Annotated in this window: 39 protein-coding genes and 1 riboswitch (1 of these 40 running past the window's edge); of the genes, 21 read left to right on the plus strand and 18 right to left on the minus strand. The window is 42.2% G+C overall.

The genetic code is table 11. The features are described 5' to 3' along the window. Positions 1-114: 114 nt before the first annotated feature. Complete coding sequence (locus NT175_04770) at positions 115-570, minus strand: 3-dehydroquinate dehydratase (GenBank protein ID MCX6234027.1); 456 nt, start codon at positions 568-570, stop codon at positions 115-117. 143 nt (positions 571-713) lie between these two features. Between NT175_04770 and NT175_04775 the strand changes: the two genes are divergently transcribed. The 4 genes from NT175_04775 to NT175_04790 all read left to right on the plus strand — a co-directional run bounded on the left by NT175_04775 (position 714) and on the right by NT175_04790 (position 6060). Continuing rightward, positions 714-1409, plus strand: coding sequence for a DUF434 domain-containing protein (locus NT175_04775; GenBank protein MCX6234028.1), 696 nt, complete (start codon positions 714-716; stop codon positions 1407-1409). 24 nt (positions 1410-1433) lie between these two features. Continuing rightward, positions 1434-1529: riboswitch (TPP riboswitch) on the plus strand. A 48-nt stretch (positions 1530-1577) separates the two neighbouring features. After that, positions 1578-3980: a TonB-dependent receptor gene (locus NT175_04780; GenBank protein MCX6234029.1), complete on the plus strand. Its 2403-nt coding sequence runs from the start codon at positions 1578-1580 to the stop codon at positions 3978-3980. Positions 3981-4104: 124 nt separating this feature from the next. Continuing rightward, the gene (locus NT175_04785) at positions 4105-4857 is read left to right on the plus strand and encodes a gamma-glutamyl-gamma-aminobutyrate hydrolase family protein (protein ID MCX6234030.1); all 753 of its coding nucleotides are present in this window, start codon (positions 4105-4107) and stop codon (positions 4855-4857) included. Positions 4858-4866: 9 nt separating this feature from the next. Then, positions 4867-6060: an FprA family A-type flavoprotein gene (locus tag NT175_04790; protein MCX6234031.1), complete on the plus strand. Its 1194-nt coding sequence runs from the start codon at positions 4867-4869 to the stop codon at positions 6058-6060. Positions 6061-6118: 58 nt separating this feature from the next. Here NT175_04790 and NT175_04795 read toward each other — a convergent pair whose 3' ends face one another. From NT175_04795 to NT175_04855, 13 genes are all read right to left on the minus strand, one after another. Further along, positions 6119-6622 carry a cupin domain-containing protein gene (locus NT175_04795; GenBank protein ID MCX6234032.1) on the minus strand — a complete coding sequence of 168 codons (504 nt, stop codon included), beginning with the start codon at positions 6620-6622 and terminating at the stop codon, positions 6119-6121. 9 nt (positions 6623-6631) lie between these two features. Beyond that, positions 6632-7315, minus strand: a complete 684-nt coding sequence (locus NT175_04800; GenBank protein MCX6234033.1) for an outer membrane beta-barrel protein — start codon at positions 7313-7315, stop codon at positions 6632-6634. 52 nt (positions 7316-7367) lie between these two features. Then, positions 7368-9521: a Tex family protein gene (locus tag NT175_04805; GenBank protein MCX6234034.1), complete on the minus strand. Its 2154-nt coding sequence runs from the start codon at positions 9519-9521 to the stop codon at positions 7368-7370. Between the two features lie 118 nt (positions 9522-9639). Continuing rightward, entirely contained in the window at positions 9640-13356 is a 3717-nt protein-coding gene (locus NT175_04810) for a T9SS type A sorting domain-containing protein (GenBank protein MCX6234035.1), read from the minus strand. A gap of 136 nt (positions 13357-13492) precedes the next feature. After that, positions 13493-15478: a gliding motility-associated C-terminal domain-containing protein gene (locus NT175_04815; protein ID MCX6234036.1), complete on the minus strand. Its 1986-nt coding sequence runs from the start codon at positions 15476-15478 to the stop codon at positions 13493-13495. 49 nt (positions 15479-15527) lie between these two features. Beyond that, positions 15528-19259 carry a T9SS type A sorting domain-containing protein gene (locus NT175_04820; protein MCX6234037.1) on the minus strand — a complete coding sequence of 1244 codons (3732 nt, stop codon included), beginning with the start codon at positions 19257-19259 and terminating at the stop codon, positions 15528-15530. A 92-nt stretch (positions 19260-19351) separates the two neighbouring features. Next, the gene (locus NT175_04825; GenBank protein MCX6234038.1) at positions 19352-22255 is read right to left on the minus strand and encodes a gliding motility-associated C-terminal domain-containing protein; all 2904 of its coding nucleotides are present in this window, start codon (positions 22253-22255) and stop codon (positions 19352-19354) included. Between the two features lie 191 nt (positions 22256-22446). Further along, positions 22447-23925, minus strand: coding sequence for a T9SS type A sorting domain-containing protein (locus NT175_04830; protein MCX6234039.1), 1479 nt, complete (start codon positions 23923-23925; stop codon positions 22447-22449). 70 nt (positions 23926-23995) lie between these two features. Next, entirely contained in the window at positions 23996-26908 is a 2913-nt protein-coding gene (locus NT175_04835) for a T9SS type A sorting domain-containing protein (protein MCX6234040.1), read from the minus strand. Positions 26909-27176: 268 nt separating this feature from the next. Then, on the minus strand, positions 27177-29417 hold the full coding sequence (locus NT175_04840) for a tetratricopeptide repeat protein (GenBank protein ID MCX6234041.1): 2241 nt from the start codon (positions 29415-29417) through the stop codon (positions 27177-27179). A 13-nt stretch (positions 29418-29430) separates the two neighbouring features. Further along, a complete protein-coding gene (locus NT175_04845) occupies positions 29431-30666 on the minus strand; it encodes a polysaccharide biosynthesis C-terminal domain-containing protein (protein MCX6234042.1) in 1236 nt (411 codons plus the stop codon). An 86-nt stretch (positions 30667-30752) separates the two neighbouring features. Then, positions 30753-32462, minus strand: a complete 1710-nt coding sequence (locus tag NT175_04850; protein MCX6234043.1) for a hypothetical protein — start codon at positions 32460-32462, stop codon at positions 30753-30755. 26 nt (positions 32463-32488) lie between these two features. Continuing rightward, complete coding sequence (locus tag NT175_04855) at positions 32489-33673, minus strand: glycosyltransferase (GenBank protein ID MCX6234044.1); 1185 nt, start codon at positions 33671-33673, stop codon at positions 32489-32491. Between the two features lie 396 nt (positions 33674-34069). Here NT175_04855 and NT175_04860 point away from each other — a divergent pair, with 396 nt between their 5' ends. Then, positions 34070-35161 (plus strand): hypothetical protein, encoded by a 1092-nt coding sequence (locus NT175_04860; GenBank protein ID MCX6234045.1) that lies wholly within the window; start codon positions 34070-34072, stop codon positions 35159-35161. A gap of 46 nt (positions 35162-35207) precedes the next feature. On the opposite strand, the gene NT175_04865 is transcribed toward NT175_04860, so the two are convergent. The 3 genes from NT175_04865 to NT175_04875 all read right to left on the minus strand — a co-directional run bounded on the left by NT175_04865 (position 35208) and on the right by NT175_04875 (position 39570). Then, positions 35208-37232 (minus strand): T9SS type A sorting domain-containing protein, encoded by a 2025-nt coding sequence (locus NT175_04865; protein MCX6234046.1) that lies wholly within the window; start codon positions 37230-37232, stop codon positions 35208-35210. A gap of 178 nt (positions 37233-37410) precedes the next feature. Next, on the minus strand, positions 37411-38565 hold the full coding sequence (locus NT175_04870) for a DegT/DnrJ/EryC1/StrS family aminotransferase (GenBank protein ID MCX6234047.1): 1155 nt from the start codon (positions 38563-38565) through the stop codon (positions 37411-37413). Continuing rightward, a complete protein-coding gene (locus NT175_04875) occupies positions 38566-39570 on the minus strand; it encodes a glycosyltransferase family 2 protein (GenBank protein ID MCX6234048.1) in 1005 nt (334 codons plus the stop codon). A gap of 173 nt (positions 39571-39743) precedes the next feature. Between NT175_04875 and NT175_04880 the strand changes: the two genes are divergently transcribed. The 13 genes from NT175_04880 to NT175_04940 all read left to right on the plus strand — a co-directional run bounded on the left by NT175_04880 (position 39744) and on the right by NT175_04940 (position 53011). Further along, on the plus strand, positions 39744-40724 hold the full coding sequence (locus NT175_04880) for a ketoacyl-ACP synthase III (GenBank protein ID MCX6234049.1): 981 nt from the start codon (positions 39744-39746) through the stop codon (positions 40722-40724). A 29-nt stretch (positions 40725-40753) separates the two neighbouring features. After that, positions 40754-40993, plus strand: a complete 240-nt coding sequence (locus NT175_04885; GenBank protein ID MCX6234050.1) for an acyl carrier protein — start codon at positions 40754-40756, stop codon at positions 40991-40993. 13 nt (positions 40994-41006) lie between these two features. Beyond that, a complete protein-coding gene (locus tag NT175_04890) occupies positions 41007-41141 on the plus strand; it encodes a hypothetical protein (protein MCX6234051.1) in 135 nt (44 codons plus the stop codon). Between the two features lie 36 nt (positions 41142-41177). Then, entirely contained in the window at positions 41178-42689 is a 1512-nt protein-coding gene (locus NT175_04895) for an MBOAT family protein (protein MCX6234052.1), read from the plus strand. Next, a complete protein-coding gene (locus NT175_04900; protein ID MCX6234053.1) occupies positions 42689-43639 on the plus strand; it encodes a hypothetical protein in 951 nt (316 codons plus the stop codon). Before NT175_04895 ends, NT175_04900 begins: the two co-directional genes overlap by 1 nt. Positions 43640-43702: 63 nt before the next feature. Next, on the plus strand, positions 43703-44386 hold the full coding sequence (locus tag NT175_04905) for a class I SAM-dependent methyltransferase (GenBank protein MCX6234054.1): 684 nt from the start codon (positions 43703-43705) through the stop codon (positions 44384-44386). A gap of 174 nt (positions 44387-44560) precedes the next feature. Further along, positions 44561-45502 carry an NAD(P)-dependent oxidoreductase gene (locus NT175_04910; GenBank protein MCX6234055.1) on the plus strand — a complete coding sequence of 314 codons (942 nt, stop codon included), beginning with the start codon at positions 44561-44563 and terminating at the stop codon, positions 45500-45502. 333 nt (positions 45503-45835) lie between these two features. After that, a complete protein-coding gene (locus tag NT175_04915) occupies positions 45836-46798 on the plus strand; it encodes an asparagine synthase-related protein (GenBank protein MCX6234056.1) in 963 nt (320 codons plus the stop codon). A gap of 12 nt (positions 46799-46810) precedes the next feature. Further along, positions 46811-49129, plus strand: coding sequence for a GH92 family glycosyl hydrolase (locus tag NT175_04920; protein MCX6234057.1), 2319 nt, complete (start codon positions 46811-46813; stop codon positions 49127-49129). 54 nt (positions 49130-49183) lie between these two features. Next, entirely contained in the window at positions 49184-49888 is a 705-nt protein-coding gene (locus NT175_04925; protein ID MCX6234058.1) for a flavin reductase, read from the plus strand. 15 nt (positions 49889-49903) lie between these two features. Continuing rightward, positions 49904-50482, plus strand: a complete 579-nt coding sequence (locus NT175_04930; protein ID MCX6234059.1) for a rubrerythrin family protein — start codon at positions 49904-49906, stop codon at positions 50480-50482. 123 nt (positions 50483-50605) lie between these two features. Next, on the plus strand, positions 50606-52429 hold the full coding sequence (locus tag NT175_04935) for a carbon starvation protein A (protein ID MCX6234060.1): 1824 nt from the start codon (positions 50606-50608) through the stop codon (positions 52427-52429). Positions 52430-52465: 36 nt separating this feature from the next. Next, the gene (locus tag NT175_04940; protein ID MCX6234061.1) at positions 52466-53011 is read left to right on the plus strand and encodes a class I SAM-dependent methyltransferase; all 546 of its coding nucleotides are present in this window, start codon (positions 52466-52468) and stop codon (positions 53009-53011) included. A gap of 435 nt (positions 53012-53446) precedes the next feature. Here NT175_04940 and NT175_04945 read toward each other — a convergent pair whose 3' ends face one another. Then, complete coding sequence (locus NT175_04945; protein ID MCX6234062.1) at positions 53447-53740, minus strand: RNA-binding protein; 294 nt, start codon at positions 53738-53740, stop codon at positions 53447-53449. Positions 53741-53947: 207 nt separating this feature from the next. Between NT175_04945 and NT175_04950 the strand changes: the two genes are divergently transcribed. The 3 genes from NT175_04950 to NT175_04960 form a co-directional block, all read left to right on the plus strand. After that, positions 53948-54451: a hypothetical protein gene (locus NT175_04950; protein MCX6234063.1), complete on the plus strand. Its 504-nt coding sequence runs from the start codon at positions 53948-53950 to the stop codon at positions 54449-54451. A 109-nt stretch (positions 54452-54560) separates the two neighbouring features. Beyond that, positions 54561-56771 carry a TonB-dependent receptor gene (locus NT175_04955; GenBank protein MCX6234064.1) on the plus strand — a complete coding sequence of 737 codons (2211 nt, stop codon included), beginning with the start codon at positions 54561-54563 and terminating at the stop codon, positions 56769-56771. A gap of 464 nt (positions 56772-57235) precedes the next feature. Next, on the plus strand, positions 57236-57671 hold the 5' portion of the coding sequence (locus NT175_04960; protein MCX6234065.1) for a hypothetical protein. The gene runs 101 nt beyond the window's last position; the window shows 436 of its 537 coding nt (coding positions 1-436); the start codon lies at positions 57236-57238; its stop codon lies off the right edge, out of view.

Raw genomic sequence — 57671 nt, forward strand, 5'->3', positions numbered from 1 at the left:
CGGTTAGTACAGCTAAAATTTGCCTTGACATGAGGGGAGGTCTACTTTTGAAAAAACAAAAAATGAACAAATTATATCTGATTTTCTGACTGTTACATAAGGGTCAATTGAAAATCAGAATTTAGTCGGACAATAGTGATAGTTTTTGAAAGACATAGAAATGAAACTTTCAATAGCCAATCTGTACGAATCCATACCAAATCCGGCTATAATCCCCACAGCATAAGGTCCGATGAGTGATTTATGCCTGAAATCCTCCCTGGCAAAAATGTTCGACAGATGAACTTCTACAACGGGAGCCGTCACTGCCCTTACTGCATCAGCAATAGCGACTGAAGTATGCGTATACCCTCCGGCATTCAGAATAATTCCATCACATGAAAAACCTGCCTCATGAAGTTTATTGATGATCTCTCCTTCTATGTTGCTCTGGTAATAATCAATAATCAGGTCAGAATATTCCTTTCTAAGGTTTTGAAGATAATCTTCAAGGGATTCACTGCCATATATCTGTTTCTCTCTCACGCCTGTGAGGTTAAGATTGGGACCGTCAATGATGCAGATTTTCATTTTTAACTACTTGATCGACAAAAATACAAAATCTATCACAGTTTGCAATATCCTGAATATTAAGCTAATTATAAATAACCGACAAGATCTAGACAGAAGTGCATGAAAATTCTTCCTAACTTCAACCGATTATTCAAGTAAACATGAATACCAGTAACTCTGTACTGCTGACCGATGTCTTTAAAACGGCTGCGGCTGACTATGTTTCATGGCTGGAGAAAAAATATCCCCAGAAAACCATCCTCAAACTCGTCGGTGACCGCTATGCACTCAGCAGTATCCAACGGAGCGTACTTTATAGGGGGATCACAACAAAAGGAAATAGTGCCAAAAGAAAATCCCGTCTGATTCATGAGCACGATATAGTAAAAAAAGTGCTTCATATCGATGCCTTTAATGTCCTTATCACAATTGTCAGCTACATTAATGGTCAAACAGTTTTCATCAGTACTGATGGTTTACTGCGTGATTGCACCGAAGCTCACGGCAAATCCGTCAAACCTGAAATCCTTGATAAAGTGCTGGATTTGATCATGCAATATATTGCATCCATACCTGTCGCAGAAGCAATTTTCTATGTTGATGAACCTGTAAATCAAAGTGCAGATATCTTTAATAGAATTGAGACGATGGTACAAAATCATTCTATCTCAGGTAAGGCTCTGTTACTCAAATCCCCGGATATTTTGATTAAAAACCTGAATCATGGTATCTGTGCATCCTCCGATTCAGTGATTATCGACAAATCCGCCATTCCAATATTTGATCTCCCCTATCATTGCATTTCTCATCATTATAATCCAAAATTTATTGACCTCAGTGTTCTTTTCATATCATAATTTGATTAAATTTGTACAGCTATTTTCCTAGAATGGGGGTGCCCTGCAACACGGGCTGAGAACATACTCATTGAACCTGATCCGGGTAATGCCGGCGAAGGGAAGTAGATTAACACGGCGGTGTCAGAGGCTGCCGGATCCTGATTAATCGAATATAATTGTCAGACCATGAAAAAGATTGCCTATCTATTGAGGGTATTGGCTTTTGCTCCATTAGCCTGCTATGCCCAATTTGGAATTTCCGGGATTGTAACGGATAATGCAACAGGTGAAAGCCTATCAGGTGCGCATTTAATCCTGAAGGAAACATTTAAAAACACTGTCTCTGATCCGACAGGGCATTACCGGTTCACCGATTTGAAAAAGGGAAGTTATGTGTTAATTGTTTCCTATGTAGGCTACCTTACATTGGAACAAAAATTAGATTTACAGAACACGCTCACAGTGAATATAGCGCTAGAGTCAAGCCCAATCATGGAGGATGTCGTTATCATCCAATCAACCCGCGCCAATGTGAAGTCGCCTGACACCTATACCAACATCTCAAAAAAAGCTATTAATGAAATTAACCTGGGTAGGGATTTACCCTACATATTGAGTTCCACACCTTCGCTGACCATTAATTCAGACGCTGGTAACGGAGTCGGATATACCAGCATGCAAATACGCGGTACCGACATGACCAGGATAAATGTCACAATTAACGGTATACCATTAAATGATCCTGAATCACAGAATGTGTTCTGGGTTGATTTACCTGAACTGTCATCTTCAATAGATAATATTCAGGTGCAACGCGGGGTTGGTACATCAACAAACGGAGCAGCAGCATTTGGCGCCAGTGTCAACATACAGACGACCACGGTGGAAACTGAACCCTATGCGCGCATTGATGGCACCTTTGGATCATTCAACACGCTTAAAAACAACATAATGGTCGGAACAGGGCTCCTCAAAAATAAATTTACTTTTAATGCCCGGCTTTCAAAAATATCCTCCGATGGTTATATCGACAGGGCTTCATCTGACCTTAAGTCCTATTTTGTCTCTGGCGGTTTCTATGGGAACAAGACCATTTTTAAGATCAACGTGTTTTCAGGCGACGAGAAAACTTACCAGGCATGGGAAGGCATACCTTCTGATATCCTTGACACAAACAGGACGTACAATCCGGCGGGTAAATATATTAATGACAATGGCCAGGTTAGATATTACGACAATCAAACCGACAATTATAAACAGGATCACTTTCAGCTGCTTCTGTCGCAGGAGATTGGGAAATGTTTTCTGGTTAATCTTGCAGCGCATTATACCAAAGGCAAAGGGTATTATGAAAGTTATATGACAGATCAGAAGTTGTTAAAATATGGTGAAGATGTGTTCGTGTCCGATAGTGGTGTCACCAGGTCAGATCTAATACGGCAGAAATGGCTTGACAATGACTTTAGCGGCATGACATTCTCGTTACTTTATGATAACCACAAACGCATAAAATTAACTTTTGGCGGAGCATGGAGTACATATAATGGCGATCATTATGGATTTGTCATCTGGGCAAAAGATGCCCTTATCACAGATAAAGACAGGCCTTACTATAAAAACATAGGCAGGAAGAGTGATGGTAATATCTATCTGAAAGCCGAATATACACTGGCGAAAAAAATCAATCTCTTTGCTGACATGCAGCTTAGAATGATAGATTATTCCATAAAGGGAACACATGATAATTTGGCAAACATTGACCAGCAGCCACACTTTGACTTTTTCAATCCCAAGACCGGTGTATTGTATGAGTTCAGCGACCGGCACAAGGCCTATTTCTCCTTCGGCATAGCCCATCGTGAACCCAACCGCAGAAATTATCTTGATGCCGACCCCGGTCATATCCCTGCTTCTGAAAAGCTGTTCGACTATGAGCTGGGTTATGACCTGTCCCTGTCAAAAGCAAAGTTTGGGATTAACTTATATTATATGAACTACAAAAATCAGCTTGTGTTAACCGGTGAAATAAACAATGTTGGGGATCCTATCATGGTCAATGTTCCGGAAAGCTACCGTATAGGCGCTGAAATCACCGCTGGTGCCAGGATTATGAAGAACCTCGAGTGGGATGCCAATATCACTCTGAGCCGGAATAAGATCCATGACTTCACAGAATACATTGACAATTGGGATAGCGGCATGCAGGACAGCACTTATAACGGCACAACAGATCTCTCATTTTCTCCAGAGATTATTTTTCACAACCTGTTTCGCTATGAACCTGTTAAAAATCTGACACTGACGCTGGAATCCACTTACATAGGAAAACAATATATTGATAATACCTCAAACGACAATCATATCCTGGAACCTTATTTCCTCAATAATTTCAGAATAAACTACAGTATTGTTACTCCGGTAATCAGAAATATAAATATAACACTGATGGCCAATAACATCTTCAATACAGATTATGAAACGAATGCCTGGATATATAAATATAATTATGAAGGGCGTGAACTTTATGTGGATGGGTATTTCCCTCAGGCAGGTATAAACTTCATGGCCGGATTGACGCTTCTGTTTTGACCGGCAATTGCTTTTTCTATAACTTTGTCCCGAAAACAATAAATAATAACACTTTATGCGCATAACATTAAAAACTCTATTATTGTCTTTTGTTCTAATCTGCTTCAGTATTATACATTTTTTTATGCAGGGTTGTAACAGCAACACCGTTGATGGCAAAATCACTATCGCCATCTCAAAGGGTGGTCCGGAGGAGAATTATAAAGCATATGGGGAATGGCTGCAAAAGAATAATCCATCTATTATGTGGATGGATTTATCGCAGATGACATTAGATAAAGCTGTCAGCACCCTTGAAAAATGTTCAGGCCTTTTACTTTCTGGCGGAGGTGATGTGAATCCAGCTAAATATAGCCAACCAGATAAAAGGGCAATCTGTGAAGATATTGATGATAACAGGGATACGTTGGAGCTTGCCCTTATCAAAAAAGCCATGGAGTTAAAAATGCCCATCCTGGCGATATGCCGTGGTCATCAGATTCTTAATGTTTACCAGGGAGGCACACTCGTGCCGGATATATCTTCCTTTCCCGCAATGTCAGTTCAGCACCGCTGTGAGGACAAAATAAAATGCTTTCATAGCATTTCGATCTCCGATGGGTCCATACTCAAAGCCATCACAGGTCAGTCATCTGCAATTGTCAACAGCAGCCATCACCAAGCCGTTGCCATACTGGCTTCGCCTTTCAAAGTAACGGCACTATCGACGGACGGTATGATGGAAGCTTTTGAGTGGAAAGATACTCTTGACAGATCGCCGCTACTCTCTGTTCAATGGCATCCTGAACGTTTGCCGGATTCGCTGGACATCATGTCACGACCTATCGCCCAGTTCTTTCTTAGCAAAGCAATCAGTTACTCTCAACAGCAAAAATGACAGCAGCCTATGTATAAACCCATACACCTAATCGGAAATATATACTGGGTGGGCGTCAATGACAGGCGTATACACCTTTTTGAAAATATCTGGCCTGTTGAAAAGGGAGTTTCATATAACGCCTATATCATCAGAGATAAAAAAACGGCTTTGATTGATACTGTTGAAGAAGGAAAAGCCAATGAGCTTTTGGACAAGGCCGCAATGATTCTGGGTGAGAAAGAGAGCCCGGACTATCTGGTCATCAACCACCTGGAGCCTGACCATTCAGGAGCTATCAGGGCTGTTGTCAGCAGATATCCTGACATCAGGATCGTCGGCAATAAGACGACTTTCAAGATATTGAACCAGTATTATGGGATAAATGATCATCTCATCGCTATCGAAAACAATCCTGTTCTCGATCTCGGCGAATACCGGCTCACATTCATGCTCACACCTATGCTTCATTGGCCTGAAACGATGATGACCTATGATGAAAAAGACAGGATATTGTTCTCAGGCGATGCATTCGGAAGTTTTGGAACACTGGATGGCGGCATTACCGATGAAGAGCTGAACATGGCCTTTTATGAAGATGAGATACGACGCTATTATTCGAATATCGTAGGCAAATACTGGAATCCGGTACAGCGCGCTTTGTCATCCCTGGAGGGAAAGGAGATCAGAATCATCGCTCCTACTCACGGGCCTGTTTGGCGCAAGGATGTCAGCAGGATTGTTGCCATGTATGAAAAATGGAGCCGCTTTGAATCGGATAAAGGAGTCGTTATCGTCTTCGGATCGATGTATGGCCATACCGAAAAAATGGCCGATACTATTGCCCGTGCACTTTGTGAAGAGGGCATCAGGGATATCCGGGTCTACGACTCATCCAAAACCCATGCATCCTATATCCTGAGTGACATTTTCCGTTACAAAGGTGTTATTCTTGGCAGCAGCGCTTATAATAGCGTCATCTTCCCGCCTATGGAGGGTCTGCTAAGCAAGATATTGAATACCGGCATAAAAAACCGGCTGCTGGGTATCTTTGGTTCAGCCACATGGGGTGGCGGCGGAGTGAAAGCCATTGAAGAGTTTGCCAAAAAAATCCAATGGGAGGTCATAGCCCCATCTGTGCAGGCTAAAGGTTCTCCCGATTTTTCCGATCTTGAAAAATGCGAGGTCATCGGAAGAAGCATGGCTATGAAGCTCTGTTGTTAATCTGGAGAAGCTAAGTCACTTTTAAGGCCTCAATATTCCTGATACCGTAGAAAATCCTTTAAGCCTTCGTCAGCTCTTCGATCACAGATCTATGTTGTGGATAAGATAGGATGAGTTCCTTACGCACTCCCAATTCAAAATCCTTGAAGTCAAATCCCGGGGAAACAGTGCATCCGGTTAGGGTATATGTCCCTTCGCCTATGACCTTTGCTCCCAGCCATGTCTCAGCAGGAACCACCACCTGCAGACTCTCGTCATTATCAGGGTCATGGCCAAGTACGACAGATGAATACTTACCCTCTTTATCGATCAAATGGAGATGTAACGGAGCGCCCTCATAAAAATGCCATATCTCCTCCGATTTAATGCGGTGGAACAGTGAAATGTCGCCACTTTCGAGTAAAAAGTAGATGGCTGTTGAAAAACGGCGGCTGCCGCGAAACCTTTTAGGTAAAACTGAGGCAGGTAACACCTCTGCCGACCGGTATGTTTCTTTGTAATACCCTCCTTCAGGATGGGGCATCATCTTTAACTTTTGTTTCCAGTACGCTGCGTCTTTCATAGCTGCCGGTTATTTCCCCCGGTTCTTATTTCTTATCCGATCCGATTGCTTTTCGTTGATGATATATATGAGCCTCACCGTCCAGAAGTTGTTGTACTGGTAGCGTGTCCAGGGATCGTTGCCTGGTGGATGAAACTCCCTTGTGCGAATGGGCACTAAAGAATAGGTATACCTCACATTGCCCTTGAGCCTTTTCCAGATGCGGAATCTGACATCTGCCATGGCATCGAAGTCATTCAGGCTATAAGGGCCATTCAAAAGCGTCGTTGTCGTCACCCGGTTGCCATGTTCATATTCCTCCACACCTATCAGCCGGCCCCAAGACAGACCAAGGCCAAAACTAATAATGCCTTTATCATTATAATGAAACAATATGGGCCCTTCAAGGTACTGGAGTTTCAGCTTGTATTCCCCACTCAGCGAATCATTAAACTGTGGTTTTTGGTAAGAGCCCTTTTGGCTGAAGATAGTTTCTATCGTTAACTCAAACCGTTCGCTGAATGGCCATATAACAGCTGCGCCGGCATTTAAACCAGCCTTATGAAATCCATACACCTCATCGCCATCCACCTGCGACAGGTTGAAGCCACCGATGAAAGCTGCCTTGAAGACCTGGGCAGTAGAATAGTCGGCAGTCGGCAGTAGGCAGTAGGCGGTAAGAATATAAAATAAGATTATTTGCCTGAATCGCATTTGAAGCTGTTATTGATTAATTATACTCAAATCTAACGTTCTGTACTTTGTATTATTTTGCATACCGTTTCTGCTCCAAACCTTTCATCGTCAGTTGTATCCGGCCTCTTTCCTTATCCACTTCCAGTACTTTAACGTTTACTTTCTGATGCAGTTTTACAACCTGGCCGGGATCTTTGACATAATGATCGGAAAGCTGGCTGATGTGTACAAGTCCCGCCTGATGGATGCCGATATCCACGAAAATGCCAAATGCTGTTATATTAGTGACAATGCCTGGTAAAACCTGCCCTGATATCAGATCTTCAATGGTATGGATGTTTTTATCAAATTCAAACATCTCAAATTTCTTCCTTGGATCCCGTCCCGGCTTGGCCAGTTCATCCATTATATCATGAAGGGTAGGTAAGCCGGTTGTTTCAGTTATAAACTGCTCTATATCAATGCGTGTTCTGAGTTCGGAATTTTTCATCAGCTCTTCGACAGTGGCATTGACACTTCCGGCCATACGTTGGACGATATCATAGCTTTCAGGATGGACAGCGCTGCGGTCGAGGGGATTGATGGCATCGTGTATCCGGAGGAATCCTGCAGCCTGCTCGAAGGCCTTGTCGCCGAAACGTGTTACCTTCTTCAACTCTTCACGTGAATGAAAATCACCGTGTTGTTTCCGGTGTTCAACGATGTTTTTGGCGAGTGAGGGGCCAACACCGGAGACATAAGTCAGAATTTCCTTACTGGCTGTATTCACCTCCACTCCTACCTGGTTCACACAACTCACCACGGTATCTTCGAGGCTTTGCTGGAGGGCAGGTTGATTGACATCATGCTGGTATTGCCCCACACCTATCGATTGAGGATCGATTTTGACTAACTCTGCGAGTGGATCCATGAGCCTGCGACCAATTGATACCGCACCACGGACCGTTACATCGTAATCGGGAAATTCCTCCCTGGCGATATCGGAAGCCGAATAAACCGACGCTCCGCTTTCGTCCACCATCACGGCAATGAGATCTTTCGAAAACCGTATCTGCTTGATAAAATCCTCAGTTTCACGCCCTGCCGTTCCATTGCCAACAGCTATGGCTTCGATATCATAGGCATTGACGAGTGTCTCTATTTTGCCCATAGCCCTTCTGGTTTCAAGCACAGGAGGATGAGGATAGATGGTCTCATTATGCACGAGGTTACCCTGATTATCCAGGCATACCACTTTGCATCCGGTTTTAAAGCCCGGATCGATGGCGAGAATATTTTTCCGGCCAAGTGGCGGAGCCATTAAAAGCTGCCGTAGGTTGTCGGCAAACACGCTAATGGCTTTTTCATCAGCCCTGTCCTTGGCCCAATTACGCATTTCAGTCTCAAGCGAGGGCTGCAGCAGCCTTTTATAACTATCTCTCAGCGCCTGATTGACCCACAGTGATGAAGGATTGTTATTTTTTACAAATATCCCTTCCAGGATCGAAATAGCCATATCTTCGGGAGGATAAATGGAAACGGAAAGGAATTTTTCATTTTCACCCCTTAACATAGCCAAAATACGGTGTGAGGGTGACTTAGCCAGGGCTTCTTCATGTTCAAAATAGGTCTGATATTTCTGCCCTTCGGTTTCCTTACCTTTAATGACTTTACATTTAATCACAGACTGACGGAAAAATAACTGCCGGAGTTCCTCACGTGTTCTTTTATGTTCATTGACCCATTCGGCGATGATATCCAGAGCGCCGTTGATGGCATCATCAACAGCAGGAACATCCTTTTCGGCATCCACAAAAGCCAAGGCTCTGACATCAATGTCGGCATAAATCTGGGCCATGATCATTTTCGCTAGTGGCTCCAGTCCGCGGGCTTTGGCGATAGTGCCGCGTGTCTTTCGCTTTGGTTTATAGGGAAGATAAATATCTTCAAGTTCGGACATGGTAGAGGCATCCTGAATTTGCTTTTCCAGCTCTTCGGTCAGATTTCCCTGCTCCCTGATCGTATGGATGACGGTTTCGCGCCGTTTTTCCAATTCCTTTAGCTGATGAAGCCTGTCCCTTATTTTTATGATCATCACCTCATCAAGGCTTCCTGTCATCTCCTTCCGGTAACGGGCAATGAATGGAACTGTGGCTCCTTCGTCGAGCAGCCTCACGGTGTTCACCACCTGTGAAGCTTTTAGATTCATCTCAAGCGCAATGATATGTGCAAAGTTTTCTTTCATGGGATGCCGCTATGTCACGGAAATCATATATGAATGGCTCCCCGTGATCAACAATGAAACACAAAGAGCCACAAATCTGTCTGATCCCGGCAGGTTAATTCAAATACATTATAAAACTCTATTGTTTAATCAGTTTACCGATATAAAGACATTCTTTGCTGACAAATTTTATCAGGTATACACCTTTGGAAAAACCCGATAAATCGACTTGAATAATATATTTTTCTCCGTTCACATACTTTTTGTCACATGTTATCTGTCTCCAGACGACATCTCCCTGAATATCGCTTACTTCCATTTCAAATATGTCTGACAATCCGGTGACTTCAACGACAAATACCCCGGTGGTTGGATTAGGATAAATGCTGATGAATACATATTCTTCAGGCCCCGTAATACCGGTACATTCCGAAAATGCAAAAAGGATAGTGATAGTGTCGGTATTAGTACAACCTGTGGTTGTATTTGTGACTGTGACCCACCGTGTCTGTATATCAAAACCGATACCGGTGGTACTCACTTGCAGCGTAGGTCCCCACGACTGGTCTGACCATACATACTGACACCCTGGATTACCTGCATCGAGTATGACGGTATCATAAACACAGACTGCAATCGTATCTTCACCAATAATTGTTGAACCTTGTGGTACAAGATTAATAGCAGGTAAAGGATTTACAGTGACCGTGACAGTATTGCTGCTCTGGTTATAGCCGTCAGAAACTTCAATGGTGTAAACGGCAGTTATTTCAGGGCTAACATATACATTGATGTTGTGAGAGAAAACCGTGCCGTTATTATCTTTCCATGTATATTGATATAGTTCAGCACCGCCGAATGCAAGGGCATGCAGCATTGTTTCACCACCCTGACAAATAGCCTCTGGCTCAACATAGGCATTCACTCCCAGCGGACCCCCGACGACATTGATAGTGATCTGGTCCTCATCCCAGCATCCATATTGATCTGTTGCTCTCAATGTAAATATCTTTGATTCTGTCATATTGATGGTCTGGGGATTTTGTATCAAAGGATTAACAAGCATATCAGCTGGTTCCCAGTTCCAGAGATAGAATCCCGATCCACCGGTGGCAAATCCGCTCAATACGGTCCACGTGCCATAGGGAATCGTTTTATCCTCACCGGCACCGGCAGAAGGCAAAGCATGCACAGTGACGTCGACGCTGCCATTGACCGTGACATTGCCATCATTAACGGCGAGGTTATACGTTGTGGATTGTGTGGGATAGACCACAGGATTTAAAATGCTGGCATTAAATCCTGATGGATTGGATGTCCATTGATAAGTATAGTTTTCCGTACCTCCGGCAACAACGCCGATTAACTGAACTGCGGCTCCGGTATTGCACATCTCATCGGGGCTGGCATTCACACTGACGATCTGGAGTGGGCCACCGTAGACTGTAACAGTAACTGAAGCATCGTTGACACACCCTGTGCCCTGATCGGTCACTGTTGCAGTGAAGAGCACAGTATATTCCAGGTGTTGTGTTTCCGGATCAGGGGAAGAAGGATCTAAAACAAAATTGGCAGGAGTCCACTGGTATGTATAGGGACCAATTCCACCACCTGCCAGTGCATGCAATACTGTCCAGGATCCATAAGGTATGCTGGTCTGATCGGCAGAGGCTTGAACAGCAGGAAGTATTTTCACAGTGACAGTCACACTGCCCTGAGAGGTGTTATAACCGTCATTGACTGTCACGGTATATTGTGTGGTCACTAAAGGAATGATCATCGGATCAGGATCTGCAGAGGTGAATCCGGGTGGAACAGAAGCCCAGGAATAGGTATAATTGCCGGAGCCACCCGAAGCCAGGGCATGCAGCTGAGTCCCTTCCCCTTCACAAATCGCCTCTTCCCCAGCAGTCACAATAATACCGAGCGGGCCTCCGGTCACCGTCACCTTCACATCATCAATATCCATACATACGTTGCCATCAGTAACTTTAAATGTAAATATGGTGGTGCTTGTCAAATTTACAGTAGTGGGATTGGCAAGTGTAGGATCAATTAACAGAGATGGAGGTTCCCAGAGATAAGTATAGGTGCCTGTACCTCCTGTTGCAGTACCGTTTAGGGTGGTATAGATACCATAAGGTATTGAGAAATCAGCACCAGCGTTAGCAATGGGAACAGGGAAAATGTCTACTTCTACAGTGCCTGACATAGTATCGGAACATATTTCAGTATAGCCATAAATACCATACCAGCCGGGTATTTTCACACCGGTGAAGCTGATCGGACTGCCTGTTCCCTGGATGATTGTTCCGGCGGCAGTCCCGTTTATTAAAAGCTCATATGTAACGCCGACTTCTGATGCGCTCAGGTCAACTGACACGCCAGCCTGATCTTCACAATAATATCCGCCGCCTGTCACTGAGTAAACTTCGGGAACGATAGCAACAGAAACTTCGACAGAGCCGATCATATTTGAATTACCACAATTACCGCTGGCAGTAGCAGTATAAATGCCAGGCAGATCCTGAGGTCCAAAATTAATACCTCCTATTCCCGTTCCAACGACAACCTGGCCTGTGGGCAAGCCATTCAGGATCAATTCATAATTAACATAAGCTTCGGATGTGTTCGTATCGAGATATACTTCCGGCCCGGTAGTACCTTCACAGTACATTCCTCCCCCACCGACCGGATACTGGACAGGTGTTCCTCTGACGGTCACCAGCCTGTTGATGCTGTTAGAACATCCACCCGCATCGGTATAGGTATAGGTTATCGGGAAAGGTCCTCCCACACCGGCTTCTGCGGGATTAAAAACAGCCGAATTATTACCCAGGTCAGTGATGCCTGGGCCGGAAAAGGTACTGTTCCCTGTTTCAGGGTAATAGTCACCAAATAATGTATCAGGCTCTTCATTGACACACCAGAAAGGATATAATCCGCTAAAGTCAACAGGAGGCAGTCCCGGAATCAAGGTAAATTCATACTCTATGGATTGTGCATTATTATCACACAAGTCAGAAATCAATCCGATGATTTTAAGCTTATAATCACCGCCATCAATAATGGGAGGATTAAATACCAGGGTATATTTCTTCTCCTGTGTGCCACCAAGTTCACATGCTTCACCAACCACGTCGGTTATGGTATATTGAATGCTGCCTGATGCATTTGTAAACTGAAAATCTGAAGGTTGGACAGTACTGCACTTCACATTTTCCGAAAACTCAAAAAACAATATAGTTACACCTGCACAGCCTATCGTTTCCTGAAAAGCAGAAACATAAGGATTGATATTGTCAAAAATGGATGCTGTGGAAGGAGTGAAATCAAGGGTATAGCCATTCTGTGTCTGACTCCAGTTACTGACACATAAGACATAAGTCTCACCCGTGTTAACTGGAATATCAATATTCCAGGGATTAGTTACGCCGCCGTTCTGGCAATTGGTGGTACCACCCAAGGCGGTGCTGGCACCTGTAGGCCCATTATAGCCATAGTTGCCATAAGCATTGCAGCTAACCTGCATCTGGACAGCGTTGTTGTATATCTCGCTGCATTCAAAGCCGTTTAAGGAAAAAACGGCCCAATCATAGTCGTCGTTCGGATCATTGGGCGTAATCTTGAAACGTACAAGGCCGGAGTTCTGAACGGTAATGATATACCATACATCATTTTTCTCTCCATCCATACAGCTATATGGACACTGCTGGTCAGGATTTATTTCGTTAGGGTAATTACCTGAACCGATATAGGATTGTTCATTGTAATAAATTTCAGTACAAACCGGTATGGCACCGAGGCAGTCCTGCACTGTCGGAACCTGTCCCGGCACAGAATAAAAAACTAACATAGAGAATAGTAAAAGGCAGAGTCTTCTTAAATTCCACATAAATTACATTGGTAGTCCGTCATTTTTTTATCTTTCATAGTATTCGCCGGATTATCTCAAACCTTGCACTATACTCCTGGTTCATGAACTGTAAAGCTCATCGTAACAGGGTTAAAGGTCCCTTCAGCACCACATTATCAAATACGCCAAAGTCAAGTTCAACCTTATAGGTGATCTTATAAATATAAACACCAGAGGGTAATAATGTGTTATTAAGAGTGCCATCCCATCCCTCATCAATTTCATGACTTTCAAATAGAAGCTGTCCCCATCGATTATAAACCATCATATGAAAATCATTTATACCGCCCTCTTTTAGACAGATAGCCATAAATTCTTCATTTAACCCATCTCCGTTAGGTGTGAAGGCATTGGGGACAAAAATCACCGAGGGGATGATGACAATAGTGTCAATATTATAACAGCATAGGGTATCCACAACCATCAGGTAATATGTACCTGTATCGGCAGCGATAAACTGCTGATTAGTTCCGGCTGGGTTTTGCATACTTTGGTAATACCAGAAATATTTATCATAACCGGCACCTCCCTGAAGGGTGAACTTTGCACCAGGATATAAAAAGACTGTATCCGGGTTCAAATAATCGATATCAGGCAAAGGATTAATGACAACCTTTTCGCTGCTTTGAAACGACTTACCTTTATAGAATTCGCTTAGCAAAACATTATATGGTCCGGGATTGCTGAAAACATGTCCGGGTGAGGAAAGAGAAGATGTATTACTACTTCCGGAACCCAGATCATCAAAATTCCAGAGCTGAGACTCTATATTGGAGTCATTGGTAACTGTAAGTATGGTGGTATCACCAAAACACTTGTTTTTATATGTAAAAGCCGGTATATCCAGGTAGCTCTGCATAAAATTGGGAAGGCATATATAACCGCTTCTTCCCCCTAATCCTTGACCATTCTCAATAATATTGCACCAATTGCCAATTCTATCAGGATTTTGGATCACACTCAGATAAGACAAATTCGTTCTGGCAACATAAATTTTACCATCTTTTCCTAACTGTAAAGCTCCAAAAGCACTATCATAATGAGAAGCAATAATTTGATAAGGATTTTGAAAAATATCAGTGTTGTTTAAATCCAGTTGATACACCCGGCTTGAATCAATAAGAGTCTGCGAAAAGTCGAGCGTACTGACATATAGTTTAGAATTATCAGGTGAGAATTCAATACCAAAAGCATTTTTAAAAGTTTCAGGTGATGATTTACAGTTACTAAGTACGCCTGTTTCATTATTAAAATCAAAAATCTCGACTGAGTTAAGACCAGTAATTGCAACCGCAATCTTACTACCATCTGGTGATGACTTCATATAGCCGGTGGAAATATTTGGTATAGGAAAACCAAGTGATCCTTCATAACTTTTTCCGATTGGATTTGTAATAAAATTCGTATCCACCCCATCCCGTGTCACCAAAAAAACATAAAAACAATTAGCCCATTCTCCATTAAGAGAGACATCATAGCCATGTGTAATAACCCAAACATCCCGTTCATTCTTATGCCTGACAGCCGTTAGTTTTTCAGCAACATCTTCATGCAAAAGAATATTATAATTTTTGACATCACCATAGGGTGGATTAAAATTTAAATCAATTTCAGAATATCTGAATCCGTAAGAAACAGTATGAAAATATGGGTCATAAGGGAAATCGACTGTAAATAGATAATAAATATTCTTAATTTCAGGATTTTGTATAAATATTGAAGATTGTGTACAACTGGGATCTCCAAAAAGGTCATTACCATGAGGCAGAAGTTCAAAATTACTTCCCCATACCTGTTGACCATTAGATACAAATTTAAAGTTGCCCAGTTCATCAGAAATAACTGAACTGCTTCTACCACCTATTTTTTCAATAGGATTATAATACAACACTGTGTTTGCATTATCATAACTCACAGAATTGGTAAAAACCAATCCTGCAAAACTTGAAAAATACCAATAATTGGCTTCTTCAGGTGGGATATATTCACATTCATCAGAAAAGCTCTGAGCATATGAAAAGATGACAAGCAAAAGGCCGGAAAAAATTAAAACTATCCGCATTATCAGGTTCTTTTAATTGAAATGAACAACTTGTTAAAGATATGATATTTTACTCGAGTATTATCTTTTTCAAATATACGACATTGTCGCTGATAAGTTTAAACATGTATATCCCTTTATGGAAAAATGAAAGATCAAGTTGCCCAGTATAGCCGTCAGCACCATTGGACCTGATGTTTTTCCTCAGGATGATCTGCCCGTGCATATCGAATATCTCCATTTCAGCGGTGGATGTCAGTCCCTTTATAATTACATGTATTTGGTCATGTGTTGGATTTGGAAAAATCTTTATATCAATACTATGATCAGTTGTCGGAATTCCGGTACATTCGGAGAAACTAAATAACACCGTCAGGGAATCGGAAGCATGACACCCGGTTTCCGGATTTGACACTATTACCCAGTAGGTCTGAATGACAAGTCCAATACCGGTTGTTCTGACCTGCAATGTTTGTCCCCATGACAGATCAGACCATTCATACTGGAATCCGGGATTACCGGCATCCAGAATAAGCGTATCATATACACATACGGCAATAGTATCTTCGCCAATTATTGTTGAACCTTGCGGTATAAGATTTATTGCAGGTAAAGGATTTACAGTGACAGTGACCGTATTGCTGCTCTCGTTATAGCCGTCAGAAACTTCAATGGTGTAAACAGTAGTTGTATCAGGATTGACATACATGCTGACATTATTAGAGATAACTGAGCCGGTATTATCTTTCCAGGTATATTGATAAGTTTCGGCACCGCCGAATGCCAGAGCCTGTAACATGGTTTCGACTCCCTGGCATATTTCCGGGGATTCAGCATAGGCATTCACTCCAAGAGGGCCTCCGACGACATTGATAGTGATCTGGTCCTCATCCCAGCAACCGTATTGATCTGTCGCTTTCAGCGTAAATATAGTTGATTCCGTCATATTGATGGTCTGGGGATTTTGGATAAAGGAATTAACAAGCATATCAACAGGTTCCCAATTCCAGAAATAGAATCCCGATCCTCCTGTTGCATATCCGCTTAGTACGGTCCATGTACCATAAGGAATTGTTTTATCCTCACCGGCACTGGCAGAAGGCAAAGCATGCACAGTGACGTCGACGCTGCCATTGACCGTGACATTACCATCATTAACCGCCAGGGTATACGTCGTGGATTGTGTGGGGTAGGCCACAGTATTCAAGATGCTGGCATTAAATCCTGGCGGATTGGATGTCCACTGATACGTATAGTTTTCCGTACCTCCGGCTACAACGCCGCTTAACTGAACCGCTCCTCCGGTATTACACATGGCATCAGGATCAGCTGTGACACTGACAATCTGAAGAGGGCCGCCATATACTTCCACGGTCACAGATGCTTCATCATGGCAGCCGGTTGACTGATCAGTAACAAGTACCGTAAACACGACAGTATATTCGAGATGCACAGTCTCCGGATCAGCAGAAGAAGAGTTTACAACCTTATCTGCCGGCGACCACTGATAAGAAAATGGTCCTATCCCGCCTGTGGTAACTGCATGAAGTGTTGTCCATGATCCATAAGGAATGCTTATGAGGTCAGCACTGGCCTGGGCCCCAGGTAAAGGCTTGACAGTTAAGGAAGTACTGCCTTGTGACGAATTATATCCATCATTGACAGTAACAGTATACAGAGTGTTCATAGCAGGTGTTACAACAGGATTTGCATCGGTGGATGTGAATCCCGGCGGATTTGATACCCATGAATAGGTATAGACACCGGCACCTCCCGATGCCAGGGCATGGAGTTGTGTGCTCTCCCCAAGACATAGCTGGTCATTATCGGCAGATACATTTACTCCCAATGGTCCGCCGACTACCGTGACGATAATGTCATCAGTATCTTCACAACCATTGATATCTGTGACTTTAAGGGTAAAAATGGTAGTTATATCCAGGTTAATAGTCTGAGGATCTTCAATATCCGGATTGACAAGCAAATTGGCAGGCTCCCAGTGCCAAGTATAACCACTGGTACCTCCGGTGGCAGAACCATCAAGTGTGGTCCATGTTCCATAGGGTATCGATTTATCCGGGCCTGCGTTAGCAACAGGCACAGGATTAATTCCGATTTCCCCGGCACCTGCCATGGTATCGGAGCATATCGTATTAAAAGCAAGAACGGTGTACCAGCCCGGCATAGTCACCCCATTAAAACTCACGGGATCACCTGTTCCCTCTAAATCTATACCTGTCGGTAACGAGTTCAACAGCAGTTCGTACGTCACACCTGCTTCTGAATCGTTCAGGGTGATAGAAGTGCCGTTAACATTCTCACAATAATAACCTCCGCCGCTTACATTGAATACCTGTGGTACAATAGCAATGTCTATTTCTGCCGAACCCAGCATGTCGTTATTTCCGCAATTCCCTGACGCTTTCACAGTATATACTCCTGCTTCGGTCTGTAGTCCGAAATTTATTCCTCCGATGCCTGTACCCATAACAATCTGGCCCGTTGAGGAACCATTGTGGTACAATTCATAACCTACAAAAGCTTCAGATTGATCTTCAACAAGGTATATTTCAGGACCGGTACTACCTTCACAATAGGATCCGCCCCCTCCGACAGTATATTGAATGGGAAGACTCTGTACTGTGACAAGTCTGCTGATCGAATTACTGCAACCGCCGGCATCGGTATATTCGTATGTGACCGAATAAGGCCCACCCGGACCGGTAGCACCCGGATTAAAAACTGCAGAATTATTGCCAAGGTCCGTTATCCCGGGACCAGTAAAAGAACTATTTCCCGTTTCAGGATAATGGTTGCCATAAATGGTATCGGGCTGCTCATTTTCACACCAGAATGGATGCAGGCCATCAAAATCAACAACAGGAAGTCCCGACTGCAGTTCAAAAGTCACAGGGGAGGATAGAGCATTGTTCTCGCATAAATCGGTAATCACACCAATAACCGTAATAATATACTGACCGCTGTTAAAGATGGGGGGAGTGACTGTAAGGGTATAGGCTTTTTCCTGTTCCCCGCCAACTTCACACCCTTCGCCGGTGACATCGGTCACAGTGAAGACTTCACCGGAAGGTCCTGTCAGCGAAAAATCAGCAGGCTGAACAGTGGTACACACCACATTTTCGGAAAACTCAATATATAACTCCGTATCACCGGCACAACCTATGGTCTGTTGTTCATAATTAATATAAGGATGGACGTCATCATATATAGATGCTGTCGAAAGCCCGAAATCAAGGAAATAGCCACTTTGCGATTGAGAAAAGTTGCTGATATTCAGCACATAGATTTCGCCTGGTGAAACGGGAATCAATGCATTAAAGGGAGTACCACCGGCACCCTGGGTTGTATAATTTGAGCCGCCATTAGCTCCTGTTGCACCTGGTGTTCCCGACCAGTTACAACTTACCTCAAGTGATGGATCATAATAAATGTCGGAACATTCTGCATTGGTCAGCTCGAAAACTGTCCAGTCATAGTCGTCGGATAATTGGTTGGGAGTGATCAGGAAACCCAGGTTGCCGCCAGTCTTTACCGTAATGATATACCATACATCATTCAGTTCGCCCCAATCCATGCATGAAGGACCCGGATTAATCTCATTCAGATAGTTGCCTGTACCTGAATATGAAATTTCAGTATAATATGTCGCCTGACAAACGGCGATTGCTCCAAGACAGTCCTGATCAGTGGGTATCTGTGAAAATGTGAAAGAGGATGACAGCACACTAGTTGCCAGAAGAATGATTTTTAACAATAAAATCCTATGAATGATATGCCACATAGATCGGATTTTTACAAAAATAGAAATTTGGGTATACCAAAGGGAGTACGAAGTTAAAAAAAAAATTATATGAGAAATATACCTGCTGGTAATTATCTGAGAAGTGTCACCATTCCCTTTCTGGTGACAGGAATATGGTCGGGATTATGCTTTTCCTCAAAGGTGATGACCCATATATAAACATCGGCAGGGCAAGGCTGCCCGTTAAACATACCATCCCAACCACGGGTGACATCGGTTGTTTGAAAAATAAGTGTTCCCCACCGGCTGAATACCTGCATGTTGAATTTCACGACTTCATCAAGGGTGCCGACCACATTAAAAATGTCATTTATGCCATCATCATCCGGAGTAAAAGCGTTGGGAATAGGAATAAAAGCTAACGGTATGCGAATAAACACCGAGTCGGAAGTGCTGCAGCCATACATGGTCACATCCACCCAGTAGTCGCCAGGTTCGGTTATTGTCAGGACAGAATCCGTATCGCCGGTATTCCACAGGTAACTGTCAAATCCCCATCCGGCGTGAAGCACTATCGGTGTACCTGGATACAGAAAACGGTCGTCACCCAGTTCAAAAACAGGGTAAGGTTTCACCATGAGTGTATATTTGATGGAATCGTAACATCCGGTTAAACGGTAAACACCGGTAATTGTATAGCTGATGGTATCATTTGGTTTAACTATCCATGTCGAATCATTGATCTCCTGTAATCCGGTTTCAGGATGCCAGAAGTATTCATCTGCTCCCTTCATGGTGACGATCACCGAGTCACCATCACATATTTCCAATACAGGTGAAAGAGCCAGGATATCAGGATTCGGGTGAACCGTAATATTCATCACATTTGCGTCACTGCCACAACCTGTAGTGGTCACTTCTTCATCGACCAGAAGCTGCGCTGAGCCGGGATTGATCCAGTGTATAACTATCCGGTTCGAATCGGGTTGGGAAATTATTTCACCAACACCCTTAGGCGTCAGTTGCCATTCATAAACATTTCCGGGATAATAGGGTGTAATATATACTGCTGTATCGGTTTCACAGACAGCCAACTCCCCTGTTATCAAGGGATCAGGCAGCGGATTGATCAGGACATTGAACGATTGCATGGTCGTGCAGCCTATCGGTGTCGATTCAATGACAAATAGATGCGCATTCCCGTCTTTTATCCACTGCACGGTGACCTGGTTAGAGTTGGTATCGGTTATGACTCCAAAATTATTCGGTATATTCCATTCGTAGGTACTACCGGGAGTGTAAGGAGTGGTAAAATAAAGTGCAGAGTCGCCCTCACACACTGCAGCAGTGCCTGAAATAACAGGAAGTGGATTCGAGAATACGGTGACAGCGAAGGTATCGGCAGCCGTGCAGGCATACTGGTCGTTGGTAGTTTCGATGACCGTGATGTTATATGTTCCGGTGTCACCCCAGTTCACTGTGATCGCATTATTATTTTGTATAAAAGATGGCGGGGTAAGACCTATGATGGACCAGTTAAAGAAATTACCAGACGAATCGGCGATATAGACTTCTCCGGTCTGGAACTGGCAAACCTGCGAGTCACCCGAAATATGCGGATCAACACCAGGAACATTCACAGTTATACTATCAACAAATATTTCACTTAAATTGGTGACTCTAACAAAAAATCTTGTAGTTACTATAGGATGTGCATCGACAACAGAATCGTGCAATATAAAAGGGCTAAAAGGATCAGACCACCAATCATAAGTGTATGGCACAGTAATATCACCTCCATACGCAACAACCTGGAGCTTTACACTATCTCCGGAGCATACTGTTGGTTTATCAACGGTAAGATTTGCAAAGAGAAGTGAATTTTGGACAGCAACCACAACTTCATCAGTATCACTCAGGCAACCTAAATCATCTCTTACAGCTAGCTTATAAAGCTGGGTTTTTACTAAAGGAACAGTTGGTGTTATAGGTTGATCAGGAAAATTTACCATCCCCGAAGGTTCCCAATGATAAAACAAAGTTCCTGTTCCTGAAGATCCTGTTCCATCCAAAGTTGTTGAAGAGCCTTGAGGTATTATGACATCATTTCCGGCATTTGCAATAGGAAGAAATTGAACATTTACTGTCACTGTATCCATAAAAGGAACGGTTCCATTTAGTATTGTAACTGCGATGTAATTGGTTGTAGATCCTGGCCAGACGATGATTGTAGAAGTATCAGCAATATGGTAATTTGGATAGGCATACCACCAACTTATCCCACTTAATTTACCGATGATAATTGGATCCCATTCGATCTGCTCAACATTGTAATCAGTATAGGCTGGAAAAATTGGAGTGTACTTCCAACTGTTTCTTATTGCTGTCCATTGTGTTCCATTTCTGCCTGGTATTGCATAGGCCATAGTGCCAAATTTGTTATGAATACCCTGTGTAGCAATTCCAATATTCGAATAAGGTTTAGAAGTTATATGGTTTTCAATTGAATAATCCGATTCATTTAATACAAATTGAAATATACCTAAACTATCATAGGATGTCCCGGAAAGTGGAACATTAAAAAAATCTACAACAAATTTTCTATCTGGTGATGTTCCAACAGTTTCATAACCAACATACGCGCCCTGTGAAGCAGCTGGGATCCAATCCTGCCATGGACCCATAATACAGTTTTTAGGTACATTCGGCTGAGTGCTTGGGATTGGTTGAATATAATAGGGATCAAATGTATCTGCATCTTCAGTATTAAAACCTACCCAACCATTTGCGCCAATCACGACCGAGTCATAATTGAAACCAAAGAATTTAAATGTAAATCCAATTGAAATAGGAACTTTATAAACAGTATCAAAAGAATTGAAATAAATTCGTTGATAATTTGAAGAAGTATCGATAGTCGCCGTTAATGTAACAGATTCACCAAAACAAATAGTCGTATCGTTCCCAACATGTATTTGAGCCAAAGAAATCAGGGAAGTGTACAGAAAAAAAACTAATATGCTAAGTTTTTTCATTCAAAGAGATAAAAATCTGCTTTAACCTACAAAGTTACGTTCATGCTCCATTAAAATCAACTCCATTCTTTCTTTTAAATTAAACAAATTTATGTTCACAACATCATGCTGTATATTGATTATCCTGTAAAATGTACAAAAAAAGGCTGCCACATTATTGCGACAGCCCTATTTATTAACATTTTAACCGATTATTTTTGAACGATCAGCTTCCTGGTTATCACAGCATTTCCACTTTCCATTCTGACCATGTAAATGCCATCGGGCAGTTGACTGACGTCGAGTGTTTTAACCAGCATACCCTGTGTGTACTGTATGGTTTCATCAATCATGTTTTGTCCTACAAGATTCATCACCGCAATTCTAATATTACCTGATCCTCCCTTAGCCAATCGCAGATAAACCCGCCCGGAGCAGGGATTTGGATACATGCTGACCAGGTGATCATTCAGCTCCAGCGGATCAATACCAACCCCCATGACGATAAATGACCATACCTCGCTCCATTCCGATGTATCTCTCTGGTGACAGGCTCTCACACGCCAGTAATAAACTGTAGCGCTGTCAAGTGCAGGTGATGGCAGCGTGAATGTTTGATTGGCCGTTGTACTGGTTGCGGGTAATATATGTGTAATGGGTTCGATAAAATCGGGCGAATGGTTGATCATGATTTCATAGGACTTGATACCTGTCACTGCCTTCCATATGAAAGTAGGATAAATGGGAATGCCTATAGCAGAGTCACCGGGAGAGTTCAGTACAACCTGATTGATGACGGTGAATTTCCAGGTCTCCATCCACTCTGTGGTGTCTTTAGCATGATAGGCCTTAACCCTCCAATAATATTTAACGCCAAAATTGAGGGTGTCGGCATAATTCGTTGCCGTAGTCGTATTATATGTTACTGCATCAGAAAAGCTTGAATTTGTTGCCAGCTGATAGATATAACCAAGAGCACCATCAACGGCAATCCATCTCATCTTTTCATCCGGCATAACGTCAACAGCATTGTTATCGGGTTCTTTCAGTGCAAATACAGAGATGACAGTAAAATTCCAGGCTACTGACCATACGGTGGTATCTTTGCTATGCCCGGCTTGTATCCGCCAGTAATATTTTGTCCCGAAAGAAAGGTCGCTAGTGGTCACCCTGTCAACACCGCTGGCCCATGGCACAACAAACTCGGTCAAGGAAGCACTGTTAAAATCAAGAGTGATATCCATCTGAATTTTATAGAATGTCAGACCGGTAACTGGTTTCCAAATCAACTGAACATTCGCATCCTGTTTAGTAGCATTATTGGAGGGTTTAGAAAGGTCAACGGTTTCGAGCACCGTGAATGACCTGACCTCACTCCATGCCGATGTTCCCGTGTTGTCAATGGCTCTGACTTTCCAGAAATACTGTGTGTTAAATAATAATCCGGATGTGTTGACGCTGGTCAGATCTGTAGAATAGTTCACAGGATTTGTAAATGATGCGTCAAGAGCCACCTGCACCTCGTAATGCAAACCTATAGCACCTGTGACCGCCTCCCAGTCGAGTAACACATCAGGGGCCTGCTTTGTGGCAGCATTAGCCGGTGTTTTCAACGCCGGAGTATAAATGGTCACTCCAGCAAATAGATTGAATGATACCAGCAATAAAATAACGGTAGAGATCCTTTTCATGCCTGTTTATTTAAATAATGTTTAACCAAATATTTTAATTACTTATCATTAATGTATCCTGACGACCTGTTTATCTCACCACTACAAACTTACCCGTAGCTTTCTGGTTGGGGCATGTAATGGTGATGACATAGGTTCCCGGTTGGAGGTCTTCGGAAGACATCCGAATTTCCTGCACACCGGAATTCATCACCCTCATATCCAACGATTTAACTATGCGGCTATTCAGGTCATAAATATCAAGTTTTACAGGGCCGGCGTGGTCAAGGTTGAATTTTACCAAGGCTGAAGAAGAAACCGGATTGGGAAAGACAGAAACCACAGATACGGGATCCCCTTTGCCGGCAGAATGATCATCTATTCCGACAAAAGAAGAGGATGTAAATATGCCTCTGCCAAAAGTTGCTGCATAAATGGCCCCATAATTAGTGATTGGCCATGCGCTTAGTCTTTGCTGCTTCAGCATAAAGACCGGAACGACATCCATGCCATCATTTTCGATAGTCCACTGTGCACTGCCTGGATTTGTACATGTCCATATTCCATATTCGGTGCCAATGATAATACGGTCAGGACCATTCATCTCAAAGATGGAAGTATAAACGGGCATCTCAGGCAGATTACCCTGCATGGAGGAAAAACCGGGAATGGAATCGAGGGCATTGGTCGACATGTAAACATAATCAGTATTGCCATAATTCCCGAGTGTGACAACTATATTATTATCATCATTAGGATCAACAGTAACCGATGTAACCACACGGTTTCCAAAGTCCCTGATAAGGGTTGTTGAAACGATGCATGAGGGGCTGTTTACATCCGCACGATCATAATTATAGGCCAATGCTACGTTGGCAATACGGTAAAGCTTCCCGTTCTGCGTTCCAACATAAACGTAATTGACGTCGCCTGAAGTAGCAATGCACTGCGGAATTCCGTCAAAATTAGATATCTCCCACCATTCCGGTTCTTTTGTAAAATCAAGCACTTCCTTGGTCATCCACACCACATCTTCAACAGCAATAAATAACCTGGCAGAAACAGGGTCCGGTATGCGAACGGTTTGATTTTTCCAGATTGCCACATCAGTCGTATAAATGAATGGGTATTGGGCATTATAACTCCGGGCAATAAGTGTGTCACCGGCTAAATAATCCCGTATAGCAACGAAATCAACCGAATCGCGTGTGTTCTCGTTATTGAAACTTTCCCAAAGAATATAAGGAGTGATAAAAGCATTTGGATTTGCGATGTCATTGATTAAAAAAACAGGTGAGAAATTATACCCTCTGTCATCTGATCTTCTGATGTCAACCTTTTCTCTTCCTAAAATAAAACAATTGGGGAAAATCATGGATATTTCATTATAACCCCCATTGCCTGTGAGTAACTGTTCTGCATTTTTAGGTGTGTTACCCGATCCCAGCATCAGAATGCCATTACCCTGGGTGCCACCTAAGCAATGCCCCGCGTTATCAAAAGATACTGAGTAGAACTGGTTGACATTATAGTTTCTATTCAATGCCACAAATGAATCGAAGCCATCGTTAGTGACATAGATGCCGCCATCACAGGCAACATAACAAATATTGGGATTGGAAGGATCGAAAAGGTATCTGTGGTGGCTGCTGTGAATATAAGTATACCAGCCTTGAAGATCGCTATTTGATTTCTGGTTCCATTGGTAATACCCTGTTGGATTCACCTGAACACCTTCCCACATATCATAACCACCGACGAAAATCCTGTCAGGATCGGTTGGATAGACAATAATTGTATTATTGTAATTGCCAAGGTAAAAATAATTATTGGTACCATCAGCGACAAAGAACGAACCCAGGACATTAAACTGGTTGCTTCCGCCGGGGCCGATCAATTCCCATGTCAGCCCTTTGTCCTCCGATTTATATATACCCTCAAGCTGTCCGAATTCATTCGTATTCGTTGTGCTACTAACATCAATCCTGGCAATCACAGCATAAATGACATCGTTATTGGAAGGGGCGATGGCGAATTCAACGCGGCAAATTTCTTCCATTGGCAATTTGTCAGGATTCACAACTGTATCGGGCGCAGGGCTATACCGTGTAGAGTGGGAGACAAAACCATTCGGGTCGCCACTGGCAGAAATATAGCACCAATTCTGCACAGACGCAACGACCAAGCCATTTGCAGCGACGCTGACATCAGTAGCAAGGGTATCGAGATTTTCACCTGTGGCAGCTTTGGCAAGTGTCCAGCTCTGCCCGCCATCATTGGAATATTTCAAACCTGTGTTGGTAGCAGCATATATTCTGCTGTTTGTTGGATCAACGGCCAGCTCATTAACATAAGCCCAATCGGCAGTATTTCCCACGGAAACATCAGGGATAGTAGATGATATAACGGTAAAACTAACTCCATCTGTAGATTTGAGGATACCATGTCCGATGAAACCAGGCAACTGTGATAATTTATAGGTTCCGCCAGCCAGGAAGATCTCGCCGGTACCAACATATATATCCCCGTTTGGAGCTTGTGCCATGCATGATACGGCTACATCGAAATCTGTAGTCTGTAACTGATGCCATGTTAATCCACCTGTCGTCGACTTCCATATACCTCCGGCCACACCGGCAGCATAAAGTGTTTTATTGGTAGCATCACGATGATCGAGAAGCAATGCACGGGTTCTGCCGGCAAAATTGTCAGGTCCTGCCTCTTCCCATGTCAATCCCAGTCCTCTTTCTGAAGCGGCTATTGATTTCACAACTTCCTGCCTGGCCCTCAGTACATCGGAAGGGTTTACCAGTCCCGTAACTTGGTTAATCCTCAATAGGCTATAATAGCTCTCCGATGATCTGATTCCGTCATTACCATTCTTTTTGGCAGCTGCACCGGTAATACCGTCGTGATGCCTGCCCACTGCAGAGGTTAAAAGTATCACAAACGCTACACCACCGACAATAGACAGAATGTTAAAGAGTAGTTTTTTTCTTTTCATACATGTTTGTATTTATAAATAAGCATCTTAGAAATTTGGCAGATTTACATGAAAAGGCTCACAAGTTACGGCTTTTTTATTTACGTCCAAAAAAGTTGCTTTTAAAAAATTTCAACAAATATATGTTTAAATATAATTCAAACAAAATTAAGCGGTTTTAAGGGCGTTGATCCCTAAAAATCAGTTAACGGTTGGATGAAATCAGATAAAGGCAAATCCTAATGAAGGTAATATTTTGATGAATAACACTAATGCTGTTTTAAGATGATCAGGTTGCAGATTCCACGAGATATTTAAGATAATCCAGTAAAAGAGAAATCTCGTTCGGTTCAATGCCATGATTGATAAGATATTCCCTGTCATCCATAAAGCCCATCAGAAACAGGTCCAATGAATTACCTTTCTGCCTGATACTGGTGATATAATTCTCGACTGCACTTTTTTTATTCCCCAGAGACCATTCCACATGCCCCAGGTTCATGTAATCATATTTGTTAGGCTCCTGGCTGATGATCTCGAGATAATATTTTCTGGCCATATCCAGCTTTCCGGTGATAAAATTAATCCAGGCTATAGGCCGCCTGGCTTTCACACTGGATGATGTAAGATACTCCACTTTGTAAAAGCAGGCCAGCGCTTGCTCGTAATTTTTAATATCAAGGTGGCACTGCCCGATGATGGTTTGAACATTCAGATTATCGGGTTCCATTTCAAGAACCTGCTCATAATATTTTATGGCATCTTCATACTTCTTCAGATGCCTGTAACACAAACCGATTTTTTTCAATAACCATGCCCTGGGCGTATCGAATAACTCAGCCCGGTGAAAATATTCCAATGCCAATTCATATTGCTCAAGTCGCTGGTAACAATACCCTATTTTTTCATAGATCTCATAACTGTTATCGCCCTTGAGATTCAACGATTTATATATCCCGACAGCATGTTCAAAGTGATCCTTTTCAAAATAAAATTCAGCGATATTTCGCAGGATGACAGGATCATCAATAAGCCGGGTGAAGAACCACGTTGAATGGATATCGAGCGGCATCCCAAAGATGTCTGTAAATTCAGACCTGAGGGGATGGAGTTTAAAAAACCGGTACAAATCCTGGATATACTGTGTGAAAATGAATTTATCAACAGATAGTTGATTCAGTAAAGTTTCCTCCTCAGTTACATCGGTCATTTGCTTTAACTCGGCATTGAAAAAATCCATTAGCAGAGTCTTTTGATTGGGAGGCAGATAACGCATGTTCAGACAGAAGGAGTATTTATCAGAATTGCACAGGTACGGCATTTTGGATATGCCATCCATAAACATGAAAGGATCAATATTTTCCTTTTCACTATTAAAGATATCGAGGATGACCTGGTTTTCTTTATGAAATGGCAGGAACCAGTTATGTATGACGCGAAAGAAGTCAAAATGCTTGAGCATGGCGAAAGCGCCCCAGAACACATCGGAACCTTCCATCTGCATATGGGTGAACTCCTCCATTTTTTCGTACAGATCAGGGGTGTCTTTGAAAAAGTCTTCCCATTCAGGATTTTTATCTTCCTGGAAATCTTTTGACAACAAGCTATTCAAGTCAAGCTTATCCTCCAGCTTTGGAGCCATTTTCATTACCTCAGGAATGATCTCCTCCTGCAGTTTTTTTGTAATTTTTTCTGTCTCCTTCGACCGCAACAGTTGTATAGCGACCATCTCTACATCCTTTCGGACTCTCTCTTTATATTGCAGTTCATCTATCCTTGACCTCAGATCACTATAAAGATGTATTCGTGAATCATACAGGTACAGGGATAAGACTAATCCAACCAGCGCACGTTGCCACACCTGCTCCTCATGGTCTGCATAATAGTCAATTAAAATGATGATTTTATGCTTATCAAAACACCTTATAAGACTCATTGTCAATGCACTGACAATGATGCATTTTTCATACCAGGGAATATTCTCCGATTTACGAATAGTTTGCAAAAGATTAATATCCGACTCCAGAAACTTATCCGTTAGCCAGATCAGATTAAAAATATTAGAAAGGACTTTATCGCGCTGTGACCAGTCAGAAATATTTTCTTCCTTTGCGACATAGGTGCTGCGAAGGACATCTGCAAGCTCACGTTCGAAAGAAAGACCGGAGAGTGATTCAGCCGCCTGCTCCTTGACCGATTCGAGACGTTTCTCAAATTCATGTTTCATGCGGTAAATCTCTTTACCCGATCTCTGGGTAAAGATCGTATGCTTCACGACATCGGTCAGCTCAAGGATGGATATCAGCATGTGGTCATAAATCTTTGGGCGCTCAGGATCAGGTGTCCCTTCAATAGTATATTTAAGGATATTCCTGTATGTGACATCGATCTCATCATAGCGCATCCTGAGATCTCCACTTTGTGACATAACAATCAGCTGCAAAAGGTTGCCGAGGGCATCCTTGACTTTCTGCTGATTGATGAGGCTGATAATAAGCTGATATTTTTTTTCTACTTCCTCTACATCCATGACATGTATATTTCTACGAATTTCTTTCCATAATTTTTTTCACTTCCGATCTCACGAAAAGATAGTCTTCCCGGCTGATCAAAAAATCTTTTATTTCTGCACCACTCCTCCTGATAAAAACAATCAGAAGATAGGCCATGTTCATAATGTAAGATACGGAAGCTGTAAGGCCGGCTGCTATCAATCCATACCTTGGGATAAAGACCAGTCCCAGTACCAGTGTAAATACAAGCCCTATGGCTGAGCCAATCATATTGTGCTGTGGTTTTCCCGTGCCGGAAAAAAAATGGCTCACCAGCATTGACACTGCCGTAGCCAATATTCCCAATGCGAGGGTTAGCATAATCAACCTAATATTCTCAAAATCCTGTCCGAAAATGGCTCCATACAGTCTTTCGGGTAAGGCCAGCAAACCGGCCAGCACAATTGCTGTAAGCAGGAATGTGAACTTGAGTAACCGTAGGGTGACATTCCTGGCATAGATCATATCATTCACATTTGATATGCGGGCATATTGCACTGTGGCCACACTTTTGCCGATAAGCCATACGCCTTCGGAAATCTGCACACCTGCACCGTATAGTCCCAATGCTGCCCGCCCGCTGAACGCCTCAATGATATAGTAACTTAACCTGTAATTAAAAAATTGAATGATATTGGCAATCTGAAGGAACTTCCCATATTTAAAAAGCTCACCGATAACGTACCTCACTCCCGAAAGGCTTGTAACTGTGACATACTTCCTGATTGCTGCAAGACTCAGCAGAAAGACAAGGACATATCCTGAAAATAGGGCATAAACATAAGCTATCACCTCAACACGATGCCAGACATAGATGAGCAATATTAAAACCAGAGTTGTCACCACCTGCTGGATCACTGTAAGGGTATTATATAAGCTTATCTTCTCCTTTCCGATAAGGATAGTCAGGTTAATCATTGCGAATGACTGAAACAATGACATGACCAAAATGTACCATGTGTATTCTGCAGGGATAAGGTTAAAGATTTGCAGGATGATGGCGCCGAACACCGAGGTGATAAGAGCCCAGATATAAGAGGGGACAAAGAGCTTGTAGAGGTCATGTCTGGGAACGAGATAAACGAGGGCGCCACCACCTATGAAATTGCTGATCATGAGCAGCACGGTAATCCCCAGAACCACCAATGTGATAGTTCCGAGTCCGACCTGGCCAAGATTATTCGTGTTAATCACCAAGATGACCAGCGATAGGACCGCGTTGAACATACGCGATGCAGCGGTGCCTAAAATATTGCGGAACATATAATCAGGTTACAGGTTGCAGGTTACAAGTTAAAGCTTCAAGCTTCAAACTACAGGTTAAAGATTCTTCTTAGTTTCAATGTGATTTTATTCCATAAGTGATACCTATCAAATATAAATCTTTTGCCGTCAAAAATGATATATTCTCCTGAAAGAGAAATGGTGTGTAATCCTTTATGATATTTCATTCTTTTTTCCTTATCCTTTACAAATTCAATGTATTTCACAGTTTCCTCTTCAAAGTGCCAGGGATCAAGTTTAATGATTTTATTGACGGCCACGCGTTCGCCGTATGTCACAGAACAATCCTGAGCAGGCCTGTGCAATTCGCCGGCTATGATAAATGGTGCGCCGGCCGGACGCGCTGAACAAACGTCGGTTTTCAGCGGATTATTGTTATGTGGCTTGTATTCTCCGAAGAGATCATTTGCATAATAAGCAAATAAATGCGTATCCGACAGGTGTTTTCTTGTAAAAAAGAGCCACCATAATTCCTGGTATTGAAATAGTGTCGGATCCACAGCATCTATGCCTTCAAGGATTGTCTTGAAATGCACGAAAAGATCAGTTTCAGAGTCTAACCTGTAAACATTAACCTGCCTGCTGCCGGCCGACTCGGGTATGCAATAGACTTGGCCTCCGCTTTCCAGAATATATGGGTAAGACAGGTGCCATGGCTCTTTTATCGCCGGTCTCCTGGATGAAACAACCCGGGTGACAGGATCAAAGCTGAAACGTGTAATGATTCCTTTGGACAACTTATAGTCATACTCTTCGCACATGATTTCCAACTGACCATTTCTTTCAAAAACAAAAGGATCCGCAAGGTACGTATGTCGCACAGGAATCGGAAGAAAGCCGCCATTCACCAGACCGTCCTGCTCAAAAAGCTGCTGCCGATCCATTCTAACGATGCTGATATTCCATTCCTCCGCTTTAAAAAGATCATCACAATAAAATGTTATCTTGTTGCGGAATCGTTTATAAAAGAATTTAAGCATCGTCCAGTTATGGGGAGTGCGATATATTCTGGCTGCAGAAGAGCTCTCTTCACGGAACAGGCTGTCATAGCCGCAGTAAATGATGTCATTGGCAACCTGCAATGGCCATGGTGCTGTTTCGAAAAACAGACGGTCTATATGAGCAGCATAGGAATGAAAAAGGGTCTTAAAAAAACCTTTCTTCAAGATGATCCCGGCATCCAGCCTGTTGGTAAGACGCTGAAGAACAGCTCCATTAACAGGGTCGTCGAAACAGATTTCCCAGAATCCCGGAGGACCGCCACGATATTTCTGCTCATCGTCATGATGAAAAGACCAAACACCATATTCGGCCGCATCAAGTATATCTCCCCGTATGATATTAAAACCAAATCTCAGGATGAAATCCAGTTCATATTCACGTATGACACTAATATCGGATGGAAAGAAATACTGCGAAAAATTTTCATTAATGGTTTGGCAGCGAATGACGGGAATGTTGCGTAATTCGTCAGCCAAGGACACCATTTTTTTTGCTTCAGGCCGGAAGCAATGATGCATATATTGGCGGTATAACAAATGAGAATAGGGGTAAGTTTGTAGCCTATCGAAAAGAGCGGATTTATCAGGGCTATGATCATCCATGATAAGCAACATTGGCTGATGCCCTCCAGATATCAGATCCCTGATAGCCTGTGCTTGCCAGGCCTGGAATGTATAATCCCGGCACATGATGCCAAACTTCAAATATTTTTTGCCTGAAGATGAAATATTATTCATTTTAACACCACTGGCGGTTAAAAAAATCACCTGCTATATATCGCAGCATCATAGAGCTCATTGAGTAGCTTGCTTACTGCTTTTGTACCATAATTAAGTACTGTGTATTCCCTGATCTTTTCCTTGTCAAATTCGTTATGATGCACAAGCATCCATTCTATTTTTCTGAGGAGGTCATCCTCATCACCGGCCCTGACCAGCAAACCTCTGGTAGTATTAACAACCTCGGGAATCCCTCCCACTGCAGTGGCTACAACCGGTACGCCACAGGCAAATGCCTCGTTGATCACGACTGGCAGGTTCTCATAGTTACTGAACAGAACCATAAAATCCGATGTGCTGATAGCTTCTACGAGATCCTTCCCTTCCAGTAGTCCCGTAAAATGCACCCACTCGGTCAATCCCAAATCCTCTGATCTTTTGATCATCCATTCCCGATCTATCCCTTCCCCGACCAGGTAGCATTCCCAGTCATCCCGTAGCACTGACAACCGTTTTAATACATTTAAAATGCCGGAAATATTCTTCGACCTATCCTCAAAACAAGACACATGAACCATTCTCTTTTTATGCAAGGCCCCAGGTTGCATTCCGCTATTCACCTTAAAAGGCAGGAACTTATCCGTATCCACCACATTGGGCAATATCCTGAAATTTTTATTGTACAAATGGTATCGGAGCATAGCATTTTCAAGGTCCACAGTGGGTGTGGTCACAGCGGAAGCGTACCTGACCACAATTTTCGTCATCAGTTTTCTGAAACATCCCTTGTATGTATTGACTGATGGCAAGTATCGCGACCAGTGCTCGGTAATGATGTAAGGTGTTGATTTACAAATTTTGAGATACAGGGCAAATATACCTAACCGGGTGAGCACATGAACATGAATGACATCCGGTTTCCCGCGCTGTTTCAGGATATGCCGGTAGCCGATCAGATTTGCCTTTATGAACCGGCATGTATTAATGAACTTGCTATAGGTATTACAGTTGGCAGTTGACAGTTGGCAGTTGACATTGCCATTGACCGTTAGCCGACTGCCGATCCCGACATGCGTCGGGACGTCACTTCGTTCCGCTGCCGACTGCCGACCGTTGACTGCCGACTGCCAATCGTCGACTGCCAACTGCCGACTGCCGACTAAATAATACACCCTCACTGTAAAAATACCCTGATCCTCAATCTCTTCAATCTCAAATTTTTTATCCATGCTCTCTGAAGCCTGAACATATAACACCGAAACCTTGCTAAACTGCGCCGCTACCAAAGCATGATTCCGCACAAATAATCCCCATAAAGGATCATACCTATGAGGGTACCAGCGGGGAAGAAAGAGGATGTGGTGCGGAGATTGCGGGGTCACCATGATCAATTAGTCAATTTGAGAATTTGAAAATGAAATAATAAATATTTGGCAAATTTAAAGAAAGTTGTCATTTGCCGGAACAGGTATATGAATGAATCTGAAACTGAATGCACGGACATAAGTTGGTCGTTCATGAAAACTGCGTAATTTTATCCCTTTAATACTATACCACCTCACCTCCTTCACCCCCTCTCCTGGAGAAGAGGGGGACGGGGGATGAGGTAACTAAAAAACCATTCAATGAACACCTGTAAACTCTGCCTGCTGAACGAAAACATCGATGGAGTGATCATTAATGCTGACGGCATTTGCAATTACTGTTCGGGATATAGTCTCTACAAGCCGTATGGGGAGGAACAACTACTGAAGATATTTAAAAAAGCCGGCAGGAAACGCCGTCCGTACGATGCGCTGGTGCCGCTCAGCGGCGGAAAGGACAGCACCTATGTTCTTTACCTGGCGGTGAAAAAATACAAACTCAGGGTGCTGGCCTATACCCTTGACAATGGATTCATGAGTGAACTCGCCCTGAGGAATATTGAAAGTGCCTTAAAATCCTGCGGTGTCGATCATATCTGGTTCAGATATGATAATAACCTGATTTATAAACTCTATCGCACAGCGCTGCTTCATTCGGGTGAAATATGCGGAATTTGCGGGACAGCCATTGAACGCACCATGCTGAAAGTATCGGAAGCCTTTCATACACCTCTTATCCTTCTCGGGCATTCACCTGTGGAGGATAATTCTTTCACCACAGAAGACCTGTATGATCAGACCAGAATTAAGGCCATTATGAAACAAAATCCCGGCATATCGGCATCAGATATGCATCGTTTTCTGATCTATCCAAACCTCAACTTCATTTCAACTTTTATCCTGACAAAGCTGGGACGCTTTGGTAAGAAGATCAATCCACTCTATTTCATTGACATTCCCAGCGACAGGGAGATTTCGGAGATCCTGGTCAGGGAAATGGGATGGAACGATAGCAGTGCCTCGGAATATACACGGCACTTTGACTGCATTGCTGAGCCTTTTACAAATCATATCCGTGAAAAGCGATTCGGCTATTCACGTCGAATATGCCAGCTCAGCAACATGATCCGCCTCGGCGAACTGACACGCGAAAAAGCCGCGGAGATATTAAGCACTGATCAAAAAAATCCTGATCCGCCGTTTCTGGATGTCATCATGCAAAGGATGAACCTGTCGCAGGCAGATATTCAACAAGCCGTGGCAGTTGAAAGGAATGTATTCCAAGATGACGTGTCAGCAGCCAACCGGATTTTTGCCCTTGCGCGAAAAATCCTGAAAAGGCATAAACACTGAGATTGAAATTACAATAAGTGTTGGTTTGTACTTACGGATGATTTGATCACATTACCACAATCTTACCGATGGCCGATGGCTGATGGCCGATGGCCGATATGCGATAGAAATAGATGCCGGATGGAAGGTCTTTTGCATTCCAGGTGACCTGATGGTCGCCTACAGACAGCAATTCATCCAGAATGGTTGCTATAACTTGTCCCAAGTTATTTATTACTTGGAGATTTACTTTTAAAGGCTCTTGTAACTGGATACTGAATGTGGTGTGTCCTGTAAAGGGATTGGGATAAACAGAACAGTAGCTTATGTCCATATTATCTGTTAATCCGACGCCACATGCTTCTTCAACCTCCTCCCGGCTGTTGCAACCGGTTGCATTACCAGTGATAGCAATGGTTCCATTGGGATTAGCCAGGTAATCACATATACTTTGAACTTCACAGGTAGATAAAGAACTGTCAAAACAGATACATAGATTGTCTATCGATCCGGCAAAAATGTTGTCCAGCCCCCCCAGGCTCGTAAGAACCATATTTAAGCGAATATTCAGATCTCCACCGATGGTGGTCAAACCTTCCATCCCCATCAGGCTATTAAGGGCAGTGTTGTATCGAATAGTAAGATGCCCCCCAATGGAACTCAGATTTTCCAGCCCCATCAGGTTGGTCAATGTATAGTTCCCTTCAATATTAAGGTATCCCCCGATGGAATTTAATCCTTCTATACCTGACAGGTCAGACAGTGCGTCGTTGTCGTTGATTTCAAAATCTTCCATGACGGAAGTCAACCCTCCAAGTCCTGACAGGCTTGTCAGGGCTTCATTGCTTCTAATATAAAGGTGTCCTTTTATGGAAGTCAAATGCTCTATATTCGTCAAGCTGGTCAGTGCCTTGTTATATTCAATAGAAAGGTTTCCCCCGAGGGAAGTCAAGGCTTCCAGTCCCGTAAGACAAGTCAGAACATCGTTGTATCCGATATAAAGGTTTCCTCCGATGGAAGTCAAAACCTCCAGTCCTGTCAGGCTGGTCAGTGTATTGTTCTCTTTAATACGAAGGTATCCCCCTATGGAATGTAAACCTTCTAAACCAGTCAGGCTGATAAGGGCATCGTTGCCGATGATATCAAAACCTCCCATGATGGAAGTCAACCCTCCAAGTCCTGACAAGTATCTCAGGGATTCATTGTATTCAATATAAAGGTCTCCTCCAAGGGAAGTCAAACTCTCCAGTCCGGTCAGGCTGGTCAGGTCATCGTTATAAACAATATAAAGATATCCTCCGATGAAAATTAAACCCTCCAGTCCAGTCAGGCTGGTTAGTATATTGTTCCCGTCAATATGGAGGTATCCCCCGACGGAAGTCAAATTCTCCAGTCCTGTCAGGTTAGTAAGTGCGTCGTTGCAAACGATTTCAAAATCATCCGTGATGGAAGTCAACCCGTCAAGTCCTGACAGACTTGTCAGGGCGTTGTTGCGTTCTATAGAAAGCCAGCCACCCATAGAAGTTAAATTCTCCAGTCCTGTCAGGCTGGTGAGAGCGTCATTGAATAAAACAGAGAGGCCTCCCCCAATAGTTGTCAATCCCTTCAGTCCCGTCAGGCTGGTCAGGTTATTGTTTCCTTCAATATAAAAAACTCCTCCGATAGACGTCAAACCTTCTAATCCAATCATACTGGTCAGACTATAGTTTTGAGAAATAAAAATACTTCCCCCGATGGAAGTCACATTGTCCAGTCCCGTCAGACTAATCAGGCCGTTATTAAATTCAATATAAAGGTCTCCCCCGATGGAAGTTACATTATCCAGTCCTGTCAGATTTATCAGGATGTTATTGTAATCAATATAAAGAATTCCCCCAATAGAAGTCAAAACACTTAATCCGCTTAAATTGGTAATATCGTCTCCCGATATACTCACATCCCCCTCAATTTCCGTACAGCCGGGATAATTGGTCTGGAAATTATCAATTTCGGATTGGGTTGTAAATGTGATGCCTTCCGGCAGGCAGGATTGCGGTGACGCCGTTATCTGAATGAATATCAAAATAATAAATACAAGAGATGATCTTTTCATGGCTGGATGACTTGCTTAATAAATCCCCTGATAGCAGTCTATAAAAAAATATTAAATGAATGCTATAAGTGACTTTTCACTTTCATATCCGAAAGGTACGAATATAAACAACGCCAAAGAAAATATTTTTACTAAATATGATGATTGCAGAAAGTTTTACCTTTTGCACAAGGAAAGTTTACACGATCAGCTCACTGTTGGCTTGTAAAAATGCGATGATCTTATCAGGTTTTTTCGTTGATGTAGGTAAATTCAGGATGTGTTTCGATATATCGCAGGCAACAGGAATTTGTGCCTCATCTACCTCCCACTTTTCGAGGCCTGATTCAACCGGATGAAGCGGCGAACAAAACCAGTCGCCGATTTCGATGTTGGCCTCTGCCGATTTCGATAAAAATAAATCCTTGTCCTTGACCAGGAACGGATACCTGAGAAAGCAATGATCCGGATGCAGGCTCTCATCGACATAATATTTCCCATTCTTTCTTAGAAAGTCAGTATAAATCAAAGCATTGGATTTCCGAAGGCTAATCATTTCCTTATTCCGGGAAATGTTTTTTATACCTCTTTTAATCTGAATCGAACTGATGGATTTGAAATAGTTTACCGGCATGTCGATGCCGGTAATCTCCCCTCCTGACGATGAGCCTATTATCAAATTGTTCCTACTCAGCCACCGGTATAGTTTCAACAACTGCCAGTATGTGTAAGGATTTATCAGTGTATCTTTAAAGAACAGCAGGGAACGAAGAATACACTTTTCAACAAAACCCGGTGCGACTAATGTATTATTGATGCAAACCATTTTTGACAGGAGCTCCGGATTATTAATTACAGTAAAGCCACCGATTCCGGTTGAAAACGGCTTGTTCCATTGTGTGGAGTAAAAAGCTGCATCGCAATATATGCCATTAGGCTTATCGTTATATGTTCCACCAAATCCATGTGCACAATCCTCAATAGCGTAAATGCTATTCTCTTTGGCCCATTTTGCGATCTCATCAACCTGCGACGACAGACCAAAAGTATTTTGTACGATGATGACCTTTGTTTTCGGTGTAACAGCATTTTTATACTGTGCCAATCCGGGATTTAAAGTCTTCCTGTCAATGTCAACATAAACAGGCTTTGCACCCAGATATTTTATTGCATTGGCCACCACCACACAGGTAAAGCCGGGTAAAATTATTTCATCCTCTCCGGCAACTTCCATTGCTTTCAGAATTGCATAGAGTGCCACCCTTCCTTTCCAGTAAAGAAAGATATTATCAGAACTTGACTGTAACACCTCCGCGATGGACTGTTTATATAATGCCTCTTTATGCATCGCCATTCATGAATGATGTAAAGTTCTATGCACGCTGAACAAACCGCAAAATGAACCTATGCCGTAAGAAAAATGCAGGATGTAAAAACCCCAGTAAAGATAAATGAATCTTGTACTCTTATCATGCATCTTTAAACAAGCAGAAATTACCACAATGTTGTAGAGTAAGAAAAACACGGCCGAAAACAGCAGGAACCACGTATTTAACAGAAAACCCAAAATAACAGGGATGACCAGTGAAAGGATAAACAGCAAGGGTACAAAATGCCGTAAACTTAATGAACTCACATGCTTTGTTATATATACGGTCACAATATTCCAGCGACCATTATTAAAATTATTTATCGCAAGCCCTTTGAAGTCTTCTCTTGCATAATAAGTAAAGCTTATCTCAGGTATCAAATATATTTTCCCTCCTGATCTTTTTAATCTTTTATTAAATTCAATGTCCTGATTTCTTATCAGATGGTCATTAAATCCACCCATTTTTATCAGGGTTTCTTTTTTATAACAGCCAAATGCCACTGTGTCAACTTCCATAGGTTCTTTAGTCCCAATGCGGAAAAAACTGTCACCAACCCCTAAGGGTGCGGATAATAATTTTTTTATTGCATTCGCTTTGGGAGTTTTATTTATTGTATCTGTTATACAACTAACACCGACATTATCAGCTTGAAGGCTGATCAGGTTACTCACGAGAACCGAGATGTAATTTGACGGGTAGGATGCATGCGACCCTATAAGGATGATTATTTCTCCTTTGGCTTCTTTTGTTCCTATATTCACTGCATAGGAAACGTGCCTATAAGGATTATGTATCAGTTTAAAATTGGATAGATCTTTACATTTTTCTTTTATAATCCATTTGGTATTATCTATACTTCCTCCATCAACAAATAAAACCTCAAGTAAATCACTGGGATAGTCCTGATTAATTATATCGGTTATTACCTGTTCGATGTACTTTTCCTCGTTATAAACAGGCATAATGACTGTTACCGTATATCTCATCAATTAATATCCATTTATTGCCGAACCAATTCAGCCGTAAATTTAGGGAGGGAAATCCGGAAAAACTAACAGAGTCAAAAAAAATACCGGTCCATTATGCGGATATCGATTTTTATGAGCTGTGTACAGGAATCTGATTATTTATGTAAGTTTGCACGAAATCATATACCTGAATGAAAATCGAGTATTACCTGCCTGAGAAGGTTTTCACCAATGATGAACTTGTCACCATCTTTCCGAATCTGGAAGCCTCAAGAGTGGAAGAAAAATTGGGCATCAGGCAGAGGCATATCGCTTCAGCGGATGAAACGGCCCTGGATCTTGCCTTTGAGGCAGCTAAAAAGGTGCTGAATGATTTTGACAAAGAAAAAATTGATTTTATTCTCCTTTGTACCCAAAGCCCTGATTATTTTCTTCCCACCAGTGCCTGCCTGTTACAAAGTAAACTTGGTATAAAGAAAAGCGCAGGAGCTCTTGATTTCAATCTGGGTAGTTCCGGATTCATTTATGGGCTGGCTTTGGCAAAAGGCCTTCTGCAAAGTCAGGTTGCTTCAAATGTACTTCTCGTTAATGCTGAAACATATACTAAACATATACATCCGGATGACCGGGCTAACCGGAGCATTTTTGGAGATGGAGCGGCAGCCACAATCATCGGGAATTCTGACAAGGATATCATAAAAGAATTTGTTTTGGGAACAGATGGTAAAGGATTCAGCAACCTGATTGTCACAAATGGCGCAATGCGTCACCCCTTTGGCGAATCGACCAATGGAACCATCGATGAAAATGGCAACTTTTTTTCACCGGATCATCTTTACATGAATGGCCCGGAAATTTTTAATTTCACCATTGAAAATATACCATTGCTGGTGGAGAATGTTCTGAAAAAAAATGACCTGACTTTAGATCAGATCGATTATTTTATTTTTCATCAGGCCAATAAATATATGCTTGAGTACCTAAGGAAAAAGATTAAAATACCACAGGAAAAATACTACAACGATATTCTCATGACTGGTAACACTGTGGCTACCATTCCTATTGCTTTAAAGGAATCAATCGACAGGGGAATTGTCCATCCCGGGAATAAAATCCTTTTAGCCGGGTTTGGTGTCGGATATTCCTGGGGAGCTACTGTCATCGAGTTATAAAGGACATTATTTTTTAACATTAGCTTTACATGATGACCACAAAGGAGTTTATTAAAAAATTGACAGAAGCGCTGGAGTTTTCCGGTGAGACTATCATTGAGAATACAAATTTACGTTCCATTAAAGGATATGATTCAATGTCGGTAATGACAATCATTGCCTTTGTGGATGAACATTTCTCAAAGAAGCTGACGGCCCGCCAGCTGGCAGCAATCACAACTGTCAGAAGCCTGAAAGAACTCATTGGATTGGAACATTTTACTGATTAAGGACTGAATACCTATGAATGATCCTTTCTCACTGGAAAGAAAAAGAATAGTCATCACCGGCGCATCATCCGGGATTGGAAGGTGGGTGGCTATTGAGTGGTTAAGGAAAGGAACTTCTTTACTGAATGGAGGCTATTCAGCCAAATAAATTATTGAACCGGTTAAGCTCCTGAATAATCAGCTTATGTTTTTCACTTCATTTCATTTCTTCATCTTCTTTCCGGTAGTTGTTCTTATTTATTATTTTATCCCGCACCGATTCCGCTGGATTTGGCTTTTACTCACCAGTTCTGTCTTTTATCTGGCCTTCAGCTGGAAATACCTGCTTCTGTTCTTTGGTGTTATACTTGTCAATTATTTCATCGGAATCAAAATATATACTTCTGACGGGCATTTCAGAAAAAAGCTCTATATCACCGGAATCATCGTCAATATCCTTATCCTTTGCTTCTTTAAGTACTTCAATTATTTAGCTATTGATTTTACCAAAATTGCAGAGTTCCTTCATCTTCATTATCCCGATCAATTCGTGAACATCATCCTGCCTCTTGGATTATCCTATTTAATTTTTACGGCCATTTCATATTTGATCGATATTAAGCGACAGGAGATACATTCTGAAAGACACATAGGTATTCTGGCTTCGTATTTTCTGTTTTTCCCGAAAGTGGCACAGGGTCCTATTGAAAGAGCAGGACACGTATTGCCTCAGTTTCACAAGAAGCATCATTTTGATTATGATGGGTTTACTGCAGGACTGAAACTGATGGCATGGGGATTTTTTAAGAAACTGGTCATGGCCGACAGTCTTGCAGTATTTGTGAATGCCGTGTATTCCAACCCTCAAAACAGCCATGGGCTGGTTTTAATAATCGGCACCGTATGTTTTGCTTTTCAACTCTATGCCGACTTTTCAGGTTATACCGACATAGCTCTCGGAGCGGCACAGGTATTAGGATTTGACCTCATGCAGAACTTTCGCAGACCATATCTTGCCCGATCGGTCAGGGACTTCTGGACCCGCTGGCATATTAGCCTCTCATCATGGTGCAGCGATTATGTTTTTCTGCCTATCGTTGAGCATACCTATGATCTTAAAAGAAAGCTAAAAAAAGTCAAATTTCTTCACAGACTCAGTGCAGAAAAGATAATGTATGTAGCAGCAACTCTTACAACTTTCATCATAATTGGCATTTGGCATGGAGTAGGATGGAATTACCTTATAGTAGGTCTATTATTCGGCTTTTATGTCAGCTTTGACATGCTTACGAAAAACCTCAGCAGGAAGGTAAACATTAAAACTGGTATTACAAAACGTCCTCTTCTTTTTCAAAATATCCAGATCGTAACGACTTTCTTTATGCTCTGTCTCCCATGGATTTTCTTCAGGGCAAATACGATGAATGATGCGGTTATCATGATCCAAAACCTGTTTCAGGGATGGTCATTACAGGAAATAAAAAAATCCTTTGTTTTATTATATCATAACGGGATAAATGAGCGGTTGATTATTATCATGTTTTTGTCAACCCTGTTGCTGATTATAACAGACATTTTATCAGAGAAAAGAGACATTTTACTGAGGATTGCTGAGAAGCCGTTATTTATCCGGTGGGCCATCTATTACCTGCTCATCATAGCAATAATTGCTTTCAGCACGACTGAAAGTAAACAGTTTATATATATGCAGTTCTAATGCAAACACGGTTTAAAGAATTATGTATTAAACTTTTTCTATTTCTGCTTCCTTTTATGATGCTATTCTCCTGGATTGAATATCAGGCAAGAAGGCTTCCAAATAGCTATGAGCAGAAAAAAAGAAGTTTTGAGAGCCAGCGTCAATCAATAAAAATACTGGTTCTTGGATCGTCACATGCCTCCAAGGGAATAAATCCCGCATTTTTCTCCTGTACCGGCTTCAATTTCAGCAACAGCTCACAATCGTTGTATCATGACACACAACTCTGTTTAAAATATATCGATGAACTCCCTCAGCTTAAAGGAGTTATTATTGATATCTCGTACATTTCACTCTATTATGATCTGAAGGATACACCGGAGAAATGGAGAGATTATTTTTACTATCATTATTTCGGCATTAAGCGGCCTTCACTGGATCTGTGCGATCCAAAAGGGGTGACATATACTGCTCTTTATACCAGGGGATTTATCACTGACCTTGTATTGTGCAGGATCGATCCCAAAAAGGAATTTGGTGATATACAGCCGACAGGTTGGGAAAGAGTACCGCACCCTGCTGACAGCAGTGTCATTTCAGATTCTGCAGGATTTCAGCGGGCGACATTTCATAACTCATTGATCATCAAACAGAATTTTATTTTAAATTGCGGTTACCTGGAGGATATGATCCGTCTCCTGCAGAAGAGAAAGATTGCCGTCTGTCTGGTCAGTCTTCCTGTTTATAAAACCTATTCGAAATTTATGGATCCGGATATTGAACGGCAAAACCACCAGTACATTGCAGAGTTATGCCAAAAATATAGCACTGAATACTATGATTTTTCTACGGACGCAAGTTTCACAAAAGAAGATTTCAGCGATAATGACCATTTGAGTATTTCCGGAGCAGAAAAAATCAGCCGGATCCTTGACGGGTTAATTATATCGAAGCTATGTAATCAGTGATTGACTTTTTCGAGTTGATTTGCAATACTGCTCACAATCTGACAATCCAAATCAAGACTATATATGAAAGATTATTACAGTGCGAAGCTTTCAGCCATGAGTCTGTGGCAATGTTATGAGCTGGCGCCACCGCGCATTCAGCAATATATGAAAGCGGAAGCCGACCATGTGGTAAACAACATACACAACAATGATCTGGTGCTGGAACTGGGATGCGGTTATGGCCGGTTATTGCCATTTTTTGCCGCGAAAGCAAGGATGGTGATTGGCATCGATACCTCCCGTTCAAGTATTTTACTGGGTCGTAAGCTGCTCTCAGATTTATCGAATTGTATGCTGCTGCAAATGAATGCCATACACCTCGCCTTCCCCGATAATATGTTCGATGTGGTTGTTTGCATTCAGAACGGGATATCGGCATTCCATGTGGACCAGGAATTACTCATTAGGGAGAGCATTCGTGTGACCAAAAACGGGGGAAAGGTACTCTTTTCAAGTTATTCCGAAAAGATCTGGCAACAACGTTTGGAATGGTTTCACAGGCAGTCGGCTGCCGGCCTCCTCGGTGAAATAGATACGAATAAAACAAGGGAAGGTACAATCGTATGTCATGACGGATTTACTGCCACCACTGTCGGACCGGAACAATTCAAAACTCTGACAAAGCCAATTAAAAATATCAAGGTGAATATCGTCGAAGTGGATGAGTCGAGCCTGTTCTGTGAGATAATTCCGGTTAAAAAGTAAGGAAAGAACTTATGTTAATGATTCGGACTTCCTGATGATTTCCATTACATTTGTAGTAGTGCCTTTTAAATATGATCAAGAATATTCCGCATAGGTATGAACCGGCTTCTGGCAGATGAATGATCATGAAACAGAAGAACAAGCAATAATAAAAAACAGGCTAACATAAAGGCTATGAAAATATTTGTAATTGGAGGAACAGGATTAGTGGGAAGTTATTTATTACCGCGATTGGTCAAAAAGGGCCATGAAGTATTTGCTCTTACCCGTTCTGATAATAAAATTGAAAAAATTAAAGAAATAGGTGCAGTCAGTATTTCAGGTGATATAAGAAAACCACAGGAGTTCAAAAATAATTTACCGGAGCAACTTGATTTCATTGTTCTTCTTGCCATGCCAGGCGTGGTACCAGGACATAGAATGACCAGGAAGAGAAAGGAAGAATTAAGAATTGAAACTAATGATTTCTTTCGCAATTCTATGGAGCTGGCTATTCAATACCATATACCTATAATATTGCCTTCCGGCACAAGTTTTAAGACTAAAAATGAAGAAATAGCAGATGAGACCTGGCCCATACTCAGAGTTGGTCTTACAGAAATAGGCAAGGATACTGACGAAATGGTGAATATTGCCATCAATACTGGCCATCCTGAAGTCATTCAGCTGATATATGGAAAAATATATGGCAATGGTGGATTGTTCCGTTTCATGTATGAAATGATGGAAAAAGGGCGAAGTAAAATTATCGGGAAAGGAGATAATTATATTCCCAACATTCATGCAGGCGATGTCGCCAATGCAATAATTAAAGCTATTGAGAAAAAGCCTGTTGGAGAAAAATTTATTATCGCCGACGACATGCCTGTCACTCAAAAGGATTTTACTATTTATATGGCTGAATTGATGAACAGGAAACGACCTGGTCATATTCCGACATTTATTATTAAATTGGTTCTAGGAAGCGATTTTTATGAAATTATCCGGATGAATTGTAAAGTATCAAATGAAAAGGCAAAGAGGATGCTGGACTGGAAGCCTGAGTATCCATCATATAAGGAAGGATTGACGGCAGTGATTGAAGACATGAAAGAGCATAAACCTTACTTCGCTTGAGTGAGTAAGCAATTTCCCTTACATTCAGACTGATTAAGCAGGACTAAGCTTCAAACGCTTTTTCTGAAAGCGGCATGGGTTGTTATAAATTACTCAAAGAACTGCTGGCCAAAATGTGTGAATGACATTCTTCATTTGTTTTCTTCGTAAATTAGCCATGCCATTACGGCGAATCTGATGCCTCATGCTTAATCCAGCTGCGAGGCAGAAATGGAAACTACCCGTTTGGCAATCACTGGCAGCTATGGCCTGCACTCGATATTCTGTTTGGAAGCAAAGAGTAATTTATTGATAGTAAGATACAATTTTACAATCAAACTGGAGGATAAACTTATGATTAAAGAGATCACAGTTGAAAATCTTGACACAAGGACCTTCATTGATGAGAAGGTCAGTGAGATTAAACAGACAGTCAGTACTGGACTGGCTATTAACGCGCTCTCAGGAGGCGTTGATTCATCCACTGTGACCATGCTTGGGCATCGAGCCCTGGGCAAACGTCTCAGGACTGTCTTCATCGAAAACGGGTTGATGCGTGAAGGCGAGCCTGAACAGGTGGTGCATTTCTTCGAAAAACTTGGTGTCAGGGTGGAAGTCATCGATGCCAGTCAGGAGTTTTTCGCAGCACTAAAAGGACTCACCGACCCGGAAGCAAAACGTGAGGCAATCACGCAAACCTTTTACCGGTACGTCTTCGGCCGACTTGTGAAGGAAAGCGGGGCAAAACATCTGCTCCAGGGAACTATACTTACTGATGTTGATGAGACTGTGGCGGGCATCAAACGGCAGCACAATGTCTTCGAGCAGCTTGGCATAAATCCGCAGGAAGCTTTCGGTTACCATATTATAGAACCGCTCATTCAGTTACGGAAGGATGGGGTCAGAAAAGTCGGCAAAGCACTCGGATTGCCTGAAGGACTGTTTGACCGCATACCATTCCCCGGACCGGCCCTGTCAGCGCGCGTTATAGGCGAAGTGACACCCGATCGCATAGCAACAGTCCGCAAAGCTACCGTCATAGTCGAACGATTGCTGAAAAGCACCGGCGCATTTCAATATATGGCCATCCTGCATGAAGACCGCGTGACCGGTATGCGTGACGGCAAGCGCGATTTCGGGCAACAAATTGAAGTACGCTGCTGGGACAGCATCGATGCACGGACAGCTACACCAACAAAGCTTCCCTTCGAATTGCTTGAAAAACTTGCGAACGAAGTTATCCGGCAGGTGCCAGGTGTAGTAAGCATCACATATAATATCACAACCAAACCTCCTTCAACCATCGAGGCTGTCTAATATCGAAAGGATATGACCAGGAAGCTATTCATGATACTTTTTTCCTTGCCGGGATTTCTTTTTGCCCAGTTCTCCACTGAGGACAATTTCGTCCAGTATGTAAAACCGCTTGTAGGGACCAAGAAGATGGGACACACATATCCTGGCGCGACGGTGCCTTTTGGGATGGTACAGTTAAGTCCTGAAACAGATACCATACCCTATGAATTAAATGGCAAATATAATCCTGAAGTGTATGAATATTGTTCCGGCTACCAGTATGATGATCTGACAATTGTCGGCTTCAGCCATACCCACTTTAGTGGTACCGGCCATTCTGACCTGGGAGATTTCATGATCATGCCAACAGTGGGACCGTTACAATTAAATCCAGGAACATCAGACAAACCAGAAAGTGGATACCGTTCAGCGTTCACGCACGAAAATGAAATTGCTGAACCGGCCTATTATAAGGTATTTCTTGAAGATCACCACATCACAGCCGAACTGACAGCAACTGCACGGGTAGGGTTTCATCAGTATACATTTCCTGAGTCTGATGAAGCCCACATCATCCTTGATCTGATATCAGGAATTTACAATTATGAAGATAAGGATGTATGGACTTTTGTCAGGGTGGAAAATGATACCCTTGTGACGGGCTACAGGCAAACCAGTGGGTGGGCGCGTACACGGACGGTTTATTTTGCGATGGTTTTTTCCAAAGCCTTTTACCAGTATGGCTGGCAGAAACTGGATAACACCGTGTATAAAGGTTTCTGGCGAAAATTTGATGAAACAAAAAACTTCCCGGAGATGGCAGGCAGAAAAATCAAAGCCTATTTTGATTTCAAAACAAGTGAAGGCGAAAAAATTTTGATCAAATTCGCCCTATCCCCCGTCAGCACGGCCGGAGCAGTGAAAAATCTGCAGGCCGAAATCCCCCATTGGGATTTTAACAGGATAAAACGTGAAAGCCAGGATTTATGGAACAAGGTGCTGGGTAAGATCGTCGTCGAATCGAATACGGAGAGGGAAAAAGAGACCTTTTATACCGCACTGTATCATATTTTTCTCAGTCCGATCATTTACATGGATGTTGACAGCACCTACCGCGGACTGGATATGAATGTTCACCATGCTGACAATTTCACGAACTATACGATCTTTTCATTATGGGATACTTACCGGGCATTGCATCCTCTTTTTAATATCATTCAACCCAAACGCAATGCTGACATGATCAGGTCAATGCTCGCACATTATGATCAAAGCGTTCATCATATGCTGCCAGTTTGGTCACACTATGCCAATGAAAACTGGTGCATGATTGGTTATCATAGTGTGTCGGTGATAGCAGATGCCTTTATTAATGGGACATTAAATGAGCCTCAGGATAAAGCCCTCGAAGCCTGCATACAAACTGCCAAAACCAGCTATTATGATGGATTGGAATATTACATGAATCTTGGATATGTGCCGGATGACAAAAACACCTCATCTGTTTCAAAAACGCTGGAGTATGCCTATGATGACTGGTGTATCGCCCAGCTTGCCAGGAAAGCTGGTCATTATGATATTTATGATGATTTTATAAAACGGTCACAGAATTTCATCAATGTATATGATTCGTCAATAGGTTTCATGCGGCCCAAGCTGGCTGATGGAAGCTGGAGGCCTGATTTTAATACCTTAAGTACTCAAGGGCAGGGCTTTATTGAAGGAAATGCCTGGAATTATAGTCTGTACGTACCTCATGAGGTCACCAGGCTAATTGAAATGATGGGCGGCGGAAAAAAATTTATATCGCATCTTGATTCCCTGTTTTCCATGCAGATCGAAGATAAATATTTTGCAGAAACAGAAGACATCACGCGTGATGGCATCATTGGGAATTATGTTCATGGCAATGAACCCGGACATCATATTGCATTTATGTATAACTGGGCCGGAGAATCCTGGAAGACACAGGAACGTGTCAGAATGATCATGGATACCATGTATTCCAACACACCGGATGGGCTGTGTGGAAATGATGATGCCGGCCAGATGTCGGCATGGTATGTTTTTAATGCACTCGGATTTTATCCTGTCTGCCCAGGTTCCGGTCAATATGCAATTGGCAGCCCTGTTGTGAAAAACGCTATCATTTATCTGGAAAACGGGAAAAAGCTGACCATTGAAGCTCAAAATCAGGGTCATGAGAACATTTATGTCCAAAAACTTTTGATCAATGATAAACCTGTTGACCGCAATTATATTCTGCATTCTGAACTGATGAATGGCGGTAAGATCGTCTATATCATGGGGAATAGTCCGAATAAAAATTGGGGTATTAATCCACCCGAATAAAAATTTTGTACTTTGCAATATCCGGAATTCCGGAAACATTATTCAAAGTTGCTTATGAATATAGAAGCTTACTTTAAGATTACATATGGGCTTTATGTTGTAAGCTCTGTAAGCGATAATAAAACAAATGGTTATATAGCCAACGCTGTCTTTCAGGTGACTGCCGAACCAGCCCAGTTTGCCATCGCCTGTAACAAGGACAATTTCACTGCAGGCCTGATAAAACAAAGCAGGGTCTTTGCCATTTCTGTTCTTCAGAGAGACGCAAAAGCCGAAATAACCAAAGCATTCGGGTATACATCTGGCAAGGAGAGTAACAAATTCGGCAATTTGAAGTTTAAAACCGACAAAACCGGTGCACCAATACTGATTGAAGATTCGATCGCCTGGTTTGAATGTGAAGTCGTCCAGGAACTGGATGTCGGCTCACATATATTATTCATTGGAAAGGTGGATGATGGTGATTTGCTCGATGCTGATAAAGAACCCCTCACCTATGCTCACTATCGTGAAGTCAGGAAAGGTATGGCACCGAAAAATGCTCCGACCTATATCAGTGAGGAGAAGCTGAAGGCTTCACTCGCAAAGATGGATGAGGGCCTGTTTCAATGTCCTGTATGCAGTTATGTTTATGATCCCGAAAAAGGTGATATTCTGAACGATATCCCGCCAGGCACCCGTTTTGAAGATTTACCGGATGACTGGGTATGCCCAATCTGCGGAACTGAAAAAGCAGAATTTTACAAAAAACTTAAATAATAATACATCAGTTTTATGGAAAAGAATATCAAAGGAACCCGCACAGAGCAGAACCTGCTGAAAGCATTTGCAGGTGAGTCACAGGCACGAAACAGGTATGAATTTTTTGCCAAGATTGCCAAAAACGAAGGCTATGAGCAAATCAGCGCCATCTTTCAGAAAACAGCCGACCAGGAGAAAGAGCATGCAAAACGGTTTTTTAAATTTCTTATGGGTGGTGAAGCCGAAATTACAGCCTCCTACCCTGCCGGAAAATTAGGATTGACAGCCGAAAACCTGAAAGCTGCAGCCATGGGAGAAAACGAAGAATGGACAATGCTTTACCCCGGATTTGCAGAAATAGCCATGGAAGAAGGATTCTCTGAGGTTTCGGTAGCCTTTAAAATGATTGCTAAAGTTGAGGCCGAGCATGAAAAAAGATACCTGAAATTACTGAAAAACTTGGATGATGGAACCGTTTTCCAAAAGAAGGAAAAAGTACGTTGGGTTTGCAGGAATTGCGGCTATATTCATGAAGGAGAAAAAGCCCTGGAGAAATGCTCGGCATGCCTGCATCCAAAGGCCTACTTTGAATTAGCTGAAGAGAATTATTAATGGGAGATGAAATAGAATTCGTCTGTTTGTTCGATTCAAGTTAATAAAACCCGCCGGGATATAAAGACTGTGAAAGTCTTTTTTATTTTCTTTGTGACCTGATATTGGATCAAGGTTTTCCCTATGAATGCGATGCCCTTGCTGATAGGTGCGATTGCTGTATTTGTGCTTGCCTATCGTTTTTACTTCAGTTTCATCGCCGCTAAGGTAGCAGTGGCGGATGAAACAAGGCTTACACCTGCAGTGCGACTTTATGACAGGCAAAATTATCATCCCATGAGCAAATGGGTTCTGTTCGGGCATCATTTTGCTGCCATAGCAGGTGCAGGTCCGCTGGTGGGGCCGGTACTGGCAGTGCAATTCGGTTTCTTTCCGGGATTTCTCTGGATGCTGATAGGCGCTGTAATGGCAGGGGCTGTTCATGATTATATCATCTTGCTGGCATCCGTGCGCCACGATGGTAAATCCCTTGCTGAGATCGCCAGAACAGAGATCAGTAAGATAAGTGGTTTTACCTCCTCCGTGGCTGTCATTCTTATCATTATCGTCGCTCTGGCCGGCCTTGGTCTCGTTGTTGTCAATGCTTTGGCAGAGAGCTCATGGGGAACATTTACAATTGCTGTTACAATACCAATAGCTCTGTTCATGGGAGTGTGGATGTTTGTTTTTCGTAAGGGGCGCATAACGGAGGCCACTATCATTGGCGTCATTTTCCTGACACTGGCTGTCATATTGGGCAAGTATATTCCAGGATCATCATTTGCCCACTGGTTCACTTTTGATAGAAAAACGCTCACTCTCCTCCTTGCGGGATATGGATTCCTGGCATCTGTCTTACCTGTCTGGCTTCTGCTTGCTCCACGGGATTATCTGAGTTCAATCATGAAATTGTCAGTTGTGTTTATGCTGGCTGTCGGTATCATCATCGTGGCACCTGATCTTAAAATGCCTGCTTTTACTTCATTCACTCACGGCGGTGGGCCGATCATACCCGGCACGTTATTTCCTTATCTGTTTATAACCATTGCCTGCGGGGCTGTATCCGGCTTCCACTCCCTGGTCAGCTCAGGAACCACTCCCAAAATGATTTCAAGTGAATCACACATTAAGCCAATAGCTGTTGGTGCCATGCTATCCGAAGGGATTGTCAGCATACTGGCTCTTATTGCAGCCTCAAGCCTTTTTCCGCTGGATTATTTCCAAATCAATGTATCGCCGGAAAAATTCGAACAGATACTTCCGGCATTAAAGGCAATGGGATTTAATACATCAGCTCTTCCTGAATTATCGGCTGAGGTAGGGGAACAAATAGCAGGCCGTACTGGTGGGGCTGTTTCCCTTGCTGTAGGCATGGCACAAATATTTTCGTCTATCCCGGGGCTGAAAGGCCTGATGTCGTATTGGTACCATTTTGCTATCATGTTCGAGGCACTTTTTATTCTCACTACGATAGATGCAGGCACGCGTATAGCACGTTTTCTTTTACAGGAGTTTACAGGCCGGTTTTATAAGCCCTTCGGCAATGCAAAATGGATACCCGGGAACCTGATCACCAGCGCAGTCATTGTTTTTTCATGGGGCTATTTCATATATACAGGCAGTGTGACTACTATATGGCCGATGTTTGGCACTGCGAACCAGTTACTTGCCACAGCAGCTCTTGCAGTTGGCACTTCTTTCATCATCAACAGGGGCAAGGCCAAATATGCCTGGGTTACTATCATACCCATGTGCTTTGTTGGTGTTACTACACTTACGGCCGGATGGAAAAACATTACAGGTATTTACTTACCGCAAATTGCTGACATACAATCAAGAGTGCAGGGAATCATAAATTTTTCGCTCACTGTGCTGATTATGTCATGCGTTTTGATTATATTTATCGATGCTTTGCCAAAATGGTTCAGGCAGTCAGGGATTAAGCATGTCAACCTGAAGTCACAATAATGATAAAACCGTAAGTTTACGATAGAAAATAATCCTATGAGCATTCATGTATGCCCGATATGGTTGTCCTTCTCATTGGATAACTTTATCAGAAGGTGTTTCCATAATCCGAAGAATATCTTAAAAGAATATATCAGGCCCGGATTCATAGTAGCCGATATCGGCTGTGGACCAGGCTATTTTTCCATACCTCTGGCACAGATGGTCAGCGAAAAGGGAGTAGTCCTGGCTGTCGATATACAGGAGAAAATGCTCCTGAAAACCAAGAAAAACGCTGAAAAAAATCATGTAGATCATATAATTAAACTGGTTAAATGCCAACCCGATAATTTACAGGTCGGCGAAAAAACAGATTTCTTGCTGACATTCTGGATGGTTCATGAAGTGCAGGATATTCCCCATCTATTTGACCAGATATCTAAAATAATGAAACCAGGCTCACTGTACCTGTTATGTGAACCCAAAATACATGTTAATGGTGAAAGTTATCAAAAGATGATCGCCATGGCTGAAAAGGCTGGCTTGAAACCCTTAAGGGAAATAAAAATCCGGTTAAGCCGCAGCATGCTGTTTACGCTGTAAAACGATATCTCCGCTTCTTGTCACATGGAAACCTGTCCAGGAAATACCCCACTCAACATTTAATAGCTACAAGCTTCAAGCTACAAGATACAAGTTGAGTGAAGCGCAGCTGAGCGAAATCTGTTTAAAAACTCTATAAAGCGTGCACATGTGCAGGGTGGATTTATCTTTAAATCTTTATGCTGCTTTCGGGATAGGGAAAGCATTTGAATGTGGATTACAATGGGCATAGTAATACACAACAGAAATCATAGCCTGAATGCGATGTATCTGGAATCCCCCAAACATACAGATTAATGGCCCGTAAGTTTTGTCAGATGCCTGGTATTAGAATCTTAACCGGGGAAGTGGGCTGATATTAATGACAGGAGGAAATTAGTATTCAGCAGGCAGCAGGCATATAATACCTATTGTCGATTGCCCACTGATGACTGATCAATATCGGCTGAAATTACGTCTTTCGCCGCCTGGACTATCTCTCCGTTCTGTTCTAGGTTTAGCTATCGATACGGAAATGACTTTGCCATCAAATTCTGCTTGGTTCAATTCTTCAATGGCTTTCTTACCTTCTTCATCGTTTTTCATCTCAACGAATCCGAAACCTCTTGATCTGCCCGAAAATTTATCGGTAATCACTTTGGCTGATGTTACTTCGCCATACTCGTCAAATAACTGCTTTAAGTCTTCACTGCTAACTCTGAAACTTAAATTTGAAACAAAAATGTTCATGAAAATTAAAAATTAAAAATTAATAAAAAAAATTATAAAACTCTTGAGCGCAATTGGTATAATCCAACCACTTCTCAACTTGACCGGCAAAGATAGTGTATAATATATCACATGTAACACATTTTATCATTTTATTTTTCAAGCACTGAATTATGAGAGTGACAAAAACATTAAATGATTCAAAACTTATATATTTGCCAAAAAAACTTGAAGAGACTTTTTGCACTTGCTGTAATAATTGTTCTTGCCTTTAATACAGGTGGTTTCTGGCTTCTGTTTGAATTGCAGAAATTATCAAATTATATCCTTGTGCAAAAGGAACTTAAATCATCAGATGAGTACGAAATAATCAAACTTTCCAGGGGGGAATTTAACCGCTGCACAACCAAGGCAAAAGAGATCAAACTTGGTGATCAAATGTATGATTTTAACAAGAAGGTCATTCAGGGCGATACGGTTATTATATATTGTATCAGAGACACGAGGGAAGAAAATCTGATCTCTGCATTTTACAAATACCTGAAAAATCATCATTCAAAGGAAAATGATAAACTTCTTTCACACTTTATTCAGCTTCTTCATATAGTATTTGTGGTGCCTGATAATTTCCCTAATAATATAACTTCAGTTTTAGATAATCCTTTTCGAGAATGGAGGCATTTCTACCAATCGGTTTTTTTGCCGATTGACTCTCCTCCGCCAAAATGCTGATTGCCTTTTATTACCTTACTTTCCCATACAGACACGCTAAACGTGTAAAACAATAATTCTTACCGGATTGTCCGGTATTGCTAATTTTTATTTTATTAAATCGCAAAAAATGAAAAAAATCATCTTTATTACCATTATTCTATCGATAGCTTTTATGCCATTAAAAGCCCAGGTCCTTAAGCAGGACACTATAAGCAAGACTGTTCAGCTGGATGAAGTGGTTATTTCCGCAAACAAAGTGGAAGAGAATAAACGATATGTTGCACAGCAGGTTCAAACTATCCCAATACGTCAGATCAAATACCTCAATCTGCAAAGTACTGCAGAGCTCATCCAGAACAGTGGTACAGTAACTATGCAGAAAAGCCAGCAGGGTGGCGGAAGTCCTGTTATCCGTGGCTTTGAGGCCAGCCGGGTTTTACTCATGATCGATGGAGTCAGAATGAACAACCTCATATACCGTATCGGACATCTGCAAAATGTCATAACCGCCGACCAGAACACATTTGAGAGAGTCGAAATATTATTTGGGCCTTCGTCAACAGTTTATGGAAGCGATGCACTGGGCGGAGTTATCCATTTCTTTACAAAAGATCCATTGCTGGCCGGTGAGTCACAAAAACTCAATTTCACTGGCAATGCTTTTGCCCGGTATGGCACAGCCAATAATGAAATGACCGGCCATCTTGACCTGAATTTCGGCACCAGGAAATTCGGATCATTAACATCATTTACATATAGCGATTTTGGAGATTTGCTAATGGGTGGAAATCCTAATCCATTTTATAACACTTTTGGACAACGTATCCACTATGCTGAACGTATCGATGGAAAGGATTCGCTTGTAGCCAATAATAATATTCTGCTGCAGAGGCAGAGTGCATATTCCCAGTATGATCTGCTGCAAAAATTCCTCTATCAGCCAAATCAGGATATTTCGCACCTTATCAATATTCAATTGTCAAACTCGTCGGATATTCCCCGGTATGACCGTCTGACCGATCCGAAAGGAGAAGGATTAAAATATGCTGAATGGTTTTACGGACCGCAATTCAGATTGCTGACAGCGTACGATATGAATGTTAGTAACCGGCTTGAATTCAACAACATCCATCTCAATATAAGCTACCAGAATATTGAAGAAAGCCGGCACACACGTAATTTCGGAAAAGACAACCTGACCCACCGTCATGAAAAAGTGCAGGTGGCAGGGTTTAATCTTGATTTAACTAAAAATATCCGGACAAACAGTATCCGTTTCGGGATTGACGGTCAGTACAACACCCTAAAGTCGACGGCATTTGAGGAAGACATTGTCAGTGGAGAGACCTCACCTCTTGATACACGTTACCCCGATGGCGACAACCGGATGACGCTGGTCGGGGCCTATGGCACCCATACCTGGCAGATCAACGATAAATTTGTCCTGAATGATGGCATACGTGTGGGTTATGCAACACTATTTTCAACATTTGTCGATAAAACATTCTTCACCTTTCCATTCAATGAAGTAAATCAAAATAATCTGACCTATAGCGGCAGTCTGGGGCTCATCTTTCTACCTACCCAGTCCTGGAAGTTTTCTGTCAATGGCAGTACAGGTTTCAGAGTACCTAATGTGGATGACCTGAGCAAGGTCTTTGAATCAACCCCTGGTAACGTCACTGTTCCCAATCCTGATCTTAAACCTGAGAAAACCGTCAACGGGGACCTGAATATTACCAGATGGTGCGACGAAATGTTCAGCTGGGAAAATGTTTTCTATGGCACGTACTTTTTTGATGTTATTGTAAAGGATACATTCCTTTTCGATGGCCAGGATTCCATCATGTACGATGGCACCATGAGCCGTGTGATGGCCAACCAAAATAAAGAAAATGCATTTATCTTAGGCTATTCTACGACACTAAAAGCTGATCTGACTGATAATTTCGGTCTGACAGCATCCTTAAATTATACTTACGGCCGCATAATCGGTGACAGCACTAACACCCCACTCGACCACATACCGCCTATTTTCGGAAGAATCGGGATGACATATAAATGTTGTGGATTCACATCGGAGTTGTTTACCAACTTCAATGGTTGGAAACGTCTGAAAGATTATTATCTGAATGGTGAGGACAATGAGGCATATGCCACGCCGGATGGAATGCCCGCATGGTATACCCTCAATGCAAGAGTATCGTACCAGGCCAGCAAATACATTTTGCTGCAGGCTGGTGTCGACAATATTTTTGATATACAATACCGGACATTCGCTTCAGGCATAAATGCGCCTGGAAGAAATCTGTTCGTTACAGTAAGAGTTAGTTTCTGAGAAATCAGGGACTCCATCCATACTTTGGATGGAATCCCTTTTTAGCTTGTCATCTATCTGGAGTCTCATCATGATATTCCGAATATATCCGATGAGGATTACAATTCAAATGAGCCGGAAGTTTTAGAAATCCAATTTTTCACTCCGTTGGTTGTTTTAACGACAGTTTCATCGGTATCAACGGCAAAACCATTAGTTTGGGTTACAAAAAATAATGAGTATAGGGTATTTGTCGTACTGTTGGCTTGCAGCCCCCAATTATTGAACAGCTGAATCAAACCTTGGTAGATCAACCCAATGAAGGAAAAGATATTTCCTGGTCGATTCAATCCCCGCTCCTGTTTACCAGATAGCCCGAATGTGTGAATGATGTAATTCTTTTCTGGAATTGTGTAACGCTTTCCGGAATTAAATGACCCACCTTTGTTCTGTGAAAATTTATTCACAACTTAAAACTAAAAATCATGAAAAAAGCAATCATTGCTTTGCTGTTCTTCCTATCGATACTAAGTTTAAATATCTCTGCTCAAAATGCAACTTCTACTGAAAAATATGGAAAGACCTTTAACTTAGGTTTGGGCATTGGGGGGTATTCAGGATATTACGGATATACAGGGCATTCATTGCCTGTTTTTCATATAAACTATGAATTTGATGTGGCAAGGAATTTTACATTAGCTCCTTTTGTCACGTTTTATACATACAGAAACGACCACTATCGTGAAACAGTTATTCCGATAGGTGTTAAAGGCACTTACTATTTTGATCAATTACTCAGAGCTAATTCCAATTGGGATTTTTATCTGGCAGGTTCATTAGGATTTGCAATAGTAAATTCAAATTGGGATAATGACTATAATGGTAATAAAAATTACTACCATAAAGCAAATCCATTATTTC

This window comes from Bacteroidota bacterium, assembly GCA_026391695.1.
Classification (GTDB): domain Bacteria; phylum Bacteroidota; class Bacteroidia; order Bacteroidales; family JAGONC01; genus JAPLDP01.

What these genes read in the sequence shown, in the direction of transcription:
- NT175_04770 (MCX6234027.1), bottom strand. Translation starts at nt 570, where the DNA reads ATGAAAATCTGCATCATTGACGGTCCCAATCTTAACCTCACAGGCGTG.
- NT175_04775 (MCX6234028.1), top strand. Translation starts at nt 714, where the DNA reads ATGAATACCAGTAACTCTGTACTGCTGACCGATGTCTTTAAAACGGCT.
- NT175_04780 (MCX6234029.1), top strand. Translation starts at nt 1,578, where the DNA reads ATGAAAAAGATTGCCTATCTATTGAGGGTATTGGCTTTTGCTCCATTA.
- NT175_04785 (MCX6234030.1), top strand. Translation starts at nt 4,105, where the DNA reads ATGCAGGGTTGTAACAGCAACACCGTTGATGGCAAAATCACTATCGCC.
- NT175_04790 (MCX6234031.1), top strand. Translation starts at nt 4,867, where the DNA reads ATGTATAAACCCATACACCTAATCGGAAATATATACTGGGTGGGCGTC.
- NT175_04795 (MCX6234032.1), bottom strand. Translation starts at nt 6,622, where the DNA reads ATGAAAGACGCAGCGTACTGGAAACAAAAGTTAAAGATGATGCCCCAT.
- NT175_04800 (MCX6234033.1), bottom strand. Translation starts at nt 7,315, where the DNA reads ATGCGATTCAGGCAAATAATCTTATTTTATATTCTTACCGCCTACTGC.
- NT175_04805 (MCX6234034.1), bottom strand. Translation starts at nt 9,521, where the DNA reads ATGAAAGAAAACTTTGCACATATCATTGCGCTTGAGATGAATCTAAAA.
- NT175_04810 (MCX6234035.1), bottom strand. Translation starts at nt 13,356, where the DNA reads ATGTTAGTTTTTTATTCTGTGCCGGGACAGGTTCCGACAGTGCAGGAC.
- NT175_04815 (MCX6234036.1), bottom strand. Translation starts at nt 15,478, where the DNA reads ATGCGGATAGTTTTAATTTTTTCCGGCCTTTTGCTTGTCATCTTTTCA.
- NT175_04820 (MCX6234037.1), bottom strand. Translation starts at nt 19,259, where the DNA reads ATGTGGCATATCATTCATAGGATTTTATTGTTAAAAATCATTCTTCTG.
- NT175_04825 (MCX6234038.1), bottom strand. Translation starts at nt 22,255, where the DNA reads ATGAAAAAACTTAGCATATTAGTTTTTTTTCTGTACACTTCCCTGATT.
- NT175_04830 (MCX6234039.1), bottom strand. Translation starts at nt 23,925, where the DNA reads ATGAAAAGGATCTCTACCGTTATTTTATTGCTGGTATCATTCAATCTA.
- NT175_04835 (MCX6234040.1), bottom strand. Translation starts at nt 26,908, where the DNA reads ATGAAAAGAAAAAAACTACTCTTTAACATTCTGTCTATTGTCGGTGGT.
- NT175_04840 (MCX6234041.1), bottom strand. Translation starts at nt 29,417, where the DNA reads ATGGATGTAGAGGAAGTAGAAAAAAAATATCAGCTTATTATCAGCCTC.
- NT175_04845 (MCX6234042.1), bottom strand. Translation starts at nt 30,666, where the DNA reads ATGTTCAACGCGGTCCTATCGCTGGTCATCTTGGTGATTAACACGAAT.
- NT175_04850 (MCX6234043.1), bottom strand. Translation starts at nt 32,462, where the DNA reads ATGAATAATATTTCATCTTCAGGCAAAAAATATTTGAAGTTTGGCATC.
- NT175_04855 (MCX6234044.1), bottom strand. Translation starts at nt 33,673, where the DNA reads ATGGATAAAAAATTTGAGATTGAAGAGATTGAGGATCAGGGTATTTTT.
- NT175_04860 (MCX6234045.1), top strand. Translation starts at nt 34,070, where the DNA reads ATGAACACCTGTAAACTCTGCCTGCTGAACGAAAACATCGATGGAGTG.
- NT175_04865 (MCX6234046.1), bottom strand. Translation starts at nt 37,232, where the DNA reads ATGAAAAGATCATCTCTTGTATTTATTATTTTGATATTCATTCAGATA.
- NT175_04870 (MCX6234047.1), bottom strand. Translation starts at nt 38,565, where the DNA reads ATGGCGATGCATAAAGAGGCATTATATAAACAGTCCATCGCGGAGGTG.
- NT175_04875 (MCX6234048.1), bottom strand. Translation starts at nt 39,570, where the DNA reads ATGAGATATACGGTAACAGTCATTATGCCTGTTTATAACGAGGAAAAG.
- NT175_04880 (MCX6234049.1), top strand. Translation starts at nt 39,744, where the DNA reads ATGAAAATCGAGTATTACCTGCCTGAGAAGGTTTTCACCAATGATGAA.
- NT175_04885 (MCX6234050.1), top strand. Translation starts at nt 40,754, where the DNA reads ATGATGACCACAAAGGAGTTTATTAAAAAATTGACAGAAGCGCTGGAG.
- NT175_04890 (MCX6234051.1), top strand. Translation starts at nt 41,007, where the DNA reads ATGAATGATCCTTTCTCACTGGAAAGAAAAAGAATAGTCATCACCGGC.
- NT175_04895 (MCX6234052.1), top strand. Translation starts at nt 41,178, where the DNA reads ATGTTTTTCACTTCATTTCATTTCTTCATCTTCTTTCCGGTAGTTGTT.
- NT175_04900 (MCX6234053.1), top strand. Translation starts at nt 42,689, where the DNA reads ATGCAAACACGGTTTAAAGAATTATGTATTAAACTTTTTCTATTTCTG.
- NT175_04905 (MCX6234054.1), top strand. Translation starts at nt 43,703, where the DNA reads ATGAAAGATTATTACAGTGCGAAGCTTTCAGCCATGAGTCTGTGGCAA.
- NT175_04910 (MCX6234055.1), top strand. Translation starts at nt 44,561, where the DNA reads ATGAAAATATTTGTAATTGGAGGAACAGGATTAGTGGGAAGTTATTTA.
- NT175_04915 (MCX6234056.1), top strand. Translation starts at nt 45,836, where the DNA reads ATGATTAAAGAGATCACAGTTGAAAATCTTGACACAAGGACCTTCATT.
- NT175_04920 (MCX6234057.1), top strand. Translation starts at nt 46,811, where the DNA reads ATGACCAGGAAGCTATTCATGATACTTTTTTCCTTGCCGGGATTTCTT.
- NT175_04925 (MCX6234058.1), top strand. Translation starts at nt 49,184, where the DNA reads ATGAATATAGAAGCTTACTTTAAGATTACATATGGGCTTTATGTTGTA.
- NT175_04930 (MCX6234059.1), top strand. Translation starts at nt 49,904, where the DNA reads ATGGAAAAGAATATCAAAGGAACCCGCACAGAGCAGAACCTGCTGAAA.
- NT175_04935 (MCX6234060.1), top strand. Translation starts at nt 50,606, where the DNA reads ATGAATGCGATGCCCTTGCTGATAGGTGCGATTGCTGTATTTGTGCTT.
- NT175_04940 (MCX6234061.1), top strand. Translation starts at nt 52,466, where the DNA reads ATGAGCATTCATGTATGCCCGATATGGTTGTCCTTCTCATTGGATAAC.
- NT175_04945 (MCX6234062.1), bottom strand. Translation starts at nt 53,740, where the DNA reads ATGAACATTTTTGTTTCAAATTTAAGTTTCAGAGTTAGCAGTGAAGAC.
- NT175_04955 (MCX6234064.1), top strand. Translation starts at nt 54,561, where the DNA reads ATGAAAAAAATCATCTTTATTACCATTATTCTATCGATAGCTTTTATG.